We start from the raw sequence: 57,671 nt of genomic DNA, 5'->3' as shown, positions 1-57,671 counted from the left end.
GATCCCCCTCTTGTCGCTGCTGGTGATCTTCCTGCTATTGGCAGCCTTGTCGGCCAGTATTCTGCCGACCAACAAGTTGCTGGTGTTGATTGCCGTGGTCACGGCGGCGGTGGCTGCAGTGCTCTGGCGCTGGTTTATCCGTGTACATACGCGGATGCAGGTTGCGTTGCTGGAGACGCTGGATAACCACAAGGATACGGAACACTGATTGGCGTTGGCGGGGGCTGCTTTGCAGCCCAGCGGGAGCAAGCTCCCTCGCCACAAAAGCCATCAAGTATCAGCTTTCCAGCCAGACGTCCCGTGCCCAGTGCCACACCGATTCCCAGGTTTCTTCGGTGACCAACTCTTCTTCGGCGGACCACAGCACGACGGTGCCGTCTTCTTCGACGCAGTAGTAGTCGTCGCCGTCCTGGCAGATAGGGATCAGGCTGCGATCAACACCGGCATCCCAGGCGTTGGCGGCAACGTCTGGCAGGTAAGTGTGGGACTGTGGGTCGGTGACGGTCACCGGCTCCAGGCTGCCGTAGACCACGTCACTGACGGTCAGCAAGAATTCACGGAAGACAAAGGGGATGTCGATGAACAGTTGTTCCTCGATTTCCACCAGCAGGTCTTCGTCAGGCAGCTCCAAAGGAACCGGGACCGGTTCGTTGGCTTCACGCAGTTGTTCGATGATTTCTTCCACGGCCGGGATCCTCTTGCTAGATGGCGCGGTTTATAGGGGCGTTTTATACAGTAGCTCGCTATAAGTGCAACCGTGAAATAGAAAACCCCGGACATGTCCGGGGTTTTTGTTACCGCTTGCTCAAACGCGCAGGTATTAGCCGTTCTGGCGGATACCGGCGACCAGCCATGGCTGGTCGTCGCCCTGGGCGCGTTCCATGTTCCAGCTTTCGCTGAACACTTCGCCCTGGTCGAAACGCGAGGACTTCGACACGCCGCTGAAGGTCAGGGTGGCGATGGTCTTGTCGGCACGATCATCCACGCCATCGAGCTGTACGCGCAGGTCGTCGATGTAGGTCGACTGGAAGGCGTCACCGATCTCGGCACGTTCGCGCTTGAGGAACTCCAGCAGTTGCGGGGTCACGAACTCGGAGATCTTGTCCATTTCGTTGGCGTCCCAATGCTGTTGCAGGGACTGGAAGTGGCTGCGGGCCGCTTCGACGAAACGCTCTTCGTTGAACCAGGCCGGTGCGTTGATCACCGGACGGGCGGCAGGAGCTGCCGAACCACCGAAGATCGAGCCCATGGCAGGCTTTTGCTCGAACGCTTCACGCTGCATCGGCGCGCCGGCTGGAGCCAGGTGCTCCTGCTGCTTGCGGCGACGGGCGGCGATAAAACGGAAGACCAGGAAGGCGATGACGCCCATGATCAGGATGTCGAAGATCTGCATGCCCTGGAAGCCGTCGCCCATGAACATGGACGCAAGCAGGCCACCGGCGGCGATGCCGGCCAGTGGGCCCAGCCAACGCGAAGCACCGCCAGCCTTGGCAGCAGCGCCAGCGGCACCGGCTGCGCCTGCAGTAGCCGCAGCACCGCCGGCACCGGCGGATGGAGCCATTTGGCTGGTCTGGTGAGTCGGTGCCGCGCCCGAGCTTTTGCCGCCACCGAAGCGTTTGGCGTTGGCGTCGAGGCTCATCGTCAGGCCGATGCACAACGCCATGGCGATGCTAAGAAAACGTTTCATATAGGGAATTCCCATTTGTGGATTGCACGCGCGCCATGTTGCACAGGTGTCGTGGCAGTGGCTAGCGGCATAATGTTTCGGGCTTTTGCGTAAGACCAAATCCGAAGGGTCTGTAGGACCAATTACAGATATTGGCCCGCACGCCTCTAAAACAAGGCTGGGCCAATAATCTTCATGTTACGCAGTGTTTCATGATGGTGGGCTTATTGTGGCCAGCTCAGACCGCTTCGAGCTTGGCGTAACCCATCATCAGCCACTTGCTGCCCTCGGCGAAGTTCACCTGCACCCGCGCCTGGGCGCCGGCGCCTTCGAAGTTGAGGATCACGCCTTCGCCGAAGATCGCATGCTTGACCTGCTGGCCCAGGCTGAACGGGGTTTCCGGTATTTCGGAACCGGCAAACATGCTGCTGGAGTTCTGTTGCTGGCCACCGCCGAACGGGCGGCTGACGCTGTTGGACAAGCGTACTTCCTGGATCAGACCCTTCGGCACCTCACGTACGAAGCGCGACACCTTGTTGTAGGTTTCGCTGCCGTACAGGCGTCGGGTCTCCGCGTAGGTCATCACCAGATTCTGCATCGCCCGGGTAATACCCACGTAGGCCAGGCGGCGTTCTTCTTCAAGGCGGCCGGGCTCTTCCAGGCTCATCTTGTGAGGGAACAGGCCTTCTTCCATGCCCACCAGGAACACATAAGGGAATTCCAGGCCTTTGGCGCTGTGCAAGGTCATCAGCTGGATGCTGTCTTCATGCTCGTCGGCCTGGGTATCGCCGGCTTCCAGCGAGGCGTGGCCCAGGAAGGCGGCGAGCGGCGTCAGCTCTTCGTCGTCCTCGGTGTTTTCGAACGCGCGGGCGGCGCTGACCAGTTCCTCAAGGTTTTCTACCCGGGCCTGGCCTTTCTCGCCTTTTTCCGCTTCGTGATAGGCGATCAGCCCGGACTGCTCGATCACGGTCTGAGTCATCAGGTGCAGCGGCATCTCTGCGCACTTGGCGGCCAGGTTCTCAATCAGCTCGACAAACACCCCCAACGCCCCCGCAGCACGGCCAGTCAGGCCTTTGTTGGCGATCAGCAAGCGCATGGCTTCCCACATCGACACATCGGCATGGCGCGCATGGTCGCGGATCGCTTCGACGGTTTTCTCGCCAATGCCACGCGCCGGGATGTTGATCACCCGCTCCAGCGCTGCATCGTTACCACGGCCTTCAAGCAAACGCAGGTAGGCCATGGCGTTCTTGATTTCGGCGCGTTCGAAGAAGCGCTGGCCGCCATAGATGCGGTACGGGATGCGTTCGCGCAGCAAGGCTTCTTCCAGCACCCGCGATTGGGCGTTGGAACGGTACAGAATCGCGATATCGCTGCGGGCCAGGCCGGTTTTCAGTGCGCTTTCGATGGTTTCGACCACGTAGCGCGCTTCATCGTGCTCATTGAACGCCGCGTACAGGTTGATCGCCTCGCCTTCGCCGCCGTCGGTCCACAGCTCTTTGCCCAGGCGCCCGGTGTTGTTGGCGATCAAGGCGTTGGCCGCCTTGAGGATCCCGGCGGTGGAGCGGTAGTTCTGCTCCAGGCGGATGGTCACCGCGTCCGGGAAGTCTTCGGAATACTGGTATATGTTCTCGATTTTCGCGCCACGCCAGCCGTAGATCGACTGGTCGTCATCGCCCACCACCATCAGGCTGTCACCGCCCTTGGCCAGCAGACGCAACCAGGCGTACTGCACGGCGTTGGTGTCCTGGAACTCGTCCACCAGGATATGGCGGAAGCGTTTCTGGTAATGGGCCAGCAAACCGGGGTTGTCGCGCCACAGGTCGAGGGCACGCAGCAGCAGTTCGGAGAAGTCGATGACGCCAGCGCGCACACAGGCCGCTTCATAGGCCTCATAAATGCTGCGCATGGTGGCCAGGAACAGGTCGCCGCTGGCCTGGATATGTTGCGGGCGCAGGCCCTCGTCTTTCTGGCCGTTGATAAACCACTGTGCCTGGCGCGCCGGCCAGCGTTGTTCGTCCAGGCCCAGTTCGCGGATCACGCGCTTGACCAGGCGTTGCTGGTCGTCGCTGTCGAGAATCTGGAAGGTCTGGCTCAGTCCGGCTTCCTGCCAATGCGCCCGCAACAGGCGGTGCGCCAGGCCGTGGAAGGTGCCCACCCACATGCCGGCCGGGCTGATGCCCATCAACTGCTCGATGCGATGACGCATCTCGGCAGCGGCCTTGTTGGTGAAGGTCACCGACAGGATGGAATGCGGGGACGCGTTTTCGACCTGGATCAACCAGGCGATACGGTGCACCAGCACTCGGGTTTTACCGGAGCCAGCACCGGCCAGGACCAACTGACGGCCAACGGGGGCCGCTACGGCCTGGCGTTGGGCATCGTTGAGGGAGTTCAGCAAAAGAGAGAGATCATCGCGCATCGACGCATTCTATGGGCCTTGGGGGGCCTGGGCAAATCCCAATGCCGGATGGTCGATGCAAAACGCCTGCAAGCTACCGACGGGCGAACATTCTGACGGGGGTGATGACCGGTTGGTCATCGCCCGCAGCCCATGCTGTGTCTTGCTCAAGCGGTCTGGGCCAAAGGTTTGCGGCCAATCGCAGCAGGTTTTTTATGACTTGTAGCAGTTTGGCCCAGGCGCTTGCTTGTGTATGCTCCGTCGACGTTTCGGGCTCACCATTATAAGAACACCGCCTATGACCCTTAGCACCGACCTGTTTGGCCCCTCGCCGGCCCCAGCGCAGGTCATCCGTAAACACTATGCAACCGAAATCGCGGTTGAGCGCACGCGCCTGCTGTATCAAGGTTCGTTGCTGCCGACGCTGCTGATGCTGGTCAACGGCCTGGTCTGCGCCTGGTTGCTGTGGAACCCCAATCAGTACCTGCTGGACAGCGTCTGGCTGCTCTGGCTGCTTGCCCTGGTGGCGATGCGCGTGATTCAAGTGGCAGCCTTTGATTCGGCCATGCCCAGCCGGCAGGCCCAGCCTGTGTGGCGCCGTATGTTCATGCTCGGCTCGGCGGTCAGTGGCCTGACCCTCTCCGTTGCGGCCATTGCCCTGGTGCCCACGGACAGCTTCATGCATCAGGCCTGGGTGTTTGGCCTGATCGGCGCCGCCACCTTGTCGGCCAGCGTGGCCTATGCCGTGAGCTTTTGGGCCTACCTGTCGTTTGCCTTGCCGTGCCTGGTGCCGGCCATCGTCTACCTGTTCTGGAATGGCACACCGCAGCAACAAGGCTGGGGCGTGCTCGGGCTGATCCTGCTGGCGTCCCTGAGCCTGGTGGCGTGGCAGGTCAACCGCCTGATCCAGCGCGGGTTGTTGCGCCGTTTCCAGAACCAGGCCCTGATCGAGCATTTACAACAGGCGCAGCAACGCAGTGAGCAGTTGAACCTGGAGCTGGTGCGCGAAGTCGAGCAGCGCCGCGAGGTGGAGCAAAACTTGCGTGAAGCCCAGGTCGGTCTGCAAGATCGTGTGGCGCAACGCAGCCAGCAATTGGATGCTGCCAGCCTCGCCTTGAGTAAAAGCGAAGCGCGCCTGGCCATGGCCCTGCAAGCCAGTGAACTGGGCCTGTGGGACTGGAACCTGCAAACCGACGAGGTCCACCACACGCAACTCAAGGAGTTGTTTGGCCTGGAGCCCGAATACGTCACGGCGATGCTCAGCCACCTCAAACCGCGCCTGCACCCCGACGATCTACCACTGCTCAAGCACGCACTGGTAGAGCATCTCAAAGGCCGCAGCGAGGACTATCAGGTGGAGTACCGGATACGTCATGGCGATGGGCATTGGGTGTGGATCGAAGATCGCGGGCGCGCCGTGGAGCGCACGCCCAGTGGCCGCGTCATCCGTATGCTGGGCACGCGCCGCGACATCAGCGCCGGCAAGGCGGTGGAGGAGCAGCAACGCCTGGCTTCGACGGTGTTCGAGGCGGCCAGCGAAGGCATTGTGATCCTCGACCCGAACTACGCGTTGATCGCCGTGAACCAGGCGTTCAGCCGCGTCACCGGTTTCGACATTGACGACATGCTTGGCCGCAACGTTGTGGAACTGCCCTGCAGTCGCGATGCGCGGCGCCACTTCCCGCTGATCCGCCAGGCATTGCTCAGCCACGGCACCTGGCAGGGCGAATTGGTGGAGACGCGCAAGAACGGCGAACTGTACCCGCAATGGCTACAACTGAATGTGGTGCGTGATGTACGGGGGAACGTCAGTCATATCGTAGGGTTCTTCGCCGATCTGTCCGCCCGGCGCGAGTCGGAAGAGCGCATGCGCTACCTCACCCACTACGACGAGTTGACCGGGCTGGCCAACCGCTCGCTGTTTCGCGAACGGCTGCGCGAAGCTCACCAGCGGGTGCGCCAAGGCGGTCGCAGCCTCGCGCTGCTGCATATCAACCTCGACCGCTTCAAATTGCTCAATGACAGCCTGGGCCATGAAGTGGCCGACCAACTGCTGCAAAAAATGGCGCGGCGCTTGATCAACGCGCTGCCGGAGGCCGACACCATCGCGCGCCTGTCCGGTGATGAATTCGCCGTACTGTTTGACGCCTATGGCAACTTATCCAGCCTGGCGCGGGTGGCGACCCGGTTGCTGGCGAAGCTGCGCGTGCCGGTGAACGTGGAGGGGCATGAGCTGGTGGTAAGCGCCTCTATGGGCGTCAGCCTGTTGCCTGATAACGCACGGGAAATTTCTGCACTGGTCAGCCAGGCGAATATGGCGATGCAGCACGCCAAGCATTTGGGCGGGAATAATTTCCAGTTCTTCACCGACAGCCTGCAAGCCAGCACCCTGGAGCGTTTGCAGTTGGAAAACCACCTGCGCAAAGCCATTGACGAGCGTCAGCTCACGGTGTTCTACCAACCCAAGCTATGCCTGGTCACTGGCAAGCTGAAGGCTGCCGAGGCGTTGGTCCGCTGGGAACATCCGCAGTGGGGCATGGTGCCGCCGAGTGACTTTATCGGTTTGGCGGAAGAAACCGGCTTGATCGTGCCGTTGGGCGAATTTGTGCTGCGCCAGGCCTGCTGGCAGGCCTGCGAATGGCAGCGTCAGGGGCTGGCGCCGATTCGCGTGTCGGTCAACCTGTCGGTGCATCAACTGCGCCAGGGCAAGCTGGTCAGCCTGGTACGTCAAGTGCTGGAAGAAACCGCACTGGACCCGCAGTACCTGGAGCTGGAACTGACCGAAAGCCAGTTGCTCGACAGCGTTGAGCACATCATCGCCACCTTCCAGCAGTTGCGCGACCTGGGGGTGAAGCTGGCCATCGACGACTTTGGCACCGGTTATTCGTCCCTCAGCTACCTCAAGCGTATCCCGGTGGACTACGTAAAAATCGACCAGGCCTTTATCCGGGGGCTTGGCCAGGGGCGCGAGGATGCGGCCATCACCCGTGCGATCATCGCCATGGCCCACGGGTTGGCCCTCAAGGTAGTGGCCGAAGGGGTGGAGGATCAGCAGCAGCTGGATTTCCTGCGCGGTGAGCAGTGCGACGAGGTACAGGGTTACCTGATCAGCCCGCCCATGAGGGCCGAAGGGCTGGCGGATTTGTTACGCAAAAACGCAGATTTTTCTTAACGCAGCGTAGGCCGCCTTTATGGCTACATAGCGCCTGCCCGCTGAATCAGAGGGGAGTAGGGCGATTTAGTGATGCATCGAGCGGGCAAAACGACAATTCTTGTAGTATAACTACAAGCTTGCTACATCCCTGGCGCCTGCCAATAACAAGAGTCCTGCCCTTTGAACCTGTTGCAACATATCGCCCAGTCGCGCCACCTGTTACGCAAATCGGAACTCAAGGTTGCCGATCATGTGCTGCTTGACCCTGCGGCCGTGATGCACAGTTCCATGGCCGACCTGGCCCACAGCGTGGGCATCAGCGAGCCGACCATCGTGCGCTTCTGCCGCGCCATTGGTTGCTCCGGCTTTCAGGACCTCAAGCTCAAGCTGGCGCAAAGCCTGGCTGCCGGTGCGAGCTTCGGCCAGTTTGCAATTCATGAAGACGACTCCGTCGCCGACTACAGCCTGAAAATCTTCGACACCACCTTGCACACCTTGATGGAGGTGCGTGAGAAGCTCGACCCGGTGGAGCTGCAAAAGGCCGTGACCGCAATGTCCCAGGCCCAGCGCGTCGAGTTCTACGGCTTCGGTGCGTCCGGCGCGGTGGCGGCCGATGCCCAGCACAAGTTCTTCCGCCTGCTGCTGACCGCCGCGGCCTACAGCGACCCGCACATGCAGGCGATGTCGGCGGTGACCTTGAAGCCCACTGACGTGGCCATCTGCATTTCCCAATCAGGTCGTTCCAAAGACCTGCTGATCACCGCCAACCTGGTGCGTGAGAGCGGCGCGTCGTTGATTACCCTGTGCCCGAGCCAGACGCCATTGGCGGAGTTGTCCACGGTGAACCTGGCGATCGACGTGCATGAAGACACCGAAATCTACACGCCGCTGACCTCGCGCATTGCCCACCTGGTGGTCATCGACGTGTTGGCGATGGGCGTGGCCATGGCCCGTGGCCCGAGCCTGGTCAACCACCTCAAGAGCGTGAAGCGCAGCTTGCGTAGCCTTCGCCTCTCGCCAAAATCCGTCAAAGCCCTCGACGACTGAGGGTCTGTGGGAGCTGGCTTGCCTGCGATAGCGGTCTGCCAGTTACCCTCTTCATTGCCTGATACACCGCCATCGCAGGCAAGCCAGCTCCCACATGGTTTTGCGCCAGCTTCGCAAGATTCATCATCCTGTAATCCCCGCGCCGCCAAACCGTCATCCCCCGCGCCCATCCTGTACTCCCCGTACTCGCATTGGGAGACTCCAAATGACCCGGCCCTACGAAGACAGCAACAGCACCGTCAAGACCCGTCGTCAGCAGGAAGACCAGCGCCGCATGGCGTTCCGTCGCGCCATCGAAGACCGTTGCGAGGAGCGCCAGTTGCTCCAGAGCATCAGTGACTACCCGGAACTGCATTGGCAGGTACCCGTGGCTGCCCAGCGAAACGCTCAGCCAGCGCGCTGATCTGCACCCGTTCGCTGCGAATAAAGCCCAGGAACGCATGGGCCACCGGTGACAGGCGTTTAGCCTTGGCCTGTACCAGGCACCAACTGCGGTACAGCGGCAGTTCTTCCACAGGCAGCTCCTTGAGCCCGCCCGTGGCCAGCTCCAGGTTCAAGGCGTGGCGCGTCAGCAGGGCCACGCCCAACCCTGCACTCACACATTCACGCTGCGCCTCGGCCGAGGCCACTTCCACCGTCTGGGTGAAGTGCACGCGTTTTTCCTTGAAATATTCCTCGCAGGCCAGTCGCGTGCCAGAGCCCGGTTCGCGGATGAGCAGGGTATAAGGCTCCAGGTCTTGCAGGCGCAGCGGCCCTTGCAGGCTCAACGGATGATCCGGCAATGCCACGGCGACAATCGGATTGTTGAGAAACGGCAGGAATTCCAGGCCCATGTCCTGGGGTACCATGGACATGATCACCAGGTCGTCGCGGTTGTCCGAGAGCCGGCGGATCACCTGGGCACGGTTGACCACCGTGAGCTGCAATTGCACTTCCGGATGCTGGCGCTTGAAGGCGGCGAACAGGTGCGGCACGAAATACTTGGCGCTGGACTCCACCGCCAGTTTCAGTTGGCCTTGCAGTGAACCCTGCATGTCCGACAGCTGCATATCGAGGTTTTCCAGGCGCCCGAAGATGTCGCGGCTGGCCCGTTGCAAAGCTTCGGCGGCCTCGGTCATGTAGAGTTTTTTGCCGACATAGTCGAACAGCGGTTGGCCGATCAGTTCTTCCAGCTGGCGAATTTGCAGGCTGACCGCCGGTTGGGTGAGGGACATTTCCTCGGCGGCACGGCTGTAGGAACGCAAATCACACACTTCATTGAAGATCTGCAATTGGCGCAATGTCATACGCATCAATGACTTACGCATTTTATAAAGCCTCGGCCCCTTGGTGTTCCGGCTAACTATAAGTCTTTACTTATACACAGCCCAATAATTATTGATTTTTGTTAATTCTCCTGTGCGCATAGTGTGTGTCTCGCGACTGTCATGAAACATTTGGTCACGCGCCGGCCCGGCTGCAACGGGTCGAAGCACGCAAATCGGCTCAAGGGAATTTCCAAGTGATAAAAAAGATCCTGATCGCCAACCGTGGTGAAATTGCCGTACGAATCGTGCGTGCCTGCGCCGAGATGGGCATTCGCTCGGTCGCGGTTTATTCGGACGCCGACCGCCATGCGTTGCACGTCAAGCGTGCCGACGAAGCCCACAGCATCGGTGCCGAGCCACTGGCCGGTTACTTGAACCCGCGCAAGCTGGTGAACCTGGCGGTGGAAACCGGCTGCGATGCGCTGCACCCCGGCTACGGCTTCCTGTCGGAAAACGCCGAATTGGCAGATATCTGTGCCGAGCGCGGCATCAAGTTCATCGGCCCTTCGGCAGAAGTGATTCGCCGCATGGGCGACAAGACCGAAGCGCGCCGCAGCATGATCAAGGCCGGTGTGCCGGTCACGCCGGGCACCGAAGGCAACGTTGCCGACATCCACGAAGCCCTCACTGAAGGCGACCGTATCGGTTACCCGGTGATGCTCAAGGCCACCTCCGGTGGTGGCGGCCGTGGCATTCGTCGTTGCAACAGTCGCGAAGAACTTGAACAAGCCTTTCCCCGCGTGATTTCCGAAGCCACCAAGGCCTTCGGTTCGGCGGAAGTGTTCCTGGAAAAATGCATCGTCAATCCCAAGCACATCGAAGCGCAGATCCTCGGTGACAGCTTTGGCAACGTGGTGCACCTGTTCGAACGTGATTGCTCGATCCAGCGTCGCAACCAGAAGCTGATCGAAATCGCCCCCAGCCCGCAACTGACCCCGGAACAGCGCGCCTACATCGGCGATCTGTCGGTGCGCGCTGCCAAAGCCGTGGGCTACGAGAACGCCGGTACCGTGGAGTTCCTGCTCGCCGAGGGCGAGGTGTACTTCATGGAGATGAACACGCGGGTGCAGGTGGAACACACCATCACCGAAGAAATCACCGGCATCGATATCGTTCGCGAGCAAATCCGCATCGCCTCCGGCCTGCCGTTGTCAGTCAAGCAGGAAGACATCCAGCACCGGGGTTTCGCGTTGCAGTTTCGTATCAACGCTGAAGACCCGAAGAACAACTTCCTTCCAAGCTTCGGCAAGATCACCCGTTACTACGCCCCCGGCGGCCCCGGCGTGCGTACCGACACGGCGATCTACACCGGCTACACCATCCCGCCGTTCTACGACTCCATGTGCCTGAAACTGGTGGTGTGGGCGTTGACCTGGGAAGAAGCCATGGACCGCGGCCTGCGTGCCCTGGACGACATGCGCCTGCAAGGCGTGAAGACCACTGCCGCCTATTATCAGGAAATCCTGCGCAACCCGGAATTCCGTAGCGGCCAGTTCAATACAAGCTTTGTGGAAAGCCACCCTGAGCTGACCAACTACTCGATCAAGCGCAAACCCGAAGAGCTGGCCCTGGCCATCGCCGCCGCCATCGCCGCCCACGCAGGCCTGTGAGGAATATAACAATGAGCAAGAAGATCTTCGTAACCGACACCATCCTGCGCGACGCCCACCAATCGTTGCTGGCCACCCGCATGCGCACCGACGACATGCTGCCGATCTGCGACAAGCTCGACAAAGTCGGCTACTGGTCCCTGGAAGTCTGGGGCGGCGCGACCTTCGACGCCTGTGTGCGCTTCCTCAAGGAAGACCCGTGGGAGCGCCTGCGCCAACTGCGCGCCGCACTGCCCAATACGCGCCTGCAAATGCTGCTGCGCGGCCAGAACCTGCTGGGCTACCGCCATTACAGCGACGACGTGGTCAAAGCCTTCGTGGCCAAGGCGGCGGTCAACGGTATCGACGTGTTCCGCATTTTCGATGCAATGAACGACGTGCGTAACCTGCGCGTGGCCATTGAAGCGGTGAAAGCCGCTGGCAAACATGCACAAGGCACCATCGCCTACACCACCAGCCCAGTGCATACCGTGGAAGCGTTCGTGGCCCAGGCCAAGCAATTGGAAGCCATGGGCTGCGACTCCATCGCGATCAAGGACATGGCCGGCCTGCTCACGCCCTACGCCACTGGCGAACTGGTCAAGGCACTCAAAGCCGAGCAGAACCTGCCGATCTTTATCCATTCACACGACACCGCCGGCCTGGCCGCGATGTGCCAACTCAAGGCCATCGAAAACGGTGCCGACCACATCGATACGGCCATCTCCAGCTTTGCCTGGGGCACCAGCCATCCGGGCACCGAGTCGATGGTCGCAGCCCTTAAAGGCAGCGAGTTCGACACCGGCCTCGACCTGGAACTGCTGCAAGAGATCGGCCTGTACTTCTACGCCGTGCGCAAGAAGTACCACCAGTTCGAGAGCGAATTCACCGCCGTCGACACCCGTGTGCAAGTCAACCAGGTGCCGGGCGGGATGATCTCCAACCTGGCCAACCAGCTCAAAGAGCAGGGCGCCCTCAACCGCATGAGCGAAGTGCTGGCCGAGATTCCACGAGTGCGTGAAGACCTCGGCTTCCCGCCATTGGTAACCCCGACCTCGCAGATCGTCGGCACCCAGGCGTTCTTCAACGTATTGGCCGGCGAGCGCTACAAAACCATCACCAACGAAGTGAAGCTCTACCTGCAAGGCGGTTACGGCAAGGCGCCGGGCACGGTGAACGAAAAACTGCGCCGCCAGGCCATCGGCAGCGAAGACGTGATCGACGTGCGCCCGGCGGATTTGCTCAAGCCGGAAATGACCAAGCTGCGCGGCGAAATCGGTGCATTGGCCAAGTCCGAAGAAGACGTGCTGACCTACGCCATGTTCCCGGACATCGGGCGCAAGTTCCTCGAAGAACGCGACGCCGGCACCCTGGCCCCTGAAGTGTTGTTGCCGATCCCGGAAGCGGGCGGCGTGGCCCGTGCTGGCGGTGAAGGTGTACCGACCGAATTCGTTATCGACGTGCACGGCGAAAGCTACCGTGTGGATATCACCGGTGTCGGTGTAAAGGCCGAAGGCAAGCGTCACTTCTACCTGTCCATCGACGGTATGCCGGAAGAAGTGGTGTTCGAGCCGCTAAACGAATTTGTCAGCAGCGGCGGCAGCAAGCGCAAGCACGCGACCGAACCGGGCCATGTCAGCACGGCGATGCCGGGCAATATCGTCGATGTGCTGGTCAAGGTCGGCGACGTGGTCAAGGCCGGCCAGGCCGTGTTGATTACCGAAGCCATGAAGATGGAGACCGAAGTGCAGGCAGCGATTGCCGGTAAGGTCGCCGCTGTTCATGTGGCCAAAGGCGACCGGGTGAACCCTGGGGAAATCCTGATTGAGATCGAAGGCTGATTACTCAGCCTTCCAACTACCGCTTAAACCTCGGGGGGCATGTGCCCCCTTTTTTTGCTGATTTTTTGACCATCAGGCGGTGATTGCCGGGCTCTCCTTGCGTTTGAATTCGACAAAAATGCCCTTCGGGGTGTAGATCAATTCAGGTTCCAGGGTGGTCAGGTTACTGCTGATGGCGCCGAACCTCCCATCGATGGTGCTTGCTTTGGCGATGGGTAGCTGGCGCTTGAGCAACTCGTCGCTCTCTGGCTGTACGTCAAGGTGCAGGGTGGGGTTCCCCAACGTTAATGTGTTGCCGACGTTCAGCACGGAGTGCTGCTGATCCACGCCGATTTTGAAATTCACGCTCGATCCTGGTTTCAGATTCAGATCATTGGTGATTCTTGTCCGTGCAGTGATCGTGGGATCGAGCAGCAGGGTGCCGGCTACGTTAAGATTGTCGACGTTACCGCCGGAGTAGCTCGCGCCCGGCTCGATATCCATTGTGCCCTTGATCCCACTACGGTTGATCAACGTCGCGTCGCTGTACACCTTGCCTTGTCGGTTGGCGTGCAGTGCACCGGTCAGTTCCCAGGAGCCTTTGCCGACCCACAGATGCTGCATTCTTGTCGCCCCTTCAAAAGTCCCTCCTTCAGCATCGTCGAGAATCACCTGATTGGTGCCACTGCCCCCATCCACTTCGCCGTTGAAACGGCTGCCTTTCTTGATAATCAACAGATCGTCACCGCCTCCCATGTCGAGGGCTACGCCGTTGCCGCCGGTGATAACGCCCTGATTGGTCACTTCATCGGCTTTATTTCCGTCCAGCTTCACACCCGTGCCTGTTGCACCGGTGATGCCCCCTCGGTTATCCAGCCAGACGGAGGTGAGCCCGGAGCTGACCAAGCCATGAACAGGCGCCTTGATCTGTACATCCGGGCTGTTGACGATTTCAACGGCTGTCATGAGGTGGGGGTTAGCCAGGTTGGCGTCGCTTTGGGTCAGTTTGGCCAAGTGATCGATATTCATACCGTGACTGCTCGCTGAGCCTGGGGTAGTCATGAGTTTGATGGTATGGGTATTGAGCAAGCCATTGGACGGTTGGCTATGGGCAGTCTTGAGCTCGCCAGACGTTGCTGGCGGGTGTACAGGTGGTTGCGATGGTGTGGCCGGGGTGACGGCAGCGGCGAGGGACTGGGTGCCATGGGCAAACAGCATGCCCATGGACGGGATAAACGAGAATGGCGAGATCATGGTTTCCGGCCTCTTCGGTGTAGGAGGCCGGAGTGTAGCGAGCACAATCACCGGCTTAATGTCAGGCGTTATAACCGGCTTGAGCGTGAAGTTTCCTCAGTTGCTGTCTTAAAACCCCATCTTCCATTCGCCTACCAGCCCATGGTTACGGCTGTTACTGCCGACCTCAGCGGTGTACGCGACGCTCACTGCCTGGTGAGCAGAAAGGCCTATGTCCAACCCCGTGCGCAGGGCCAGGCTGTCGCGGTTCAGCGAGACGCCATCGACGGTGAAGTCACTCTTTTCTCCGGTCAGGTCAATCAGTCGAGAAGATTGCTTCACGCTGCTTTGCACGTCGCCGTAGAGGTGCTTCCAGTGGGTGCTCAAATGCGGGGACAGGCTCATGTTGTTATCAAAACGATAAAGGCTGCCCAAGCGAAGCCCCAGGGTGCTGCTGAGGTTTTGCTGGGTTTGCGCACCGACATTCAACGCCGCAAAGCCGCCTTTTTCCTTGAAGCCTTCACGATGGTAGCGCTGGTACCCCAGGCCTGCGAACGGCTCGACGCTTAACGTATCCTTGCCCAGCTGGTAGCCCATTTCGCCAAACACGGTTTGGCTTTGGGCCGTGTATTTGCCTTTGAGTTGCTCGCGATAACCCAAGAAGTCGATATCGACACCGCGTTTGTTTTGCCCGTCATGGTTGCTGTAGATGGCACCCAGGCGCAGAGCCAGCGGGCCGTCCTGGCGTACGGCGTATGCGCCCAGATGCCAGCTGTCGAGTGCTGCTTTGAAACGCTTGTGCTCAAACTCGCTTTCGGATTTACCTCCCACCACACCGGCACGCCAAGCGTGGTCGACTGCCCAGTCGGCGCCCAGAACAACGCCCTTGGTGCTTTGCTGCAACCCGACGCTGCCATATTGGCCGTCAAGTTTGCCGTTGTGGCTGAGGCCTTTTACCCAGATGCGGCCATCGGCGTCGTCTGCGACGTTTGCTGGCAGGTCGCGCAGGACCGAGAGCAGCGTGTCGCTGACCTGTTGCGTGCTCATTTGGGTGGCTGCGGCAAGGTTGGCATTCTGGCTGCCCGCGAGTTGTTCGAGGGCCTGAGCGACCTTCCCCGGTGCGAGGTTATTGAGGTATTCGCCGATATTGCCCAGTTCGTACCTGTCCCAGGGGGTGAGTTTGTCTGATTCAAGTAGCGATTTGACCGCCGCGTCCACGGCCAGCGCCAGGCGCTGGCCGTTGCGAGTGTTTGTGTGTTCGGCCAGGTAAAAATCGACGGGGGCGTCTGTCGAAAGGCGATGCAAGACGCCGTCACGATTGATTGACCCGGTCAGGTCTGTGATCCCGGACCGATCGAACACGTGTTCCACGCTTCCCTGCGCTTGGGCAAATTGAATGCTGCTGGCGGCCAGCCCGAAGGACATGACGAGCACGAGTCGCTGTAAGGTGAATGGCATGCAGTCCCAACCTCTTGATTAATGAGGCCGGGAATTTAGGCGAGGTGAGGGGGGGATAACTGTCAGGCCATCGACCCCTGATTTGCGGGAGTTGTCTCTAGTACGGTGCGATTAAAAACTCATCTGCCATTGGCCGGTCAGCGCATGGTTGCGGCTGTTGCTGCCCACTTCGCCTGTATAGCCCAGGCCCAGGCGATGGCGGGCGGATAAGCCAAGGTCCAGGCCCGCTTCCAGCAACAGGCTGTCCCGATCCAGGGCGCTGCCTTGCACATTGAACGCCGTGCCCCCGGCCAGGAAGGCCTGGCCGGTGGTGCTGTCGACATCGCCATAGGTGTGCTTCCAGCCAACGCTGGCGCGGGGTGTGAGGCTGACGCCGTTGTCCAGCTGGCTCAGATGCGCCAGGCGCAGGCCGAAGGTGCTGCTGAAGTTGTCCTGGGTCTGGCCCTTGACGTGTAACGCAGCGGCGCCGCCTTTTTCGTTATAGCCGTCGCGCTGGTAGCGCTGGTAGCCGAGGTTGGCGAACGGCTCTGCGCTCAAGCGCCCTGCGCCAAGGGCGTATCCCAGTTCAGCAAAAGCCTGCTGACTGTTGGCGTCATAGTCGCCTTTGGGGCGGTCGTTAAAACCGCTGAAGGCCACCGTGCGTTTACTGTCGCCTTGGTGCCCGCTGTAGGCAGCACCCAGGCGCAAGGCCAGTGCGCCACTCTGGCGCAGGGCATAGACGCCGGCGTGCCAGCTGTCGACGCTGCCGTCCACACCGGCGGTGTCCAGGTCGGTCTTGGAATAACCCCCCAGCACACCCAGGCGCCAGTCGCCGTCCAGCGCCCAATCGGCACCGAGCACTGTGCCCTTGGTGCGTTGGGTCAAACCGTTACTGCCGTGCTCGCCGTCGAGCTTGCCGTAGCTGCCGATACCTTGCAGCCACAGGCGGCCGCGGGCGTTCGGGTCATTGAGGTTGCGCACCTCGGCGGGTACCCCGGTGGCCGCCAGTGCGGGCGTGTTTTTGCCGTCCAGCCCCACCAGCAGTCCCGCACCGCCACCCACCTGGTGCATGGCGGCGAGCATGCTGTTGCCCACTTGAGCACTGGCATTGAGGGTGGCGCTGGTGAGGCTCGCAGTGCTGCTACCCGCCAGTTGTTCGATGGCTGCACCGGCCGTGGCGGTGGTGGTATTGAGCAGGGCGTTGTACAGCGGATTGTTCGTGCCCAGGCCCGCCAGGCTGCTGGCGGCGCTGGCACCGTTGGCGGTTCTGGCGAACTGGTTGAAGGCGATGTCGTTACGTGTGTACGTGAGGCCGACCTGAGTGGCGCTGTAGTCCAGGGTTGGGGTCAGGAAGGCGTAGTCGCTGGTAACCTTGCCAAACGTGCCGTTGATGCTGCCGGCTTGCAGCACGCTGTAATGGCTTTGCCACGGGTAGGTGCCTTCGCCGGGGTTGACCGCCAGGGTCGCGCCATTAAGGTAAGCGATGCCGCCGACCTTGATCGGTGCGCTACTGCCGTCGGCGTCGACGCCATAGGCGAGGGTCGAGCCGCTGCCCATGCGCAAGTCACGGCTGATGCTGGCGGTACCCAAAGCGGTGTTGGTCTGCAGGGTGCCGTTCACCAGCAGGCTGCCCACCGAGCCGCCACCGGCATACACACCGCCTGCATCGACCGTCACATTACCGGCAATGCCGCCTTGGTTGACCAGCTTGGCACCGCTGGAAATCTTGCCGCCGTCGCTGAAGTCACCCTGGCCGGTCAACGTCCAGGTGCCTTGCTTGACCTCCAGCCATTCAAGGTTGCGGCTGTCGCTAAAACTACCCCCTGCGACGTCGTCCAGGGTCAGTCGGTCGTAACCGCTGCCGCCGTCTACCGTGCCGATAAAGCGGCTGCCATTGCGCAAGATCAGGTGATCGTCACCGCCGCCCAAGTCCAGGGCCAAGCCATTGCTGGCGCTGATCGTGCCGCTGTTGATGACCGTGTCGGCGTAGTTGCCGACGAACTTCACGCCAAAGCCATCCAGGCCCTGAATCGTGCCGTGGTTCTCCAGGGTGGTAGTCGCAAGCCCGGGCCCGTCGCTGCCGTCGTCCACCAGGATGGCATTGTTGGCACCACTGATCAGCGCGCCCCTGGCGTTGTAGATAGCGCCACCGCCCAGGGCGATCCCTTCGCTGCCGTTGGCGAAGCCGTTCTTGTCGACACCCCCGGCACCGACGCCCTGGATGACGCCGTAGTTTTCGATATGGGCGATCTTGTCGATGTCCACGCCGTCACCGTCGCCATCCGGTTGCAGCCCGGAGAACGCGCCGGTGATGGTGCCGTGGTTGATCACAGTGCCGTCGCCATCGGAACCAAAGCCTGAGCCGTTGCGGCCGATCACGGTGCCGTAGTTGGTCAGCGCGGCACCCTCGTCCGTGGTGATGCCATGGCGGCCACCGGAAATCAGGCCGTAATTGGTGATCGTCACGCCGCTGGCGGAGTCGATGTCCACGCCATCGAACTTGTCATCGCGGGAGAAGGTGTTGCCGGTGGAAATCTCGCCGTAGTTAGTGATAGAGGCGTTGGCGCCGGTCTTCATGCCGTCGCTGGCCTCCCCGTGAATCAAACCACCGGCACGGTTGATGATGGTGGTGGTGACGTTGCTGCTGCGCAGCGCATCCAGGTCCAGCCCTTGGCCGGTGGCCGAGCGAATGGTGCCGCTGTTGTCGATCAGCACGCTGCCGCTGGCAACGTTACTGTTGATGCGCAACGCATCATTGGCGCCTTGGATCACCCCGCCGGCAAGGTTGTAAATGCTGTACCTGCGCTCCCCGCTGACACTCCCCGAACTGTCGATACCCCGACCGCCACTGGAGACCAGCTTGCCCGCGTTCGTCACCACCACCCCCGCACCGCGGGTGCCGTCCTTGAGCGTCACCGCCACCCCAGAGGTTCTAATGCTGCCAGGCGCCGACGTGGTCAACGTATCACTGCCCCCCAAGGTTTGCCCCTGGGTGGTAGGCGTGTCGATCTGCAGGGTTTTGGCTGCGGCTGCTTCGATGAAACCGCCGCTGGCCAACAGGGTGATGGTGAGCGCGAAGCGTTGAGGAGACGGGGGCATGCTGGGCGACCTTGTTATGGCAAGCGAGTCGACCTGTATAGCGGAGGGGAGTTGCAGGAATGTGTCGAAAAGATGACGACAATGAATATGCAATCTATTGCAGATCCTTGAGCCTATTCAGCCTGAGCGCTGCAATATATTGCACATTCTGCACGTCAACCGCGCCGCACGTAGCCCTTGCCGAAATGCCGCTCCATCCGCGCCTGGATCAATTCGAGCCCCAGGGACATCACCCAATAAATGATCGCCGCCGTCGTGAGCATCTCGATATAGCGGTAGCTTGAGCGGCCATAGGACTGCGCCAGAAACATCACTTCCCACACGCCCATCACCGAGATCAGCGACGAATCCTTGAGCATCGAGATGAACTGGTTGGTGGCCGGCGGGATGATGGTGCGCATGGCCTGGGGCAGCGTCACGTGCCAGAAGATCGCCCTGTCGCGCATGCCCAGGGCCAGCGCAGCCTCGCGTTGACCATGGGGCACACCGAGGATGCCGGCGCGGAAAATCTCGCTCAGGTAGGCGCCGTAATTCAGTGACAACGCGATGATCCCGGCGACGATGGCGCCTGGCACCAGCCCCAATTGCGGCAGGCCCAGGTAGATCAACAGGATCTGGATCAGCAGCGGCGTGCCGCGAAAGAACGAGGCGTAGAAACTGGCGATGCCGAACGCCACGGCACTTTTGGACAGGCGCCCCAACGCGGTGATAAAGCCCAGCACCGACGACGCGACAATGGCGCACAGACACAAGAACAGCGTCAGCGCCGCGCCTTGCAGGAAGCCGTTGGGCGCAAGGTGCAGGCCGACCAGGTTGGGCAGCTTGTCGAGGATGATCGAGAACTTCAGGTCAAAGCTCAGGAAAAAACTCGCAAACAGGGCGAACAGCGCCGCCCAGGTCAGGTAAAGCCGTAGGCGAAAACTCATCGGCTTATATCGGCGCCGATCCATTTTTGCGACAGCGCGCTCAAGGTGCCGTCCTGCTTGAGCTGGGCGAAGACCTCACGCACTTTGCTGTCCCACTGCGGGTCGCCTTTCTCGATGGCCACCGAGTTGGGCTCCGAGTACAGCGGCGCACCGGCGAGCTTGAAACGCTTGTCCTGGGTCAGGCGCGGCTGCGCGGTGACCAGGTTGGTGAGGATCGCATCCAGGCGCACGCCAGCGCCCAGGCCCAGATCCTGGAACGCCACGTTGTCGGTGTCGTACGGGGCGATCTGCACCTCCTCGAACGGGTACTGCAACTGCGTGTCTTCGGCGCCTTCGATCACCAGGTTCTTGTTCAGGTAGCTTTCGTAGCTCGAGGCGCTGGTGAGGCCGACTTTCTTGCCGCTCAGGTCCTTCGCTTCGTGGATGCGATCGTCCTTGGCATTGACCACGATCACGGCGGGTGAGGCGTAGTACTCCACCGGGAAGTCGAACACCTCGGCGCGTGCCTTGCTTGGGGTCATGGAGCAGATGCAAATGTCGTAGCGCCCGCTCCAGCGGCCGGCGGCGATCACGTCCCAGGACGGGGTTTCCAGGCGCAACTTCACGCCCAGTTTTTGCGCCACGGCCTTGGCCACGTCCACGTCGAAACCGTCGAGCTGATTCTGGTCATTGAGAAATGAAAACGGCGGATAGCTTTCCATCAGCACGCCGACCAGCTCTTTCTTCTGCTCGACACGATCCAGCGTGGCACCGCCAAAGGCTTGGGTTGAGGCAGCCAACATCGTCAGGCCCAGGGCCAACAGCGGTCTGAATTTCAAAATCGAACACCTGAATAAAAAAGAGGTTGTTATTAACCGAACGGTACGCATTAAATAGTTATAAGAACGACTCTCATAGTGAGTTATTTTCATAAGCATATGAGTAAAAAGCATATGGGCGCAGTAAGCACAGTAATTCTCGATGGTGGCATGGGCCGTGAACTGCAACGCCGTGGCGCGCCGTTCCGTCAGCCGGAATGGTCGGCACTGGCCTTGAGCGAAGCGCCGCAAGCGGTGGAGGCGGTGCACGCGGCCTACATCGACAGCGGCGCCAATGTGATCACCAGCAACAGTTACGCGGTGGTGCCGTTCCACATTGGCGAAGCGCGGTTTGCCCAAGAAGGGCAGGCGCTCGCCGCCCTGGCCGGTGAGTTGGCGCGACGGGCGGTGCAGGCCTCCGGTAAAGCCGTGCAGGTAGCCGGCTCACTGCCGCCGCTGTTTGGCTCTTATCGCCCAGATCTGTTCCAGGCCGAGCGCGTCAGTGAGTTGCTCACTCCCTTGGTGAACGGCCTGGCCCCGCATGTCGATCTGTGGCTGGCGGAAACCCAGAGCTCGATCGCTGAAGCGTGGGCGATCCATGCCGTGCTGCCTAAGGATGGCAAGCCGTTCTGGCTGTCGTTTACCTTGAAAGACGAAGACACCGACGAGGTGCCGCGCCTGCGCTCCGGCGAACCAGTGGCGGACGCAGCCGAGGCGGCGGCGCAACTGGGCGTGCAGGTATTGCTGTTCAACTGCAGCCAGCCGGAAGTGATCGGCGCGGCCATTGATGCGGCGCGGAAAACTTTCGAACGATTGGGTGTAGCGATTCAGATCGGCGCCTACGCCAACGCCTTCCCACCGCAACCCAAGGAGGCCACGGCCAACGATGGTCTGGACCCGTTGCGCGACGACCTCGACCCACCCGGCTACTTGCAGTGGGCGGCGGATTGGCAAGCGCGCGGCGCCAGCCATCTGGGTGGATGCTGCGGCATCGGACCGGAGCATATTGCGGTGCTGGCCCAGAAGTTGGCTGGCTGAGCCTAAGTTCGGAGAGTCGCCACCCTCCAATGTGGGAGCTGGCTTGCCTGCGATGGCATCAACTGGTTTTGCCTGATACACCGAGGTGTCTGTATCGCAGGCAAGCCAGCTCCCACACATGTGAGTATTAACCCCGACACTCGGTGAGTGTCTTCAACTGGCCCGAACCACTCTGGTTCGCCTCCGACAACCACGCCTCAAACCCGGCACCGACCTTCGGCCATTCCGAATCCAGGATCGAATACCACGCCGTATCGCGGTTCTGCCCCTTGACCACCATGTGCTGGCGGAACACCCCTTCAAAACTGAACCCCAAGCGCTCGGCTGCGTACTTGGACCGCGCGTTGCCGTTGTTGCACTTCCACTCCAGCCGACGGTAGCCCTGCTCGAACGCATACTTTGCCAGCAGGTACACCGCTTCGGTGCTTTTCGGCGAGCGCTGCATGGGTGCGCCGAAGGTGACGTGGCCGATTTCGATACGGCCTTGCGCCGGGACGATGGACATCAGGCTGAGGATGCCCTGAACCTGGCCCGTCGCACGGTCGACCACGCTAAAAAAGTACGGGTCGCTGTGAGCGGCGTGGTTGTTCAACCAGGTGTCGAAGGCACTGCGCTCGGTGAACGGGCCGTAGGGCAAGTAATCCCACAGCTTCGGGTCGGCCCCTGGGCCGTCAAGGGCCTGCCACAGTTGATCGGCATGGCGCGCCGGGTCGAGCTTTTCCAGGTGGATAAAACGCCCTTCAAGCAGTTGCGCAGTCGGCGCCGGGACGCCTCTCCAATCAGCGAGGGAATTGATCATGCTGTGCTCCTTAAAGACCTTTACGAAATTGGATGAAGCCTGGGCGTTCGGCGATGCGCTCATAAAGCTGGATCGCCGTGGCGTTGGTCTCATGGGTCAACCAGTGCACCTTGCAGCAGCCATCGGCCTTGGCGGTGGCGTAGACGAACTCAATCAATTGGCGCCCCACGCCCGTGCCACGTTGGGCCGGGTCAACCAGCAAGTCCTGCAGGTAGCAGGAGTTCTCGATGCTCCAGTTGGAGCGATGGTAGATGAAGTTGACCATGCCCACCGCCTTGCCGTCCTGCCAGGCCAGTGCCGAATGGGTCGGCTCGCTGGGGTCGATCAGGCGTTGCCAGGTGCTTTGGCTGACGGTGTCCGGCAGTTCGGTGTTGTAGAACGCCAAGTAGGCCTGCCATAGCGGCAGCCAGGCGGCTTGGTCGGCGGCTGTGACCTGGCGAATGTCGATCAAGCTCATTCTGAAACTCCTTGGGGAATAAAGCGGGCGAGGGTCTGGTCACGTACATCGGCACTGGCGGCCAGGCCGTCACGTACACCGGCCATGTCGGCGGCGCTGCGGTTCTGGCTGAGTTTGCGTTTGCCCACCAGGCGTTCGATCGGCAGGGCAAAGCCGACAATGGCCTTGAGCATGCCGTCAATGTAGTCCGCCGGTGCGTCGCTGACACGCCAGGGTTGGGCGCGGCCGCTTTCATGGCGGTCGGTGAGGGCGGTGACCACCTTGAGCAAGCGCTCGGCGTCGCTAAATACCGCAGGCGTGCCATAGGCGTGCACGGCGATGTAGTTCCAGGTCGGGACCACTTTGCCGTGCTCGGCCTTGGCGGGGTAAAACGCCGGGCTGATATAGGCGTCGGCACCGGCGAAGATCACCAGCGCTTCACCGCCATTTTGCAGCTCGCGCCATTGCGGGTTGGCCTTGGCCAAGTGACCGTACAGCGTGCCGTTGGGCCCTTCATCGGGGTTGAGCAGCAAGGGCAAGTGGCTGGCCTGCAGGCCGTTTTCACCCATGGTTACCAACTGCGCCAGACGGGTGTGCTGGATCAGTTGCTGGATTTCGGGCAAGTCATCGAGAGCAAAGGCGCGGGGTGTGTACATGGAGATTTTCCTTGGCGAATGCCTGCATCCTAGGCAGGCTATTGGTTCGTTGTAAGAGCCATCTAGCGCTATTTTCATAGGTCCAATATGCCGCCTGTTTCGCCACCGCTGTCCTTCAACCCCGCCGGTATCGAGCTGGACCGCCGCCAGGGCCTCACGCGCCAGCTTTATGAGGCCCTGCGTCAGCGGGTATTGGATGGGCGATTGGTCAGCGGCACGCGGTTGCCCGCAACCCGAGATTTGGCGACAGCCTTGTCGATTTCCCGCAACAGCGTGGTGCGCGCCTACGACCAGTTGTATGCCGAAGGGTTTATCGAGAGCCGGGTGGGTGATGGCACCTATGTTGCCCAATTGCCGATGCCCCAAAAACTATCCACAAAAGTATCCACAGGGTTGTCAACAGGCTTATCCCCAGGGTTATCCACAAAATGGGCGAATTTACCCGAGGATTTGGATGACGAAGTTATCCACAGTGCCGGGTTGGCGCGGGTAAAAGACCACCACCTGCCTCAGCCGCCGTTGGGACCGCCTCGGGCATTTCGCGTGGGCGTACCCGCCTTCGATCTGTTCCCGTTTGAGGTATGGGCCAAGCTGAATGGGGCGTTCTGGCGCAAACCCGACCTGGAACAGCTGTGCTATGGCGACCCGGCAGGTGATGGCCGCCTGCGCGGTTTGATCGCCGCGTACCTGCGCAGCTCGCGTGGCATGCAATGCACGGCTGAACAAATTGTGATCACCAGCGGCGCACAGCAGGCCATCAGCCTTTGTGCACAGTTGCTGGTGGAGCCTGGGGATGGCGTGGCGGTGGAAAACCCTGGCTATCGCGCGGCCGGCCATGCATTCGCTTTGGCCGGGGGGCGACTGCACGGCGTGCCGGTGGACGGTGAGGGCATGGATTGCCAGGTGCTCAGTACCCTCAATGATTGCCGCGTGGCGTATGTCACGCCTTCCCATCAGTATCCGCTGGGCGTGGTGATGAGCCTGGCACGCCGCCTGGAATTGCTGGCCTGGGCCGAGCGTTCAGGCGGCTGGATCGTGGAGGACGATTACGACGGCGAGTACCGCTACAGCGGCGCGCCGCTGTCACCATTGGCCGCGCTGGATCGCAGTAGCCGCGTGCTGTACGTGGGCACCTTCGGCAAGGTGGCGTTCCCGGCGTTGCGCCTGGGTTACCTGGTGTTGCCACCGGGCCTGGTGCAAGCCTTCACCCGGCGCCGCGCGGTGGACGTGCGTCACTCCGAAGTCAGCACCCAGGCGGTGATGGCCGAGTTCATGGCGGCGGGGCACTTCCAGCGCCACATTCGCCGGATGCGCCGTGCTGCGTTGAGCCGTCGCAATGCCTTGTTGGCTGGATGGTCAGAGGCATTGCCCGGTGTTGGCCCATTGCCCAACGTTGCAGCGGGACTGCACTTGACGGTGCGTGTCGACAGCGTGTCCCGCGAGCATCAATTGCTAAAGCAAGCTCATGCAGTCGGTGTAGAGATCAACGGCTTGAGCACCTATTGGCTGCCAGACTCCAGCACACCGCCGGATCAACGCGCCGGCCTGGTGCTGGGGTTTGCTGCCGTGCCTGAGTCGGGCATTGCGCAGGCGCTGGAGCGTTTGCGTGTGGCTTGGCTGCCATAAGCCGATCAGGTGTTGAAGAACAGCGACTGGGCCAGTTGGGCGCCGATGCTGCTGCGATGGATTTCAATCATGTCCCAGTCACTGGGGCCGGTGCGCTGATAGGCACCGCCTAGACGTTGTTGCTCGCGGGTCTTGAGGTGATCCTTGGTGAAGTTTTCCAGCGCGGCATCTTTTGTTTCATAGTGAAAGTGCGCGTACCACAGCACAGTGCCGTTTTCTTTGTCGCGAATCTCGTACTCGTCCAGATAGTCCTTTTTGGGCCCCTTGAGGGGGCGGCGGCTGATGACCTTGACGATGCGGATCAACCCTTGGCTGTTGAGCCAGTCAACCCGTTCGGCGGTTGGCGCTTGATGCTTGATCATGTCGATGTAGTGTTTTTTACCCAGCCGATAGAGGCGTTGCGCCGCGTCGTTGAGCTGGCGCTTGGTTGAGGCGGCAGAAGCGTGATCGCTTTCAGTAAGATTGCGCTCGGTCAGGGCTTCTTCGATATCGTTTGAGGCTTTTTCCAGCGTCTTTGCATGATCATCGAACATGTCTTGAATATCCTGCGGCGCATGCCAGGGTTTCCTGGAGAAACCCTGGTATTTACGGGTTTCAGCTTGTTCGCCATCCAATAGCGCTTGCCCCGCGTTGATGCTGGTGTCCAGATCCACAGCTACCGGTGCGCTTGGCTGCGATGGGGCTTCCTGCCGTTTAACCCAGACTCCCGGTGCCTTCTCATGAAACGTGGCGAGCACCTTGCCGGTCATGTGTGCCTTGACGTCGACCAACGAACTGTCTGCTTCGCGGGGCTCACCCATCACCAAGCCGTGATGACGTGTCTTGATCACTTTACGCCTCGGGCCGGGCTCGGCCCTGGAGCTGCTGGGCTTGGGCTGCTGGGCTTTTTTCTCTCGCAGGAGGTAGGCCAGGTCGTGGATGGCCCGTTGGCTGAACTCGCTTATTTGCAGGCGAAAACGTTCGAGGCGGGGTTTGAGCAAGTGCTGCGGGTAATCGGCATGCAGATCCAGCAGGCGTTGGTCGGCGCTGGAAAATTGCTCAACGAGGCTGTTGAGCACCTCGATACGATTATCCAGCGAGGCGCCATTACCGCGTTCAATAATCTCACTGAAACTTTCAACGTTGATTTCGGCTGAATCGACGATCTGGCCCATTCGCTCTCGCACGGTGGCTGGAACCTGGCTTTGCGTCTCATCGATACACAAGTAACGGCCCAAGCCAATCTCGAGAGATTTGAGTTCAATGAGCGTGAGCTGCGGCAACTCTCGCATGGTTTTACGAATGATAGCCGCGCCTTCATCTCCCAGGGTTTTAAGTTCGTTGAAGCGGTCGTTGATGAATTCCAGCCGCCTGATGATGCCAAGGTTCTGAGTGGACAGGGTTTTTGCGATTTTTGCCTGGTTTTTATAGTCAATGTCTACCTCGGCATCAAGAACCGGCAACGACGCCTTCAAGGCTTTCTCGTAGCTCTTCACCTGTTGCTCCATGGCTATCTGTGTCAGTTGCACCTGTTGTTTCAGGTAACCGCTCATGTTGCTCTGGTAGGTGGGTACCGTGTCGATGATGCTCAAGGACTTCAGCTGGCTGATCGCTTCGTCGTACGCCGCCAGCCGCCTGTCGACCTTATCGATGAACGCTGTACGCTGCAGGTCCGTGGACGGCCCCGGGGTAGCGTCCAGCGCGGGCTTTGATTCAAGCACGTCCAATTGTTGACTGGCGGCGACGGCGTCAAAGGCGTTGAGCTGGCTCTTGAGTGCTGCAATGCGCGCAGGCTGATCGACCTTGACCGCCCGCCGGCGGTTTCTAAGACCGCCGCCGCGCAGTCGCAGGCGGATGTCGACAAACCACTGGCCCGCCAGGTTGCCGATCAGCGGCGGGCCTGTACGCAAGGGAGATTTGGAGTCGATGATAATGACACTGTCGTTGTCATCCACGATGACTTCGAACCAGCGCTCACCAACGGGTGCAAACCACCGATCCGCGAGTGGATAGAGATTGAGGTGGCGGCCGGGGGTTTTATTTTGCTCGCCAAGCTTATCGGGTTTGGCAACATTAAAACTGTCGAGTGTTCTGGCCAGTCCCAGGCGACTATGGCTCAGGGCGCCGCGCGTGTGTACGGCACCTTCATGCTTGGCAGGTAGTTGATTGTCGGGAATATCCGGTTGCTGCACGCAGGTATATTTTTTCTCGGCAACCGGCGGTTTGCTCACCGTTTCGATTGTCGTTTGTTCGGATTCAGGCTCAATCCTGGCCGCATCGAACTGCTTTCGAGGACGCGGATGGCGCAGGGCTATATGCAGAGTCAGCGCCATTCCCAGGTTGAGGAATACATCCACCAACGCAGTCCAGGCCGTTGAGTGGTCATCCTTGTTCACGGCCTCCTCGGCAGCTTGCAGGTCGTCCATGATTTGCCAGATCCAGGCGGCGACTCCCAGGGTGCGGCCCATGAACGGCAGCGCGGCACTGAATATTTGCCAACCTGCATGTCGAAAGGTCGCCCACCGTTTCTGTACGTTGGATACCGACTGGCGTGTTGCCAATTCGACCATGGCATTGGCATTGGCCTTGAACAGCGTCGCTAACGCGTCATTGCCTATTTCTTCGTTGGTCAGCGTCACGGGGCCGCTCATGTACAGCACGGTAAGCGGCTCGACCAGTGCGCGCACCACGGTCCAGGGCGAGGGAAGGGTGTCGGGGAACACATATTGTGCATAGTTGAAGCGTTGCGCGTCGGGCAGCCAGGCCAGCACTGACTCGCGTAAGGTACGGTCATGTTTGATGGCGTACAGCAGGTTTTGCCGCGATGCAAATTGCATCAGCGTCGGTTCGAGCAGGGGCCGATAAAGCACGCAGGGGCCGGCGTCGGAATGCCTCGGGCTGATCACGAACATATTGGCGACCACGTCTTGCTCATGGCCGGGGCGCAAGGTGGGCACAAAGGCCAGGCAGCGAATGACAATGGGCTGCCCATCTACTTTGCGCTCCTGTTCTTCGTTGTGCATCACCGCGGCGATGTAGCGGTAACCGCGTTCATCGATGCCGCCCTGGCCGCGGATTTTCATCTGCAAGGCCAGCAGTGGCAGTTGCACCTGAAGGTGGCGGGTGTAGATCTGCTGTCGATGGCGCGATTGCTGCGGATCATCGAGCAGTTTTTGTTTGACCAGGGCTGGGTAGTTCTGGCCTATATCAATGTCTTCTATGACGTCTTTCAGAAAGCGGTAAGTCAGCCAGGTGGGTACACCGTTGTCCTTGCCGTTGTAGTGCACGGTCGCGTTGCCGGTAGGCAAGCCGGTAAGGTTTTCCAGGGCCAGGTCGATCAGGTCACGACGAGTGATGTCGACGGCACCCGGAATGACAAATGTGCCCCACAGAACCGGGCTTTCAATCACAACCTCGACCTTATCCAAATTCAGACTCACGCCCTTTTCCGGGACGCGGATATGGCTGTGCAACTGAGTCCGGGCATAGTCACGAATAGACGGAATGCCGTCCTGGAATGTTTCGCCGTGGTAATGGGTGTGCAGTTGGGCCAGGTCGATCATATAGCGGCTGTAGGCGGCGGTATCGGAGTCCGTCGCCGAGGTCAGCCAGTCCGGGAGTTGTTGGTGAATCTGGCGAATATTCGACAACTGGTGATCGCTCATCTCTTCGATGCTCGGCACGATGCGGGCGACAGTTGGGGCGCGCGGCTGATCCTGCAGGCCGGCCCCGCCGAGGCTGCCAATGACCTGGATTTGCAGCGAGATCAGTGTGCAGGCCAGCGCATCGAAGAAGTTGCCATCAGGCTCGTACAAGCGCCATTGCAAGGTAGCGTCCTGCTCTGGTGCATTCAGCCTTGCCGGCAGCGAAGCACCGAACTGGTCCAATGACTCGAACGTCTCATACCCGCTCACAAGCGAGTGCGTCAGCACTATCGGGCGGTTCTCGTGTTCGCCCACCAATACGGAAAGGTCCAGGAAGTAGAGGTGGGTAGATTGGCCATCTTCAAGAATATCCACGTCAACCAGGTAGGCATGGCTTTTATAGGGGTCTTTCAGCGAACGCCTGGCTCGGTCGGGCTCCTGAAAAACCGTGCGGGCCATGGCGCATTCGTGCTCATCCAGACCTTGCTCTTCGGTGATGTTCCACACGTTTCTCAACGCGCTGGAGAAGGCCTGCCAGCGTGGGCCGGCGGCGCCGTTGGACGCGTTCCAGAAGTCCAGCTGCTGCTCCTGGAACGCGGCGAACAGCAGGTCGGATAACTCGTTGATCAAACGTGCAATGGCATCGATTTTCACCGCGAGGTGTACAGGAGCCGTAGCGTTGGGTTGTAGCGTGAGGAAGTGTTGACCGTCGAGGTAGGTCACCCTGTCGCTGGACAGTGCCTGATGAGCAAGCACTGAGGTGAGCGATTCCACAGCAGCCGGCGCGCGCTCGACGGCGTTCCCGACCACCTCCCATTGAGGGCTGACTACCACGGCCAGATCGGGGTCGATATTCAGGTTGGGATACAACTCTTTGAGTGCAGAGCGCAGGGTGGTGGCGGCAACTTCCCGGGCGGTGGGGCCAGTGGTTAACTGGGTAAGCAGTTCATAGGTACTGGGCGGACGGTGGTTATTAGCGGTGTCATTGGGCATGTGCAGCTCCTCTGCATTCGATGGCCCGGACGGGCTTCGCAAATGAGCAAAGTAGCGAGCTGTGTTGCGTCGAGGGCGGTAGATACGTCGAGGCGCATCTACGCCCGCCAGTGTTTCACGTGCCGGATTTGATCTTGGTCCAGGCTCTGGTCCTGGCGCGCTCCGCATCACGCCCCAGAGGCTTTAACGTATACAGCGTCGCCATCGCCGCTTCGGTCGGGTAAAGGTTGGGGTTGTTGCGAATGGTCGGATCGACCCGTTCGGTCGCATCCTTGTTAGGGTTGGGATAGCCGACAAAATCGCTGATGGGCGCAATGACCTCGGGCTGTAGCAAGTAGTTGATAAAGGTATAGGCGTCCTGTGGGTTTTGCGCGCCCTTGGGGATGGCGAGCATGTCGAACCAGATCGGCGCGCCCTCTTTGGGCAGGCGCATGTCCACGGTGACGCCGTTTTTTGCCTCTTTGGCACGGTTGGCGGCCTGGGAGAAACTGCCGGAATAACCCACCGCGACACAGATATCGCCATTGGCGATGTCCGCCATGTATTTGGAAGAGTGAAAGTAGGTGATGTACGGGCGGATCTTCATCAACAGCGCTTCGGCCTTGTCGTAGTCCTTGGGGTTGCTGCTGTTGGGGTCCAGGCCCAGGTGCTGCAACGCCAGGGGCAGGATCTCCGAGGGCGAGTCCAGCAGTGCGACGCCGCATTGCTTGAGCTTGCTGATGTTCTCTTCCTTGAAGATCAGGTCCCAGCTGTCCACGGGGGCGTTGTCGCCCAGGGCCGCCTTGACCTTGGCTGGGTTGTAGCCGATCAGGATGGTGCCGTACATGTAGGGCACGGCGTATTGATTGCCGGGGTCGTTGGCTTCGATCAGCTTCATCAGTTTGGGGTCAAGATGGTTCCAGTTCGGCAACTGGCTGCGGTCCAGGGGCTGGAACACGCCGGCTTCGATCTGTTTGGCCAGGAACACGTTGGACGGCACCACCACGTCATAGCCGGAGTTGCCGGTGAGCAGTTTGGCTTCCAGGGCTTCGTTGGTGTCGAAGATGTCGTAGACCAACTTGATCTTCGGATTCTGGGTCTTGAAGTCCTCAAGTGCTTTGGGGGTGATGTAGTCGAACCAGTTGTAAACCTTGAGCGGTTTCTCTTCGGCCTGCACCGCGCCACTGGCGAGGGCTGCACACAGGGCGAGCGACTTGAGCATGTTCATTGGACTGCTTCCTCAAAACCTTCAAGAACGTTTACGGCGTTGATGCCGATTTCTTCCACCGCGTAGCCGCCCTCCATCACGAACAGCGTGGGTTTGCCCAGGCGGGCAATGCGTGCGCCCATGGCCAGGTAGTCCGGGCTGTCGAGTTTGAACTGCGAGATAGGGTCATCCTTGAAGGTGTCGACGCCCAGAGACACTACCACGATGTCGGCAGCGTAGCGCTCGATCTCATCGCAGGCTTGTTCCAACGCTGCGCTCCAATGTTCCCAGCCGGAGCCCGCCGCCAGTGGATAGTTGTAATTGAAGCCTTCACCGGCGCCTTCGCCCCGTTCATCGGCATAGCCGAGGAAGAACGGAAACTCCGCCTCGGGATGCCCATGGATGGAGGTGAACAGCACATCGCTGCGCGCGTAGAAAATCGATTGCGTACCGTTGCCATGGTGATAGTCCACGTCAAGGATCGCGACTTTCTTCTGGCCCTGATCGAGAAATGCCTGCGCCGCGATGGCCGCGTTATTGAGGTAGCAATACCCGCCCATCAAGTCGCTGGCTGCGTGATGCCCAGGCGGGCGACACAGGGCAAAGGCACTGCGTGCGCCGCGCTGGATCGCTTGTTGCGCTGTGAGTGCCACTTGCGCTGCGCTGTAGGCGGCTTGCCAGGTGCCGGCGGTGATCGGCGCGCCACCGTCGAAGCTGTAATAGCCCAACTGACCGTGCAGGCTGGTAGGCAACACACGACGCAGGGTTCGCGCAGGCCAGGTATAAGGCAGCAAGTCGCCGTTCTGGCCGAATTCGGTCCAGCGCTCCCACGCACCTTTGAAGAAGGCCAGGTAGTCAGCGCTGTGGATGCGTTGCACCGGCGCAAGGCCAAAGTCCTCGGGCGCCTGCACCGGGCCCAGCTCGCGTTCCCTGACCCGTTGCAGCACATGATCGGCGCGCGAAGGCATCTCAAAACAGGGCATCAATTGCCCGTCCATCAGTTCACAACGGCCGTGATGCAGATGATGATCGTCCGAATAGATCGTCAGCATGTTGTTGTTCTCCGAGCGCAGGGTGGGATGCCTTGCAGTGTTGCGGCAGTCATGGGTTTGGAGAACGGCAGAAACGGCCAAAAGGGGATCAATATGGCCAAAGTGTTTGTCCGTTATTCGCCCTTGCTCACGGCCTGAATTGGCTCGGCGCCACACCGCTCCAGCGCACGAAAGCATGTCGGAAGCTCGCGGTCTCGCTGAAGCCCAGTTGCTCGGCAATGCGGTAGATCGGCAGCTCATCATTGCCCAGCAGCTGCTTGGCGCGTTCAAAGCGCAGTTCATCGAGCAACTCCTGGTAGCTGCAGCCCAGATCATGCAGATGTCGGCGCAGGGTGCGTGCCGAACAGTTCATCTGCTCGGCGAGCCCCTCCAGACCAGGGGCGGCAGTCAACTGCGCCGCGAGTAATTGCCGTACCCGGTCCAGCCAAACCTGACGGCCGGTGAATTCGGCGTTCTGTTTGCGGCAACGCTCGATCATGGCGCAGTGAGTGACCGCATCGGCCAGGGGCAGTGGTTGATCGAGCCAGCGTCGGTCGAAGGCAAAAGCGTGGCTGCCGGCGTCAAATTGCAGCGCGCAGTCGAAATACTCGACGTAGCGTGCGCGGTATTGCGGCGCGCTATAGGCCAGACGCGCACCGAGCAAGGGCAGGCGCCGGCCGAGCAGGTCGTTGCAAATGACGTTCAGCGAGACCAGGCAAAACTCGACATTGAATGCGGTCAGGGCCAGGTCCTCACGGTAATCGCTGGCCGTGAACCACACGCGTTCCCCGTCTTCTTCAAGGCTCAGCTCAAAAAGTGTTCCCAACAGCGCCGGGTAACGTAGGGCCAAGCGCAAAGCGTCACCGAAGGTGGCACTGGTGAGCAAGGCATAACCGAGCATCCCGTAGGACGACACATGCATGCGCCGGCCCAGCTCCAGCCCGATATCCTGGCGCAACGCCACCGCGTTGGCGCACACACGCAATTCCTGCTGCGTGGTAATACGCGTGTCGGCGCGGCTCAGGTCGGCACTGCCGATACCACTGCCGGCCAGCAGGGTTTCGCTGGGTATGCCGTCAGGCTTGAAGGTGTCGAGTATCAGCGAGACAGCGTTGAGGGTCGTCAGGTGTGAATGCAGCATGATCGATTCCAGCCTGGGGTTGCCAGGCTGGAGCAAGTTATGTGCCGTTGCGCGAGAAGGCGATCAATCGCGCCCTGTGGGGAAAAACACCTGCTGCGCCTGCGTCAGGCTGATGCTACTGCGATAGAAGGCTATTTGTTGTTCGGTGGTGTGCCCGCTTACATCGTCCGACACGCTGCCCTGCTCGCGTTCTTGTGGGGTTTTCAGGCGCGCTGAAATAAATCGCTCCAGCGAGGATTCTGGAGCCTGATAGTGGAAGTGGGCATACCAGAGCACCGCCTTGGTGGACTTGTCGGTGAGGGTGTACTCATCCAGGTAATCCTTGATACTGCTTTTGAGTCGGCGCCGTTTTACGGTTCTTTTGATTTTGATCAGGTCATGATTTTTGAGCCATTCAACACCTTCCATGGTTGGCGGCTGTCGCTTGATCATTTTCTGCAGATGCTGATTGGCCTGTTCATAAAGGGCTGTCGCGGCCTCCTCAAGTTTTTGTCGCAGGGCGACTGCAGGGTGCTCAGTGCTTTCAGTCTCATTGATTTTGGTCAAGGCCTCGTCAATGTCATCGACGGCCTGCTCCATTAATTGCGCATGCTGATGCAGTACATATTCGACGCCGATGGGGGTGCGCGAAGTATCGTCCGAGTGCTCGGTTACACGCGTTTTAAAGGCCGGCAAGGTGTCCAGCAGTGTCTGCGCCTGACGCAGACTGGTATCGATAGTGACTGCGGGTCGTGAGACCTGCGATCTATCCGGGCTTACGTGCTGGACCCAAATGCCCTTTGACTTCTCGTGGAACGTAGCAATGACTTTGCCTGTCAGCGGTGAGCGGATATCCACCAGGTCGGCTTCAAGCCCCACGCTAGTGAGGCGAGGTTCGCCGATCAGGACGCCGTTGAAGCGCGTGCGGATAAACTTCTTCACTGGTCTGGGCGGCATAGGCGGCCCCAGTGGTCGGCCCCGGAGTTTTTCCAGCGCCAAGTGCAGGGGAGCTAATTGCGCGCTGGCGCGTCGGGAGAAATCACGCAGCGATTGACGCAGTTGGGCCAGCGGCTGGGCAATGATCTGCTCGGGGAACTCCTGGGCCACGTCCTCCAGTCGCTCATCGATGAACTTGAATTGCTCAACGAGGCTGCTCATCGTTTGAACACGTTCGTCCAGGCGCGATTCGCCACGCTGCTCCAGCGTATCGCGCAGGGTCTGCACCGCGATGTCGGCGTAGTCGATCGTGTCGACGATCATCTTCCAAGCGCTCGGCTCGGTGGTGAGGGATTGCGGTTCCAGGCACAGGTTGCGCGCCAGCGTCACTTGCAACGCCTTGAGGTCGTCGCTGGTGTAACCCAGTGGCTTGTTCTTACTGTTGGTGCTGCGGATCAATTCGATGCCGGCTTTGCCCAGGCGCTTAGCCTCGGTAAAGCGTGACTGTTTGTAGTCAAGACGTTTAATCATCTGCCGATTCATGTCAGCCAGTTGCTTGAAGTCGTCGATATGGCTCGTCTGGGGCGAAGAGGCATGGGCTTCGAGTTGATCCAGGACTTTTTTGAGTGCTGGCGCGAAGGTGGTTTGTTCTTCGGTGATGCTTGCTTCGTTGAGCTCCAATTGGGCTTTCAAATAGCCGAGGGCTTTTTGCTGAAAGTCAGTGACCTGCGTGAAAACATTCAGGGTCAGCAGATGCTGGCGTGCCTCTTCATAACTTGAACTCTGGCCGCTGAGTTTCTCCAGGTACGCGTGGCGCTTGGCCTGAGCGGATGTGCTTGGCGCTTCGTTCATGTCTACCAGGGCTTGTTGCAGTTCGCGCTGCGCGTCTTTTTTGGTTTTTTCGAACGCTTCCAGTTTTTCACGCAGCTCGCTTGCGCTGGTCTTCGCTTTATCCCTGGCCTGTCGCTCCTCCCGTTCGATCCCGCCACTGTTCAGGCTTATCCGGGAGTCAACGAACCACTCGCCCTTGGCATTGTGAATCAGTGACAAACCCGTGGGATCGGTGTGCTTGGGGTCAATGATGACAACCGTGTTGTCATCCTGCAGCGTCACCTCAAACCAGCGTTCCCCAACCTGTGCGTAGTAATGCTCCTTGTGAAGATACAGGTGTTGGTAAGCACCGGATTCGGTGATGGGATTTTGCAGGCCTGTGGGCTTTTCGATTTTGTAACTGTCCAGCGTCGCGGCCAGGCTGACAGCGGTGCGCTTGATCGCGCCGGTGGTGTTCAATGGTTCAGCGTGGCTGGGAGGCGGCGCGTGTGACTCCAGATCCGGCAACTGTTGCACGGTAAACTGCAAGGTAGTCTCGGCGGGACCCGGTGGTGGGGCGGGTGTCTGTGTCTCGAGCTTGCCCGCTTCGGCAGGAGCGTGTGCGCGATGGGCCGCGTGCAAGGCAAGCGCCATGCCCAAGTTGAGTAACACATCGGTCAGGGCCGACCATTTTGCCGGCTGGTCATCATGCGCTTGGGCATCGACGAAGGTTTGCAGGTCATCGACGATCTGCCAGATCCATGCCCCGGTGTTGGCTATACGGCCCATGAAGGGCAGAGCCGCATTGAAGATCAGCCAACCGGCCTTCTTGAAGGTGGCCCAACGGCTTTCCGCGTTCGACACGGATTGGCGGTCTGCCAGCTCTATCAGTGCGTTGGCATTGCTATCGAATAATGTGTTGAAGAGGTCGCCATTGAGCACGTCTTCGCCAAGGCTCATCGGGCCGCTGTAGGTCCAGAGTTTGTCAGGCTCCACCAGAGCATCGGCGATGGCCCACGGTGAGGGCAGAGCACCGGGGAATACATATTGGCTGTAGTCATCGCGTATCGAGTCCGGCAGCCAGGCGACCACCGAATCGCGCAGCGTGGCTGACTGGGTGATTGTATACAGCAGGTTAGCTGGCGATGGGAACTGCATCAGCACCGGCTCGAACAGCGGACGATACAACAGGCATGGGCCGGCCTCGACACGCTGCGGACCGATCACATACATATTGCTCACTACATCGTGGGCATTGGTGGTTCGGCGTTGCGGGTTGAAACTCAGGCGTCGTATGACAATGGCTTGCCCATCGACGTTACGGTCGCTGGTCTCTGCCTGCAGCACTGCAGCGACATAGCGGTAGCCGCGCTCATCAATACCGGCCTCGTGGCGAATCTTGTGTTGCAGGGCCAGCATCGGCAACTGCACACGCAGATGCTGGTTGTACAGAGCCTTGCGTTTGCTCGACTCCATTGAGTCATCGACCAGTTTGCTGCGAATCAAGGCCGGGTAGGTGGTGCCGATATTGATGCGCTTGATGAGGGTTTCAATGTAGTCCACGGTCAGCCATGTCGGAATGGATTGCCGTGTGTCGGCCAGCAGGGATTTGTTGCCGACAGGCAGCGCAATCAAGTTTTGCAGGGCAAGTTCGGCAAGGCTGAAGGTGGTGGTTTCGATTTGGCCAGGTACGGTGAACAATCCCCACACCACCTGGCTTTCGACCTGAATGCTCAATTTTTCCAGCGCCAGGTGCTGAAACTCTGGATGGTCGTTTTCAATCTCTGCTTTCAGGCGGTCCAGCGCGTATTGCTCGATGGCAGGTATGTCGTCCTGATAGGTCTTGCCGGCATTGAGGCTGTGCACGGCGGCCAGGTCCTTGAGGTGCCGCGAGTAGAGGGTTTGGTCGGTGACGGAGGCGCTGGTCAGCCAGTCCGGCAATGTCGTCTGGTACCAATCCAGTCCGGGGCCGTTGCGATCAGGCTGCGTCATAGTCTCGGGGAGTACGCTTACCGCTGTAGCAGGTGTGCGGGCCGTGGTTGTGTCACGGTTGCCTTGAAGCTGCAGGGCGATCAGTCGCAAAGCCAAGCGATCGAAATAATTGTCATCCGGTTCATAGAGACGCCATTGCAGGCGATCAAAAGCTTCGCTGCCCTTCAATTGAATCGACAAGGACGCCCCCAGCTGCTCCATGGACTCGAATTTCTCGTAGCCGCTGTCCATTGAATAGCTCAGGATTCGGGTCTGCCCTTGCGACTTCCCCACGAGCACGGCGTTGAATACCAGGTCTGTGTGCTCAGTTGTCGCGCCTCTGACCAGGTCGACATCAATCAGATAGGCGCGGCTCTGGAATCGGTCGTTGACCTGGCGAAGCGCTCGGTCCGGGGCATAGAACAAGCTGCGAGCCAGGGCGCAATCTTCGTCGGTCCAGCCGTCGATGTGCTGGACATTCCAGATATCGCGCAGTGTGCTGGAAAGCGTATGCCAACGAGGGCCGTTGCCGTTGCTTTGATTCCAGAACGCGACTAACTGCTCCTCGTAGGCGCGTGGGATGACCTTGGCCAGGATGTTGATTGTGTTGGCGATTTCTACAATACGCACCGGCAGGTGAACCGCAGGTTCTGCCACTGGCGCCTGGGTCAGAAAATGCTCGCCCTCTATGCACTGGGTTGGAACCCAGGTCACGGACTGCCTGGCGAGGAGGTTGCTGAGGGATTGGTAATGAGTCTGCCCGGCAACCACCTGATCATCGATAAGTTCCCAGGTCGGGGTTCCCATTAACGTGTTGTCGGGGTCCAGATGCAGATCGGGATACTGCTCTTGTAAGGAATGGCGCAGCAGCTCGCGGACAGTCTCGGTGAAAGATGGCGCGACGTTAAGCAGCAGAGCGATCAATTTATCTTGCTGAATGTCTTCCTGAGAAGTGGAGCCTGGAGTGGTCATGATGCAGCCCTGTCTTGTCCATGGATGGAAGTAACCCGCGCGTGTGCTCGGGGGTTCCATGCTAGAAAGGGGCAGGACAGGGCTGGCGGTGGTTATGTAGCGTGGCTGTGCGGGTTCAGCTTGGTTCGGTGCCTAAGTCCAGTTCCACCAGACGCCGTACTTCGTCATTGGCAAGACCTGCACCGAGCAAGGCGTGCAACTTGCCAAACGCCGCTTCGCGCGTCATGCCGCCGCCAGACAATACGCCGACGCTGTGCAAGCGGCTGCCGGCTTCATAGACGTCCAGTTCCACACCGCCCTCATGGCATTGAGTAATGGCGACTACGACCACACCCTGACCCTGCGCACGCTGCAAGCTTGCGAGGAATTGCGGGTTGTCGCTTGGCCCGGTGCCGCTGCCGAAACACTCCAGCACCAGGGCCTGGATGCCGCTGTCGATCATTGCGTCCAACTGCGCTGCGCCGATACCTGGGACCAGCGGCAGCACGCCGACGTTTGCCAAGGCTTTGGGCTGACGATAATCCAGCGCGGCGGGCAGGTACTCGGCACGGGCGAAGTCATTCTGGCGCTGCAAGGCCGCAAACGGATTGCGTCCAAAACTGCGGATCTTTGCGCAATGCGTCGGCGCCATCAATGCACCGTGGAAGTACAGATGCACACCTGGCGCCAAGCCATTATCGAGTGTGGACAACGCGCCGCTGACGTTTTCCCAGGCATCGCTGTCCGGCACGCCGGCCGGCAGCATGGAGCCGGTGAACACCACGGGTGCCGGCAAGCCCAGCAATTGAAAGGTCATCGCCGCCGCGCTGTAGGCCAGGGTGTCAGTGCCGTGCAGGATCAGCACCGCATCGCAGCCGTCGTCCACTGCTTCAACCACGGCGGTACGCAGGCGCTGCCAGTAGGCGGGGTTCATATTGGCACTGTCGATCAGTGGCGACATTTCCTTGAAGCGCCACGCGGGCACGGGCGCGTCGGCAAGCTGTGCGCGCATACGCGCTTCAAAACCTGAAGCGGGCGCCAGGCCATTGGCGCTGGCCTGCATGCCAATGGTGCCGCCGGTATAGAGCACCATCACGTTATTAGCTGATTGCATCGAAAATCTCCTGAACGAAAAACGCCGCCGGGCCCAGAGCATGCCCAAGGCCGGGCGGCGTGTCATCTAGCCGTGATTAACGTTGCGCTTGAGCGCTCAGTTCCGCTGCCGGGGCCGCTTCGGTTTTCACCGGGTTGGCCGGCCAGGCCTTGCGGTCCAGGTCCAGGTCGGGGAACTGACTGGAATCGAACACCGGGGTCTTGATACCCGCCGCGCGCTGGTTGTCGTAGTCGTTGAGGATGCGCATGGCAATCTTGAACAGGAACGCCAGGGCGAACAGGTTGACGAACGCGAGCATGGTCATGGTGATGTCGGCGAAGGCGAACACCGTGCTCAGGTTCTCGATGGAGCCCCAGAAAATCAGCACCAGCACCAAAGCGCGATAACCCATCAGCACCTTGCGGTTGTTGCCGACCAGGAAGCGCAGGTTGCTCTCGCCCAGATAGTAGTTGTACATGATCGACGTGAACACGAACAACGCCAGGGCCACCGAGATGAACATGCGGCCCCAGTCACCCACTACCGCCGCCAGGGAGTTCTGGGTCAGGGCAATGCCGTCGCCTTCAAAACCTGGGGTGTAGAAACCGGAAAGCAGGATCAGCAACGCAGTACAGGTGCAGATCACGAAGGTGTCGAGGAACACGCTGAACGCTTGCACCACGCCTTGGGCGATAGGGTGCTCTACCGACGCCACTGCCGCCACGTTAGGCGCACTGCCCAGGCCTGCTTCGTTGGCGAACACGCCGCGCTTTACACCCATGATGATCGCGCTGCCCACCAGGCCGCCGAAGGCTTGGTCGAGGCCGAACGCGCTCTTGACGATGGTCGCCAGCATGGCCGGTACGTGGTCGAATTGCAGCACGATCACGTACAGGGTCACGGCGATGTAGACCAGGGTCTTGACCGGCACCAGCAGGTCGGCGATCGAGGCAATACGCTTGATCCCGCCGATGAACACCAGGCCCAGCAACACCGCCAGCGCGAGGCCGGTGTAAGTGGTGTCGAGGCCGAAGGCGTTGTTCAGCGAGTGGGTGACAGCGTGGGCTTGCAGGCCGTTGAAGGCAAAGCCGAAGGTCACCAGCAGCAGGAACGCCATGACCATCCCCAGCCAGCGCTTGTGCAGGCCGTGCTGGATGTAATACGCCGGGCCGCCACGGTAGGTGCCTTCCGCGTCGGTGCGCTTGTACAACTGGCCGAGGGAGCACTCGATAAAGCTCGAAGACATGCCCACCAGCGCGGTGACCCACATCCAGAACACGGCACCCGGGCCACCCAACGTCACGGCAATGCCGACACCGGCGATATTACCGGCACCCACGCGGCCGGCCAGGCTGAGCATCAGCGCCTGGAACGAGCTGAGTTGGCCGGCGCTGCTCTTGAGGCTGTCTTTAAACACCGAGAACATGTGGAAAAAGTGACGCAATTGAACGAAACGCGAGCGGATCGTGAAATAACCGCCGAGCCCGACTATGAGCACGATCAGTACTTTCCCTGAGAGGAAGTCGTTGATGACTTCGAGCATGGAGTGTTCCTCGCTGATTTTTCTGATGGCAAACGCAGGACGGTCCGACGCATCGCTCGGCACCAGGCAGTGCACGACGCTCGATCCCCATCCTTTTGCGGGTGTTGTTATTCATGCGCTTTCGCGTGGTTCCCGGGCCTCGTTACCGACAGCCGCAGACGCGAAGAGGGGCGGCACTATACCTAGGCGAGCGTGATCCGTCTGCACGGGGCGATTAAAGGTTTCAGCGCGCTCGCGGAAGGGGAGGAAGGTTTGCGGTGCGATATTAGATTTTTTATGGGCGTCATGGAGCAACCTCAAGGCAAAAAAAAGGGCCTGAAGAACGAGCCTTCAGGCCCTCAAAAGGTGAGAGGTGTCTAGTCCCTCAACCTGGTGAGCGGTGCAACAAACGCTTAGGCCTTCAGCGGGACCAAGCGTGGAGCGATCATGTTTTCCGGGCGCAGGATGTCGTCGAGCATGGCGTCGTCGAGCAAGCCTTCTTCACGCACCAGTTCCAGCACGCCGCGCCCGCTTTCAAGAGCGATACGCGCAATGCGGGTGGCGTTTTCATAGCCGATGTACGGGTTCAGCGCGGTGACCAGGCCGATGGAGTGTTCCACCAGTTCGCGGCAGCGCGCTTCGTTGGCGGTGATGCCGACGATGCAGTGCTCGCGCAGCATGTCCATGGCGCGTTGCAGCAGGCGGATCGAGTCGAAGATCTTGAAAGCGATCAGCGGTTCCATCACGTTCAACTGCAGTTGGCCGCCTTCGGCTGCCATGGTCAGGGCCAGGTCGTTACCGATGACCTGGAATGCCACCTGGTTAACCGCTTCCGGAATCACCGGGTTGACCTTGCCGGGCATGATCGAGCTGCCTGGCTGGCGAGCCGGCAGGTTGATCTCGTTGATGCCGGTGCGTGGGCCACTGGACAGCAGGCGCAGGTCGTTGCAGATCTTCGACAGCTTCACGGCAGTACGCTTGAGCATGCCGGAGAACAGTACAAAGGCGCCCATGTCGGAGGTGGCTTCGATCAAGTCGGCCGCCGGTACCAGCGGCTGGCCGCTGATGGTGGCCAGGCGTTGTACGGCCAGGGCCTGGTAGCGCGGGTCGGCGTTGATGCCGGTACCGATCGCGGTGCCGCCCAGGTTTACTTCGGTCAGCAGCTCTGGCGCCAGGGTTTTCAGGCGGGCCAGGTCTTCACCCAGGGTAGTGGCGAAGGCGCGGAATTCCTGGCCGAGGGTCATCGGCACGGCGTCTTGCAACTGGGTGCGGCCCATTTTCAACACATGGCTGAACTCGGCGCCTTTGGCGGCGAACGCCTGGATCAGGCTGTCGAGGCTGGCCAGCAGCGCGTCATGGCCCAGCAGCAGACCCAGGCGGATCGCGGTCGGGTAGGCATCGTTGGTCGACTGCGCCATGTTCACGTCGTTGTTGGGGTGCAGGTACTGGTATTCGCCCTTCTGGTGACCCATGGCCTCCAGCGCGATGTTGGCGATGACTTCGTTGGCATTCATGTTGGTTGAAGTGCCGGCGCCGCCTTGAATCATGTCCACCACGAACTCTTCGTGGAAATCGCCGCGGATCAGACGAGCACAGGCTTCGCTGATGGCAGCGTGCTTGGCTTCGCTGAGCTGGCCCAACTCGCGGTTGGCGTCAGCGGCCGCTTGCTTGACCATTGCCAGACCGACCACCAATTTCGGGTAATGCGAAATCGGAACGCCCGAGAGGCGGAAGTTATTCACCGCTCGCAGGGTCTGGATGCCGTAATACGCTTGAGCCGGTACTTCGAGTACGCCAAGCAGGTCTTTTTCGGTACGGAATGATGCAGCAGAGGACATGACGGAAATCATCTCAATATGGACCCGGAACTGGCCGGAACGCTGCGAATGCTAGGCTTGTAGAACTTTTTGGGCCAATGCTGTTAAACACTGGCCTATGCACAAACGGCATAATGTGGATGTGACCCGGTTATCTTGGCGGGCGTGTGTGCCAAAATGGTGCATTCCGTGGGAGGCAGTGATGAACCTTGAGAGCAAGTGGTTGGAAGACTTCAGCGCCCTGGCGGCGACGCGTAGTTTTTCCCAGGCGGCTGAGCGGCGCTTTGTCACCCAGCCGGCGTTCAGTCGGCGTATCCGCAGCCTGGAAGCCGCGTTGGGGCTGACGCTGGTCAACCGTTCGCGTACGCCGGTGGAGTTGACGGCGGCGGGGCAGTTGTTCCTGGTGACGGCGCGCACCGTGGTCGAACAGCTCGGTGAAGTCCTGCGCCATTTGCATCACTTGGAAGGCGGGCAGGGCGAAGTCATGCAAGTGGCGGCCGCCCACTCCCTGGCCTTGGGGTTCTTCCCGCGGTGGATCGCGCAGTTGCGCAACGAGGGCTTGAATATCGCCACGCGGCTGGTCGCCACCAACGTCGGCGACGCCGTGCACGCCCTGCGCGAAGGCGGTTGCGACCTGATGCTGGCGTTCTACGACCCGGACGCGGCGATGCAAATGGACGCCGAGATTTTCCCGTCGCTGCATCTGGGCAACACCGAAATGCTCCCGGTGTGCGCCGCCGATGCCGAGGGCAAGCCGCTGTTCGACCTGGAGGGCGAGGGCAGCGTGCCGCTGCTGGCCTACAGCGCCGGCGCGTTCCTTGGCCGCTCGGTGAATTTGCTGCTGCGCCAGAGGGCTCTGCGCTTTACTACCATCTATGAAACCGCCATGGCCGACAGCCTCAAGAGCATGGCGCTCGAAGGCTTGGGGATCGCCTGGGTACCGCAGTTGAGCGTACGTGCAGAGTTGGCGCGCGGCGAACTGGTGGTGTGCGGCGGGCCGCAATGGCATGTGCCGCTGGAGATTCGCTTGTATCGCTGCGCGTTGGTGCGCAAGGCGAATGTGCGGTTGTTGTGGCGCAAGCTGGAAGGTGGGGCCGCGCAAGGCGCTTGAGCCCAGCGCGGCGGTGTGTCAGCCAACCTATTTTGCACTGATCTACTGCTATCGCAGGCAAGCCAGCTCCCACAGGATTTCGTGGTGTATTCGCTGACTCTTAAGTCAATAAAACCGCCACTTTGCGCCGCTAGACAGATGGTCATCCCAGGGGCTGTTTATCTGGATTATTACGGTATACTGCGCGGCCTTCGGCCGGTCCAAACCGGCCTTAATTCGTACACCAAGCCACGCTGGATTTCCCGCGTGGCTTGTTGTTTTTTGACGCGCCTGCGGGCGCCCAGAGAGAAGAGGCACGACGATGAGTGCATTGGTTGGCGTGATCATGGGCTCCAAGTCCGATTGGTCCACCCTTAGCCACACCGCCGATATGCTGGAAAAACTCGGCATTCCGTACGAAGTGAAGGTGGTCTCCGCCCACCGCACCCCGGATTTGCTGTTCCAGTATGCCGATGAAGCAGAATCCCGTGGCATCGAGGTGATCATCGCCGGTGCCGGCGGCGCGGCGCACTTGCCTGGCATGTGTGCGGCCAAGACTCACCTGCCCGTGCTTGGCGTGCCGGTGCAGTCGTCGATGCTCTCGGGCGTGGATTCGCTGTTGTCCATCGTGCAGATGCCGGCTGGCATTCCGGTGGCAACCCTGGCAATCGGCAAGGCCGGCGCGATCAACGCAGCCTTGCTGTCCGCCAGCATCCTGGGCGCCAAGCACCCGCAGTTTCATGCGGTGCTGAAAAAATTCCGTGCTGAGCAGACAGACAGCGTGCTGGACAATCCAGACCCACGCATCGCCTGAGGTTGTTGACGATGAAAATCGGTGTAATCGGTGGCGGCCAACTGGGCCGCATGCTGGCTTTGGCGGGTACGCCGCTGGGGATGAACTTCGCTTTCCTGGACCCGGCGCCGGACGCCTGCGCTGCGGCCCTGGGTGAACACCTGCGCGCTGACTACAGCGACCCGGACCACCTGCGCCAACTGGCCGATGAAGTCGACCTGGTGACCTTCGAATTCGAAAGCGTCCCGGCCGAAACCGTGGCCTTCCTGTCGCAGTTCGTGCCGGTGTACCCGAGCGCCGAAGCCTTGCGCATCGCTCGCGACCGCTGGTTCGAAAAGAGCATGTTCAAGGACCTGGGCATTCCGACCCCGGCCTTCGCCGATATCCAGTCCCAGGCGGATCTGGACGCTGCGGTCGCCAGCATCGGCCTGCCGGCGGTGTTGAAAACCCGCACCCTGGGCTACGACGGCAAGGGCCAGAAAGTCCTGCGCACCGCCGACGATGTAGTCGGTACCTTTGCCGAGCTGGGCAGCGTCGCCTGCCTGCTGGAAGGCTTCGTGCCGTTCACCGGTGAAGTCTCGCTGATCGCCGTGCGTGCCCGTGACGGTGAAACCCGCTTCTACCCGTTGGTGCACAACACCCACGACAGCGGCATCCTCAAGCTCTCCGTGGCTAGCACCGACCACCCGTTGCAGGCCCTGGCCGAAGATTATTCCAGCCGCGTCCTCAAGCAACTGGATTATGTCGGCGTGATGGCGTTCGAGTTCTTTGAAGTCGACGGTGGCCTCAAGGCCAACGAAATCGCCCCGCGCGTGCACAACTCCGGGCACTGGACCACCGAAGGCGCCGAGTGCAGCCAGTTCGAAAACCACCTGCGGGCGGTGGCGGGCTTGCCGTTGGGCTCCACGGCCAAGGTCGGCGAGAGCGCCATGCTCAACTTCATCGGCTCTGTACCGCCGGTGGAGCGTGTGATGGCGATCGACGATTGCCACGTGCATCACTACGGCAAGGCCTTCAAGGCCGGGCGAAAGGTCGGCCACGCCAACCTGCGTTGCAAGGACCGTGCGACGCTGCAGGCGCAGATTCTCAAGGTTGAAGCACTGATCGCCGAACAATAAGCCTGGCCACGGCGGGAACCATTAGGGCTCGCCGTCTCTCTGATTGCAGGATGCCAAAGCCTGACTAGGCTTTGGCATGACTCATACCAATTCAGAGGGAAATGCCATGGGTATCATCGGAACCATCTTTATCGGCTTGATCGTCGGCCTGCTGGCGCGCTTCCTCAAGCCTGGCGACGACAGCATGGGCTGGATCATGACCATCCTGCTGGGTATCGCCGGTTCCCTGGCCGCGACCTACGGCGGTCAGGCCCTGGGAATCTACCAGGCAGGCCAGGGCGCAGGTTTCATCGGCGCGCTGGTGGGTGCCATCGTGTTGCTGGTGATCTACGGCCTGATCAAAAAGAAGTAATCAGCCGACAAAGTCCTCTGCGCTGCGCAGGCGCAGAGGGCTAGAATGCTCGGCACTTGTATTTGCCGAGCCTCTCCATGCGCCGTCTTCTGTTAACGCTTCTTCTGCTGGGCTCTGGCCTGGCGCACGCTGGCGAACTGCCGGAAACCGACTGGCTCGACCTGATGCCGCTGTCGGATCAGAAAGCTCTCGAAGCCATGCCCGAGATCGACCACAACTCCCCCGAAGCTCAAGGCACGTTCACCGAAAAGGGTGGCTTGAAGCAGAGCAAGGGCCTGCCTGCGGTGATGTATTCCACCAAGACCGTAGCGGCCATGAACGGCAAGAATATCCGCATTGGCGGCTATCCGGTGCCGCTTGAAACGGACGCCAAGGGCCGCAGCACGTTGTTCTTCCTGGTGCCTTACCCGGGCGCCTGCATACATGTGCCGCCACCGCCGCCTAATCAACTGGTGCTGGTGCGCTATCCCAAGGGGTTGAAGCTGGATGATATCTACACGCCGCTGTGGGTCACGGGCACGTTGAAGGTGGAGAAGGTCAACAATGACTTGGCCGATGCAGCGTATGCGCTGGAGGCCGGGAAGGTGCGGGTGGTGAAGGAGTCTGACCTCTAAAGCTCAGAGCATAACCCTGTGGGAGCTGGCTTGCCTGCGATAGCAACGTCTCGGTGTTCCTGATACACCCAGTTGCCTGCATCGCAGGCAAGCCAGCTCCCACATTGGATTGGGTTTACAAGGCCAGTGCCGTGATGCTCACGCCTAGAGTGTGGCTTTCGCCGGGCGCCAGGCTCACCACATCGTCCAGCACGTTGGCCGTCTCGATGCACAACATACCCTGCCAGCCGTCATCGGCCATATCGTCGAAAGCCTTGGCGCGTTCGGTCCAGGGGTTCCAGACCACGGTGGATTTCGAGCCTTCGCTGGTGAGCTGGATACAGCGCTGCCAATCGTTATCGACGATGTTCAACTGGGCGGGCGTATTCAGGTAAATGCGGTCTGTTTCGGCGCTGAAGTGCAGCAGCCCGGCTTGCTGTTTCTCGGCCCACCCGTCAGCGGTGTCGATGTAGGCCACGCCATCCAGGCCCTCGACCTGCACCTTGCGCACATCGCTCACGGCGAAGTAGGTGTGCAATGCCTGGCTGAGGGTCACGGTGTCGGCGCCGCGGTTGTGGCTGGTCAGGCGGATGTGCAGTTGGTCATCCAACAGCAGGCTCAGCGTCAGGTCTACCTGATGGGGCCAGCTTGGAAAGCCGCCAGCCGGCACCGGCAATACCAGGTCCACTCGCAGCGTCTGGCCGTCGAGTTCGGTGGTGGCCAGTTCCCAGCGGGCGGTGCGCACAAAACCGTGGGCGCCGGCAGGCTGATCACTCTGGCGCATGGCTTTGACGCTTTGCGGGTTGCGGTCGAACACCCCGAACCACGGCCAGCACACCGGTACGCCAGTACGAATGCCTTTGCCCTGCTTGAACACTGCCTCAGGGTTCGGCCAGATCAGTGGCTGTTCGCCCTCGCGCTGGTAACTGAAGATATGCGCACCCTGTTGGGCCACCATCAGCTCGGCGCCGTTGTGGCGGATGCGCCAGCAGTCCAGCTCGTCGATTTTTACCGTCTCAACGTGGGGCGTAGGCATAACAAAGCTCTCTTAGTGGCAGGCAATGGGGCAATTGACCGTTAAAACCCGGCGAGGTTTAACGCGCCCGTGACGGTACCGAGCGCGTGCGGCCGCTGCCATCGATGGCGACGAACACGAATACGGCTTCGGTCACCTTGCGCCATTCGCTGGACAACGGATCGTCGCTCCACACTTCGACCATCATCTGGATCGAGCTGCGGCCGATTTCCAGGGCCTGGGTATAGAAGGAAAGCTGCGCACCCACGGCCACCGGCACCAGGAACGCCATGCGATCAATGGCCACGGTGGCCACGCGCCCACCGGCGACCTTGCTGGCCATTGCCGTGCCGGCGAGGTCCATCTGCGCGACCAGCCAGCCGCCGAAGATATCGCCAAAACCGTTGGTTTCACGCGGGAGCGCGGTGATTTGCAGGGCGAGATCGCCTTGCGGGATAGGATCTTCTTGTTCGAGTTCGATCATGCCGAGGGTGCCTCTGACCCGTGACGCTTCATGGGTATTTCAAGTGGATAGCCGTCTTCTTAGAAAAACGTTTCAGCACCAACATACACCGCTCGATGCGTTTCTCGTAAGGCGAACTAAAGGGAAACTCTGCCAAACCGGCTGGATGGCACCCAACAACGTTTTGGCACAGCAGCCCCTCAAGACAGCGGGTCTGGCGCTTGCACCGGCGAGTATATCGAGACCCTGGCGCCACGACGACCTCCCGACGCTCATTTGGTCGGTAAATAGACGCTGTATCGGGGCTTTTGCGCGCAACTGTGCTCCTGGCGCTGTGCTTTTTCAGGCGATTTGCTATCTTGCCAAACCCGCCGCAAGTCACGGGCGTGCTGTCCTTTACGATGATTACTATAAGAGAAGCCTTGCCATGTCCTCCGTGCCTGCAAGCAGTGCGCAACCCTCGCGCCCGCTGACCCGCAACGACTACAAAACCCTGTCGCTGTCTGCCCTGGGTGGAGCGCTGGAGTTCTACGACTTCATCATCTTTGTGTTTTTCGCCACCGTGGTCGGGAAACTGTTCTTCCCTGTGGACATGCCCGAATGGCTGCGCATGATGCAGACCTTCGGCATCTTCGCCGCCGGCTACCTGGCGCGCCCCTTGGGCGGCATCATCATGGCGCACTTTGGTGACCTGCTGGGGCGCAAGAAGATGTTCACCCTGAGCATTTTCATGATGGCCGTACCCACCCTGATCATGGGGCTGCTGCCCACCTACGCGCAGATCGGCCTGTGGGCGCCGGTCCTGTTGCTACTGATGCGCATCATCCAGGGCGCGGCGATTGGCGGCGAAGTACCGGGCGCCTGGGTGTTCGTCTCCGAGCACGTCCCGCCGCGCCACATCGGCTACGCCTGCGGCACCCTGACCAGCGGCCTCACCGCCGGTATTCTGCTGGGCTCGTTGGTGGCTACCGCCATCAATAGCGCCTATACACCGGAACAGGTCTCTGATTACGCCTGGCGGATTCCTTTCCTGCTCGGCGGCGTATTCGGCCTGCTGTCGGTGTACCTGCGTCGTTGGCTGCATGAAACCCCGATCTTCGCCGAGATGCAGCAACGCAAGAGCCTGGCCGCTGAACTGCCCTTGCGCGCCGTGTTGCGCGATCACCGTGGCGCCATTGTGCTGTCGATGCTGCTGACCTGGCTATTGTCGGCCGGCGTGGTGGTAGTCATCCTGATGACCCCGACCGTGCTGCAAACTATCTATCACTTCAGCCCCACTGTGGCACTGCAGGCCAATAGCCTGGCCATCGTGACCCTGAGCCTGGGTTGCATCGCCTCGGGTGCGCTGGCCGACCGTTTTGGCGCCGGTCGCGTGCTGGTCACAGGTTGCGCACTGCTGCTGGCGACTTCCTGGACGCTGTATCACAGCCTGATGGCCCACCCGGACTGGCTGTTCCCGTTGTATGCCTTGACGGGTCTGTTTGTCGGCACCATCGGCGTGGTGCCCTACGTGATGGTCAAAGCCTTCCCGCCGGTGGTGCGCTTCAGCGGTCTGTCGTTCTCCTACAACGTTGCTTATGCCGTGTTCGGCGGGTTGACGCCCTTGGCGGTGTCGCTGCTGATGAAGGAGAGCCCGATGGGCCCGGCTTACTATGTGGCCGTCCTGTGTGTGATGGGGATGTTGGTGGGTGGGTATCTGTGGAAACGCGGCCGCTGAAGCCTGCGCATTCAGATAGTGGCCTTTCATCTAATTGTCATATTTCAGACATAGAGTGTTCACACGGCCTGCCGATACTTGGCCCCGATCCAATTATCCCTATCTGCTAGGAGCAAGGCATGAAACTGAAACGTTTGATGGCGGCAATGACTTTTGTCGCTGCTGGCGTTGCGACCGCCAACGCGGTGGCCGCTGGTGTTGATCCGGCAATCCCGGCTTACGTCAAGACCACTGGTGTGTCGGGCAACCTGTCCAGCGTCGGTTCCGATACCCTGGCTAACCTGATGACCCTGTGGGCCGAGGGTTACAAAAAGGAATACCCGAACGTCAACATCCAGATTCAAGCTGCCGGCTCTGCCACTGCGCCACCTGCGTTGACTGAAGGCACCTCCAACCTGGGCCCGATGAGCCGCAAGATGAAGGACACCGAACTGGCGGCCTTCGAGCAGAAGTATGGCTACAAGCCAACCGCTATCCCGGTTGCCGTGGATGCCCTGGCGGTATTTGTGCACAAGGACAACCCGATCCAGCACCTGACCATGGAACAGGTCGATGCGATCTTCTCGTCGACGCGTCTGTGCGGCGCCAAAGCCGATGTGAAAACCTGGGGTGACCTGGGCGTGACCGGCGACCTGGCCAACAAGCCAGTGCAACTGTTCGGGCGTAACTCGGTATCCGGCACCTACGGCTACTTCAAGGAAGAAGCCCTGTGCAAAGGCGACTACAAGCCAAACGTGAACGAACAACCGGGCTCGGCGTCGGTCGTGCAGTCGATCAGCTCCTCGCTGAACGGCATCGGTTACTCGGGCATCGGCTACAAGACCGCCAGCGTGAAGACCGTGCCACTGGCCAAGAAAGGCAGCACTGACTACATCGAAGACTCCGAAGAAAACGCCCTGAACGGCAAGTATCCGCTGTCGCGTTTCCTCTACGTGTATGTCAACAAAGCCCCGAACAAGCCACTGGCGCCGCTGGAAGCTGAGTTCGTGAAACTGGTGCTGTCCAAGCAGGGCCAGGAAGTAGTGGTCAAAGACGGCTACATCCCGCTGCCAGCCAAAGTCGCCGCCAAGGCCCTGGCTGACCTGGGTCTGAAAGAAGGCAACTAAGCCTGCGATACCTGATGTAGACGCATGCTTTTCTGTGGGAGCGGGCTTGCCCGCGATGCTGGCGACGCGGTTTAGCGTTGAAATCGTGTTGATGCCATCGCGGGCAAGCCCGCTCCCACATAAGCAGTCTGCATCCCTAATTTTTTATCCGCTGCCAGCCCTGCTTCGCGGCGGATTTGTTGCGTCACTGCACTGTCATCTTTCTGTCATACAGGATCGCTAGGGTGTGCGCATGAATGATCTGGCCAATTCCACCATGACGACGACTTCCCCTCCCAAGCGCATTGATTTCAATACGCCTGAGCTGCAACGCAAGCGCCGCATCCGCGCGCTCAAGGATCGCTTCACCCGTTGGTATGTGCTGGTCGGCGGCCTCGCCGTGCTGGCCGCCATTACCCTGATCTTCTTCTTCCTCGCCTATGTGGTTGCGCCATTGTTCCAGGGCGCCTCGTTGAGCAAGGAAGACGCGTTGACGCCCGCTTGGATGCAGGACGCCGGCAAGCCGTTGATGATCTCCCTCGAAGAACAGAACCAGGTCGCCATGCGGGTTTCCGACAAGGGCCAGGCGCTGTTCTTTGCCGTGGACACCGGTGCCGAGCTCAAGCGTGTCGACCTGCCGATTCCGGCCGGTACCAGCGTTGCTTCCATTGGTGAAGATCAGCCGGGCAGCCCGCTGGTGATTCTCGGTTTGTCCAATGGCCAGTCTTTGGTGTTCCGCCACACCTATAAGGTGTCGTACCCGGACGGCAACAAAACCATCACCCCAGCTATCGAGTACCCCTACGGCGAAACGCCGATCGTACTGGATGACGCCGGTCGCCCGCTGGAACACGTTGCGCTCAACGCCACCGACACCTCCCTGGTGGTGGCAGGTTCCGCCGGTTCGCACTTGAACGTGCTGACCCTGAGCCGCGAAGAAAACATGATGACCGGTGAAGTCACCAGCGAGCAGAAGCGCGTCGAGCTGCCGCAGATGACCGAGCCGGTGAAGGCGATCTTCATCGACCCACGCCAGCAGTGGTTGTATGTGATCAACGGCCGTGCCCTGGCCGACGTGTTCAGCCTGCGCGACAAGAGCCTCAACGGTCGCTACAAACTGCTGGAAGACGCCGACACGGAAATCACCGCCAGCACCCAGTTGGTCGGCGGCATCTCGCTGATCCTGGGTAACTCCAAAGGCGGCCTGGCCCAGTGGTTCATGGCCCGCGACCCCGATGGCGAACAGCGCCTGAAGCAGATCCGCACCTTCCAGATGGGCACCGCGCCCATCGTCGAAATCAGCGCTGAAGAGCGCCGCAAAGGCTTCACCGCCCTGGATGCTGCTGGCCAGTTCGGCGTGTTCCACAGCACCGCCCATCGCACCTTGCTGGTGGACCCGGTGGTCGATGGCCAGGGCCTGTTCGGCATGTCGCCACGGGCCAACCGTGTGATCGTCGAGGCGGGTGGCAAGCTGCAACCGTTGTTGCTCGACAACCCGCACCCGGAAGTGTCGTGGAGCGCGTTGTGGAGCAAGGTCTGGTACGAGAACTACGACGAGCCTAAATACGTCTGGCAATCCACGGCCGCCAACACTGACTTCGAACCCAAGATGAGCCTGGCCCCGCTGACCTTCGGTACCTTGAAGGCCGCGTTCTACGCCATGTTGCTGGCGGCGCCACTGGCGGTTGCTGCAGCGATCTACACCGCTTACTTCATGGCGCCGAGCCTGCGCCGCAAGGTCAAGCCGGTGATCGAGCTGATGGAAGCCATGCCGACGGTGATCCTCGGATTCTTCGCCGGCCTGTTCCTGGCGCCGTATGTGGAAGGGCACCTGCCGGGCATTTTCAGCCTGTTGATGCTGTTGCCGATTGGCATCCTGGTCGCCGGCTTTGTCTTCAGCCGCTTGCCTGAGTCGATCCGCCTGCGCGTTCCCGATGGTTGGGAAAGCGCGATCCTGATTCCGGTGATCCTGTTGGTGGGCTGGCTCTCGCTATACATGAGCCCGTACCTGGAAACCTGGTTCTTCGGCGGTGACATGCGCATGTGGATCTCCCACGATCTGGGCATTACCTACGACCAGCGCAACGCGTTGGTGGTCGGCCTGGCCATGGGTTTTGCGGTGATCCCGAACATCTACTCCATCGCCGAAGACGCCGTGTTCAGCGTGCCACGCGGCCTGACACTGGGCTCCCTTGCCCTGGGCGCCACGCCGTGGCAGACCATGACCCGCGTGGTCATCCTCACCGCCAGCCCGGGCATCTTCTCGGCGCTGATGATCGGCATGGGCCGCGCCGTGGGCGAGACCATGATCGTGCTGATGGCCACCGGTAACACCCCGGTGATGGAGATGAACCTGTTCGAGGGCCTGCGCACCCTGGCGGCCAACGTTGCGGTGGAGATGCCCGAGTCGGAAGTGGGCGGCAGTCATTACCGCGTGCTGTTCCTCTCGGCGCTGGTGCTGCTGTTGTTCACCTTCATCATGAACACCCTCGCCGAGCTGATTCGTCAGCGTCTGCGCAAGAAATACTCGTCGCTTTAAGAAAGGTAGAAGTCTGTGAAACAGAACTCCCTGAATGGATGGTTCAAGAGCGGCGCCCCCGGCGTCTGGATTAGCGGTGGCGCGGTGTCCATCGCGGTCATCATGACCATTGGTTTGCTGGCTGTGATTGCGGTGCGGGGCCTGGGCCATTTCTGGCCGGCCGACCTGATCCAGGCCAACTACAACGTGCCAGGCCAGGCCAACCACATCGTGATCGGCGAAGTGGTGCAGAAAGAAGAAGTGCCGCGTGAGCGCCTGAAAAGCGCGGGCCTGCCGGTGCCGGACCAAGGCCCGGAATTCATGACCCGTGAGCTGATCAAGGTCGGCAACCGCGACCTGAACGGCAACGACTTCACCTGGATTGTCGGTGAGTGGCTGAAGGACCAGACCAAGCCTGCGAACCTGATGGCCATCGAGCGTCGTGAGTGGGGCAACTTCTACGGCACCCTGGTCAACGTCAAGCAGGACGGCAAGGTGATTGCCGAAGGCGAGGCCGCGTGGCCGGAGCTGCAAGCCCGCGTGGACCGCGTGAACAAGCTGGCAGCTCAGCTCAAGAGCCTGGAAAAAACCGATATCGGCGCGATCAACGCCGGGCTGGAGCGCATCCGCCTGCACGGTCGCAAACTGGAACTGGAAGGCAAGCTCGACGCTGCCGCCCAGGCCGACATGGACGCCGACCGCGCCGAGCTGAACGCCCGTTACCAGGACATCGAAGCGCGCCTGGCCGACCTGCATGCACAGTTCAACCGCGACGCCCTGACGGCGCGTGACGGCAACGGTAAGGAAGTGGAAATCGGCATCGGCAAAGTGGTGCACGCCTACCAGCCGAACGCCATGGGCACGATGACCAAAATCGGCTTCTACTTCAGCAAGGTCTGGGAATTCCTCAGCGATGACCCACGGGAAGCCAACACCGAAGGCGGGATCTTCCCGGCTATCTTCGGCACCGTGATGATGACCCTGATCATGGCAATGATCGTGACCCCGTTTGGCGTACTGGCCGCGGTGTACCTGCGTGAGTACGCCAAGCAGAACACCTTGACGCGCATCATCCGCATCGCCGTGAACAACCTGGCCGGCGTACCGGCCATCGTCTACGGCGTGTTCGGCCTGGGCTTCTTCGTGTATGTACTGGGGGGCTCGGTCGACCGTCTGTTCTTCGCTGAAGCGCTGCCTGCGCCGACCTTCGGTACGCCGGGGTTGCTCTGGGCTTCGCTGACCCTGGCGCTGCTGGCGGTGCCTGTGGTGATCGTGGCCACCGAAGAAGGCTTGGCGCGGATTCCTCGCACCGTGCGTGAAGGCTCCCTGGCACTCGGCGCGACCAAGGCGGAAACGCTGTGGAAGATCGTGCTGCCGATGGCCAGCCCGGCAATGATGACAGGCATGATCCTCGCCGTGGCGCGCGCCGCGGGTGAGGTGGCACCGCTGATGCTGGTGGGTGTAGTGAAGCTGGCGCCGTCGCTGCCACTGGATGGCAACTACCCATACCTGCACCTGGATCAGAAGATCATGCACCTGGGCTTCCATATTTATGACGTCGGCTTCCAGAGCCCCAACGTCGAGGCCGCACGGCCGTTGGTGTACGCCACCGCCTTGCTGCTGGTACTGGTGATCGCCACGCTCAACCTGTCGGCAGTGTGGATTCGTAACCACCTGCGCGAAAAATACAAAGCGCTGGACAGCTAATGCGATTCAATGTGGGAGCTGGCTTGCCTGCGATGGCATCACCGCGGTGTTACTGCAATACCGCGCCGCCCGCATCGCAGGCAAGCCAGCTCCCACAGGGCTCGGCGTCAGGCACAGAATTTGAGTAAGCCGCCCCGGCGGTTCAACGAAATGAATTGGTAGCACAGGGAGCATCCCATGCAACACGAAACCCAATCCCACGGCATCAACATGTCTGCCCTGGGTCGCGACAAGCAGAGCCTGAGCCTGGCCCAGGAAACCGTGGCCATCGAAGTCCCCGGCCTGAGCCTGTACTACGGCGACAAGCAGGCGCTGTTCGATGTCAGCATGAACATCCCCAAGCAACGCGTGACCGCCTTCATCGGCCCGTCGGGCTGCGGCAAGTCCACGTTGCTGCGTACCTTCAACCGCATGAATGACCTGGTGGACGGTTGCCGTGTAGAAGGTGCAATCAACCTCTACGGCACCAATATCTACCGCAAGGGCGAAGACGTGGCCGAGCTGCGTCGCCGCGTGGGCATGGTGTTCCAGAAGCCCAACCCGTTCCCCAAGACCATCTACGAAAACGTGGTCTACGGCCTGCGTATCCAGGGCATCAACAAGAAACGCATCCTCGACGAAGCGGTTGAGTGGGCGCTCAAGGGCGCGGCATTGTGGGACGAGGTCAAGGACCGCCTGCACGAATCGGCACTCGGCTTGTCCGGCGGCCAGCAGCAGCGCCTGGTGATCGCCCGTACCATCGCCGTAGAGCCGGAAGTGTTGTTGCTCGACGAACCGTGCTCGGCGCTCGACCCGATTTCCACCTTGAAAGTCGAAGAGCTGATCTACGAGCTCAAGTCCAAGTTCACCATCGTCATCGTGACCCACAACATGCAACAGGCGGCGCGGGTTTCCGACTACACCGCGTTCATGTACATGGGCAAGCTGGTGGAGTTCGGCGACACCGACACCCTGTTCACCAATCCGGCGAAGAAGCAGACCGAAGATTACATCACCGGTCGCTACGGCTAGGAAGCTGTGGTTCTGATTGCACTGACGCTGCGGTTCTCCGCACCTTACCGGACGCTCCAAGGACGCCAACATGATTAGCAAAGAAGGCCTTACCCACCACATCTCCGCGCAGTTCAATGCCGAGCTTGAGGAAGTGCGCAGCCACCTCCTGGCGATGGGCGGGCTGGTGGAAAAGCAAGTCAATGATGCGGTCACCGCGCTGATCGAGGCCGACTCGGGCCTGGCTCAGCAGGTGCGTGAGATTGACGAGCAGATCAACCAAATGGAACGCAATATCGACGAAGAGTGCCTGCGCATTCTTGCCCGCCGCCAGCCAGCGGCCTCGGACCTGCGTTTGATCATCAGCATTTCCAAGTCGGTGATCGACCTGGAACGCATCGGCGACGAAGCCACCAAGATTGCCCGCCGCGCCATCCAGCTGTGCGAAGAGGGTGAAGCCCCTCGTGGTTACGTGGAGGTGCGCCATATCGGCGACCAGGTGCGCAACATGGTGCGCGATGCCCTCGACGCCTTCGCCCGCTTTGACGCCGAGCTGGCATTGTCGGTGGCGCAGTACGACAAGATCATCGACCGCGAATACAAGACCGCGCTGCGCGAGTTGGCCACCTACATGATGGAAGATCCGCGTTCGATCTCGCGGGTCTTGAACATTATCTGGGTGCTGCGCTCCCTGGAGCGTATCGGCGACCACGCGCGCAATATCTCGGAATTGGTGATTTATCTGGTGCGCGGCACCGACGTCCGGCACATGGGCCTAAAGCGCATGAAGGCCGAAGTTGAAGGCACTGCTGATCTAATCCCTAATGTTCCGGGCGAATCTGACGATAAGTAAGGTTGCCCGAGAAATTAACGCCCGGCCTCTGGCCGGGCGTTTTTGTTTGCGGCATCTGAATTTTTTGCACAGCAGGCGCCATAAAGTCCTTCTGTGACCCGCGAGTTTTGGCAAAATGCCATCAGTCAGGCGTTTTGCAGACGTTTTTATAGGATGAAGGGTCGATGAGTAAAGTCAGTGTGTTGGTGGTGGATGACGCCTCGTTTATTCGCGACCTGGTGAAGAAGTGCCTGCGTAATTACTTCCCCGGGATCAAGATCGAAGATGCGGTGAACGGCAAAAAGGCGCAATCCATCCTCATGCGCGAAACCTTCGACCTGGTGCTGTGTGACTGGGAAATGCCGGAAATGTCCGGCATTGAGCTGTTGACCTGGTGCCGCGAGCAAGCGCACTTGAAGGCCATGCCGTTCGTCATGGTGACCAGCCGTGGCGACAAGGAAAACGTGGTGCAGGCGATTCAGGCGGGCGTTTCCGGCTATGTCAGCAAGCCGTTCACCAACGAGCAGTTGCTCAACAAGGTCAAGCAGGCCCTGCACAAGATCGGTCGCCTCGATGCGCTGATTGCCAGCGCGCCGACCAAGATGAACTCAGCCTTTGGCAACGACTCCCTGAGCGCCCTGACCGGCGGCAAACCCGAAGCGGTCAAGCCGGCCCCGGTGGCGGCGCCCAGCAAAGGTTTGCTCAATACACCGCCAGTCAAGGCCCCCGCAGCAGCGGCGCCGGCAGGCAGTCGCGGTCAGGGCCAGTTGCGCCTCGCAAGCGGCACCCAGCAATGCGTGATCAAGGCCCTGAGCATCAAGGAAGCGTTGCTGGTGGTAAAGCGTGGCGAGGTCCTGCCACAAGTACTGGAAAGCGCCGTGCTCGACCTTGAACAGGGCGACAACGCCGAAGTCGCACGGCTCAACGGCTACCTGCACGCCATCGTCGCCTACGAGCCCAAGCCCGACAGCGACTGGTTGCAACTGACTTTCCGCTTTATCGACCAGGATGCGCAGAAGCTGGACTACATATCCCGCCTGATCGCCCGTGGCACGGCGCAGAAGCATTTCGTGCCGGGTGCGTAACCCTTCAAGGCGACGCTTAGTCCATGTGGGAGCGGGCTTGCCCGCGATAGCAATCTATCAGTCAACAATGCGCTGGCTGACCCACCGCTATCGCGGGCAAGCTGATCTGGCCTAATGAAATTGGACACATCAATAGGGCGCTATGATGGCGCCCAAACCTGAGGTGTACAGATGATGCGAAAGTCCTATTCCAGTGAGGTCAAACTCAACGCTGCAAGCATGGTGCTTG

42 protein-coding genes (1 of these 42 running past the window's edge) are annotated in these 57,671 nt (G+C 60.5%); 20 read left to right on the top strand and 22 right to left on the bottom strand.

Annotated features, from left to right (window positions below):
• A protein-coding gene (locus GIV35_RS09045) for a cation:proton antiporter (RefSeq protein WP_200647446.1) crosses the window boundary here: on the top strand, positions 1-208 show its end. 1,553 nt of this gene lie to the left of the window's left edge; the window shows 208 of its 1,761 coding nt (coding positions 1,554-1,761); its start codon lies beyond the left edge, outside the window; the stop codon is at positions 206-208.
• 69 nt (positions 209-277) lie between these two features.
• On the opposite strand, the gene GIV35_RS09040 is transcribed toward GIV35_RS09045, so the two are convergent.
• The 3 genes from GIV35_RS09040 to uvrD all read right to left on the bottom strand — a co-directional run bounded on the left by GIV35_RS09040 (position 278) and on the right by uvrD (position 4,088).
• Entirely contained in the window at positions 278-685 is a 408-nt protein-coding gene (locus GIV35_RS09040) for an SMI1/KNR4 family protein (RefSeq protein WP_014720555.1), read from the bottom strand.
• 135 nt (positions 686-820) lie between these two features.
• Positions 821-1,687 (bottom strand): Tim44 domain-containing protein, encoded by an 867-nt coding sequence (locus GIV35_RS09035; RefSeq protein ID WP_003195740.1) that lies wholly within the window; start codon positions 1,685-1,687, stop codon positions 821-823.
• Between the two features lie 217 nt (positions 1,688-1,904).
• Positions 1,905-4,088, bottom strand: coding sequence for a DNA helicase II (uvrD, locus tag GIV35_RS09030; RefSeq protein WP_014720554.1), 2,184 nt, complete (start codon positions 4,086-4,088; stop codon positions 1,905-1,907).
• A gap of 277 nt (positions 4,089-4,365) precedes the next feature.
• Here uvrD and GIV35_RS09025 point away from each other — a divergent pair, with 277 nt between their 5' ends.
• The 3 genes from GIV35_RS09025 (at position 4,366) to GIV35_RS09015 (ending at position 8,671) form a co-directional block, all read left to right on the top strand.
• On the top strand, positions 4,366-7,239 hold the full coding sequence (locus GIV35_RS09025) for an EAL domain-containing protein (protein ID WP_198714601.1): 2,874 nt from the start codon (positions 4,366-4,368) through the stop codon (positions 7,237-7,239).
• 162 nt (positions 7,240-7,401) lie between these two features.
• Positions 7,402-8,268: a transcriptional regulator HexR gene (gene hexR / locus GIV35_RS09020; RefSeq protein WP_003177007.1), complete on the top strand. Its 867-nt coding sequence runs from the start codon at positions 7,402-7,404 to the stop codon at positions 8,266-8,268.
• A 205-nt stretch (positions 8,269-8,473) separates the two neighbouring features.
• Positions 8,474-8,671 (top strand): PA3496 family putative envelope integrity protein, encoded by a 198-nt coding sequence (locus tag GIV35_RS09015; RefSeq protein WP_200647444.1) that lies wholly within the window; start codon positions 8,474-8,476, stop codon positions 8,669-8,671.
• Here GIV35_RS09015 and GIV35_RS09010 read toward each other — a convergent pair.
• On the bottom strand, positions 8,601-9,575 hold the full coding sequence (locus GIV35_RS09010; protein ID WP_034129151.1) for a LysR family transcriptional regulator: 975 nt from the start codon (positions 9,573-9,575) through the stop codon (positions 8,601-8,603). The two genes, GIV35_RS09015 and GIV35_RS09010, sit on opposite strands and share 71 nt — an antisense overlap.
• 194 nt (positions 9,576-9,769) lie before the next feature.
• On the opposite strand from GIV35_RS09010, the gene GIV35_RS09005 reads away from it, so the two are divergent.
• On the top strand, positions 9,770-11,185 hold the full coding sequence (locus GIV35_RS09005) for an acetyl-CoA carboxylase biotin carboxylase subunit (RefSeq protein WP_003195732.1): 1,416 nt from the start codon (positions 9,770-9,772) through the stop codon (positions 11,183-11,185).
• 11 nt (positions 11,186-11,196) lie between these two features.
• Positions 11,197-13,005 (top strand): sodium-extruding oxaloacetate decarboxylase subunit alpha, encoded by a 1,809-nt coding sequence (gene oadA, locus GIV35_RS09000; RefSeq protein WP_034129149.1) that lies wholly within the window; start codon positions 11,197-11,199, stop codon positions 13,003-13,005.
• A gap of 72 nt (positions 13,006-13,077) precedes the next feature.
• On the opposite strand, the gene GIV35_RS08995 is transcribed toward oadA, so the two are convergent.
• The 5 genes from GIV35_RS08995 to GIV35_RS08975 form a co-directional block, all read right to left on the bottom strand.
• Entirely contained in the window at positions 13,078-14,013 is a 936-nt protein-coding gene (locus GIV35_RS08995) for a hypothetical protein (RefSeq protein ID WP_146120428.1), read from the bottom strand.
• Between the two features lie 333 nt (positions 14,014-14,346).
• Complete coding sequence (locus tag GIV35_RS08990) at positions 14,347-15,675, bottom strand: autotransporter outer membrane beta-barrel domain-containing protein (protein WP_105229010.1); 1,329 nt, start codon at positions 15,673-15,675, stop codon at positions 14,347-14,349.
• Positions 15,676-15,786: 111 nt separating this feature from the next.
• On the bottom strand, positions 15,787-18,753 hold the full coding sequence (locus GIV35_RS08985; protein ID WP_236264489.1) for an autotransporter outer membrane beta-barrel domain-containing protein: 2,967 nt from the start codon (positions 18,751-18,753) through the stop codon (positions 15,787-15,789).
• A 155-nt stretch (positions 18,754-18,908) separates the two neighbouring features.
• Positions 18,909-19,679, bottom strand: coding sequence for an amino acid ABC transporter permease (locus GIV35_RS08980; protein ID WP_014720547.1), 771 nt, complete (start codon positions 19,677-19,679; stop codon positions 18,909-18,911).
• Positions 19,676-20,497, bottom strand: a complete 822-nt coding sequence (locus tag GIV35_RS08975; protein ID WP_034129145.1) for an ABC transporter substrate-binding protein — start codon at positions 20,495-20,497, stop codon at positions 19,676-19,678. The genes GIV35_RS08980 and GIV35_RS08975 overlap by 4 nt, the downstream gene beginning before the upstream one ends.
• 114 nt (positions 20,498-20,611) lie before the next feature.
• Here GIV35_RS08975 and GIV35_RS08970 point away from each other — a divergent pair, with 114 nt between their 5' ends.
• The gene (locus GIV35_RS08970) at positions 20,612-21,514 is read left to right on the top strand and encodes a homocysteine S-methyltransferase family protein (RefSeq protein ID WP_236264488.1); all 903 of its coding nucleotides are present in this window, start codon (positions 20,612-20,614) and stop codon (positions 21,512-21,514) included.
• Positions 21,515-21,641: 127 nt separating this feature from the next.
• Here the strand turns inward: GIV35_RS08970 and GIV35_RS08965 are convergent, their stop codons facing one another.
• From GIV35_RS08965 to GIV35_RS08955, 3 genes are read right to left on the bottom strand one after another with little or no spacing between them, the layout of a single operon-like run.
• Positions 21,642-22,313, bottom strand: coding sequence for a GNAT family N-acetyltransferase (locus tag GIV35_RS08965; protein WP_236264487.1), 672 nt, complete (start codon positions 22,311-22,313; stop codon positions 21,642-21,644).
• A 10-nt stretch (positions 22,314-22,323) separates the two neighbouring features.
• Positions 22,324-22,770 (bottom strand): GNAT family N-acetyltransferase, encoded by a 447-nt coding sequence (locus GIV35_RS08960; RefSeq protein ID WP_213153155.1) that lies wholly within the window; start codon positions 22,768-22,770, stop codon positions 22,324-22,326.
• The gene (locus GIV35_RS08955; RefSeq protein ID WP_105229006.1) at positions 22,767-23,405 is read right to left on the bottom strand and encodes an FMN-binding negative transcriptional regulator; all 639 of its coding nucleotides are present in this window, start codon (positions 23,403-23,405) and stop codon (positions 22,767-22,769) included. The genes GIV35_RS08960 and GIV35_RS08955 overlap by 4 nt, the downstream gene beginning before the upstream one ends.
• 87 nt (positions 23,406-23,492) lie before the next feature.
• Here GIV35_RS08955 and pdxR point away from each other — a divergent pair, with 87 nt between their 5' ends.
• On the top strand, positions 23,493-25,031 hold the full coding sequence (pdxR, locus tag GIV35_RS08950) for a MocR-like pyridoxine biosynthesis transcription factor PdxR (RefSeq protein WP_236264486.1): 1,539 nt from the start codon (positions 23,493-23,495) through the stop codon (positions 25,029-25,031).
• 5 nt (positions 25,032-25,036) lie between these two features.
• On the opposite strand, the gene GIV35_RS08945 is transcribed toward pdxR, so the two are convergent.
• From GIV35_RS08945 to aspA, 8 genes are all read right to left on the bottom strand, one after another.
• On the bottom strand, positions 25,037-29,647 hold the full coding sequence (locus tag GIV35_RS08945) for a dermonecrotic toxin domain-containing protein (protein WP_223022934.1): 4,611 nt from the start codon (positions 29,645-29,647) through the stop codon (positions 25,037-25,039).
• 115 nt (positions 29,648-29,762) lie between these two features.
• Complete coding sequence (locus tag GIV35_RS08940; RefSeq protein WP_236264485.1) at positions 29,763-30,854, bottom strand: polyamine ABC transporter substrate-binding protein; 1,092 nt, start codon at positions 30,852-30,854, stop codon at positions 29,763-29,765.
• Positions 30,851-31,885: a histone deacetylase family protein gene (locus tag GIV35_RS08935; RefSeq protein WP_105229002.1), complete on the bottom strand. Its 1,035-nt coding sequence runs from the start codon at positions 31,883-31,885 to the stop codon at positions 30,851-30,853. Before GIV35_RS08935 ends, GIV35_RS08940 begins: the two co-directional genes overlap by 4 nt.
• A gap of 127 nt (positions 31,886-32,012) precedes the next feature.
• The gene (locus tag GIV35_RS08930) at positions 32,013-33,005 is read right to left on the bottom strand and encodes an AraC family transcriptional regulator (protein WP_105229001.1); all 993 of its coding nucleotides are present in this window, start codon (positions 33,003-33,005) and stop codon (positions 32,013-32,015) included.
• A 63-nt stretch (positions 33,006-33,068) separates the two neighbouring features.
• Positions 33,069-37,673 (bottom strand): hypothetical protein, encoded by a 4,605-nt coding sequence (locus tag GIV35_RS08925; RefSeq protein WP_105229000.1) that lies wholly within the window; start codon positions 37,671-37,673, stop codon positions 33,069-33,071.
• 115 nt (positions 37,674-37,788) lie between these two features.
• Positions 37,789-38,766, bottom strand: coding sequence for an asparaginase (locus tag GIV35_RS08920; protein WP_236264484.1), 978 nt, complete (start codon positions 38,764-38,766; stop codon positions 37,789-37,791).
• Positions 38,767-38,842: 76 nt separating this feature from the next.
• Positions 38,843-40,288, bottom strand: a complete 1,446-nt coding sequence (locus GIV35_RS08915; RefSeq protein WP_034129133.1) for an alanine/glycine:cation symporter family protein — start codon at positions 40,286-40,288, stop codon at positions 38,843-38,845.
• Positions 40,289-40,680: 392 nt separating this feature from the next.
• Positions 40,681-42,105, bottom strand: a complete 1,425-nt coding sequence (gene aspA / locus GIV35_RS08910) for an aspartate ammonia-lyase (RefSeq protein ID WP_003195657.1) — start codon at positions 42,103-42,105, stop codon at positions 40,681-40,683.
• Between the two features lie 181 nt (positions 42,106-42,286).
• Here aspA and GIV35_RS08905 point away from each other — a divergent pair, with 181 nt between their 5' ends.
• The 5 genes from GIV35_RS08905 to GIV35_RS08885 all read left to right on the top strand — a co-directional run bounded on the left by GIV35_RS08905 (position 42,287) and on the right by GIV35_RS08885 (position 46,051).
• The gene (locus GIV35_RS08905) at positions 42,287-43,195 is read left to right on the top strand and encodes a LysR substrate-binding domain-containing protein (RefSeq protein WP_161903649.1); all 909 of its coding nucleotides are present in this window, start codon (positions 42,287-42,289) and stop codon (positions 43,193-43,195) included.
• 301 nt (positions 43,196-43,496) lie between these two features.
• The gene (purE, locus tag GIV35_RS08900) at positions 43,497-43,988 is read left to right on the top strand and encodes a 5-(carboxyamino)imidazole ribonucleotide mutase (protein ID WP_003195648.1); all 492 of its coding nucleotides are present in this window, start codon (positions 43,497-43,499) and stop codon (positions 43,986-43,988) included.
• Between the two features lie 11 nt (positions 43,989-43,999).
• The gene (locus GIV35_RS08895; RefSeq protein WP_105228993.1) at positions 44,000-45,085 is read left to right on the top strand and encodes a 5-(carboxyamino)imidazole ribonucleotide synthase; all 1,086 of its coding nucleotides are present in this window, start codon (positions 44,000-44,002) and stop codon (positions 45,083-45,085) included.
• Between the two features lie 106 nt (positions 45,086-45,191).
• Positions 45,192-45,437 carry a GlsB/YeaQ/YmgE family stress response membrane protein gene (locus tag GIV35_RS08890; protein WP_005792540.1) on the top strand — a complete coding sequence of 82 codons (246 nt, stop codon included), beginning with the start codon at positions 45,192-45,194 and terminating at the stop codon, positions 45,435-45,437.
• 77 nt (positions 45,438-45,514) lie between these two features.
• Entirely contained in the window at positions 45,515-46,051 is a 537-nt protein-coding gene (locus GIV35_RS08885) for a DUF3299 domain-containing protein (protein ID WP_003195640.1), read from the top strand.
• Between the two features lie 115 nt (positions 46,052-46,166).
• Here the strand turns inward: GIV35_RS08885 and GIV35_RS08880 are convergent, their stop codons facing one another.
• Complete coding sequence (locus GIV35_RS08880; protein ID WP_223022930.1) at positions 46,167-47,066, bottom strand: D-hexose-6-phosphate mutarotase; 900 nt, start codon at positions 47,064-47,066, stop codon at positions 46,167-46,169.
• A 58-nt stretch (positions 47,067-47,124) separates the two neighbouring features.
• Positions 47,125-47,529 carry an acyl-CoA thioesterase gene (locus GIV35_RS08875; protein ID WP_003176975.1) on the bottom strand — a complete coding sequence of 135 codons (405 nt, stop codon included), beginning with the start codon at positions 47,527-47,529 and terminating at the stop codon, positions 47,125-47,127.
• A gap of 406 nt (positions 47,530-47,935) precedes the next feature.
• On the opposite strand from GIV35_RS08875, the gene GIV35_RS08870 reads away from it, so the two are divergent.
• The 7 genes from GIV35_RS08870 to GIV35_RS08840 all read left to right on the top strand — a co-directional run bounded on the left by GIV35_RS08870 (position 47,936) and on the right by GIV35_RS08840 (position 57,442).
• Positions 47,936-49,225 carry an MFS transporter gene (locus tag GIV35_RS08870; RefSeq protein ID WP_034129128.1) on the top strand — a complete coding sequence of 430 codons (1,290 nt, stop codon included), beginning with the start codon at positions 47,936-47,938 and terminating at the stop codon, positions 49,223-49,225.
• Between the two features lie 119 nt (positions 49,226-49,344).
• A complete protein-coding gene (locus tag GIV35_RS08865) occupies positions 49,345-50,331 on the top strand; it encodes a phosphate ABC transporter substrate-binding protein PstS (RefSeq protein ID WP_003195633.1) in 987 nt (328 codons plus the stop codon).
• A 484-nt stretch (positions 50,332-50,815) separates the two neighbouring features.
• A complete protein-coding gene (locus tag GIV35_RS08860; protein WP_177430957.1) occupies positions 50,816-52,849 on the top strand; it encodes an ABC transporter permease subunit in 2,034 nt (677 codons plus the stop codon).
• 15 nt (positions 52,850-52,864) lie between these two features.
• Complete coding sequence (pstA, locus tag GIV35_RS08855; protein ID WP_034129126.1) at positions 52,865-54,535, top strand: phosphate ABC transporter permease PstA; 1,671 nt, start codon at positions 52,865-52,867, stop codon at positions 54,533-54,535.
• Between the two features lie 177 nt (positions 54,536-54,712).
• On the top strand, positions 54,713-55,546 hold the full coding sequence (pstB, locus tag GIV35_RS08850; protein ID WP_003195626.1) for a phosphate ABC transporter ATP-binding protein PstB: 834 nt from the start codon (positions 54,713-54,715) through the stop codon (positions 55,544-55,546).
• A gap of 70 nt (positions 55,547-55,616) precedes the next feature.
• Complete coding sequence (phoU, locus tag GIV35_RS08845; RefSeq protein WP_034129125.1) at positions 55,617-56,378, top strand: phosphate signaling complex protein PhoU; 762 nt, start codon at positions 55,617-55,619, stop codon at positions 56,376-56,378.
• Between the two features lie 164 nt (positions 56,379-56,542).
• Entirely contained in the window at positions 56,543-57,442 is a 900-nt protein-coding gene (locus tag GIV35_RS08840) for a response regulator (RefSeq protein ID WP_014720514.1), read from the top strand.
• Positions 57,443-57,671 lie beyond the last annotated feature (229 nt).

The sequence above is a fragment of the Pseudomonas sp. PA-1-6B genome (assembly GCF_021609545.1).
Taxonomy (GTDB): domain Bacteria; phylum Pseudomonadota; class Gammaproteobacteria; order Pseudomonadales; family Pseudomonadaceae; genus Aquipseudomonas; species Aquipseudomonas fluorescens_BV.
This window is presented reverse-complemented; position numbering and strand designations above follow the sequence as displayed.

What these genes read in the sequence shown, in the direction of transcription:
- GIV35_RS08970 (WP_236264488.1), top strand. Translation starts at nt 20,612, where the DNA reads ATGGGCGCAGTAAGCACAGTAATTCTCGATGGTGGCATGGGCCGTGAA.
- GIV35_RS08915 (WP_034129133.1), bottom strand. Translation starts at nt 40,288, where the DNA reads ATGCTCGAAGTCATCAACGACTTCCTCTCAGGGAAAGTACTGATCGTG.
- GIV35_RS09010 (WP_034129151.1), bottom strand. Translation starts at nt 9,575, where the DNA reads ATGCGTAAGTCATTGATGCGTATGACATTGCGCCAATTGCAGATCTTC.
- GIV35_RS08925 (WP_105229000.1), bottom strand. Translation starts at nt 37,673, where the DNA reads ATGACCACTCCAGGCTCCACTTCTCAGGAAGACATTCAGCAAGATAAA.
- GIV35_RS08935 (WP_105229002.1), bottom strand. Translation starts at nt 31,885, where the DNA reads ATGCTGACGATCTATTCGGACGATCATCATCTGCATCACGGCCGTTGT.
- oadA (WP_034129149.1), top strand. Translation starts at nt 11,197, where the DNA reads ATGAGCAAGAAGATCTTCGTAACCGACACCATCCTGCGCGACGCCCAC.
- GIV35_RS08980 (WP_014720547.1), bottom strand. Translation starts at nt 19,679, where the DNA reads ATGAGTTTTCGCCTACGGCTTTACCTGACCTGGGCGGCGCTGTTCGCC.
- GIV35_RS08880 (WP_223022930.1), bottom strand. Translation starts at nt 47,066, where the DNA reads ATGCCTACGCCCCACGTTGAGACGGTAAAAATCGACGAGCTGGACTGC.
- GIV35_RS08885 (WP_003195640.1), top strand. Translation starts at nt 45,515, where the DNA reads ATGCGCCGTCTTCTGTTAACGCTTCTTCTGCTGGGCTCTGGCCTGGCG.
- GIV35_RS09035 (WP_003195740.1), bottom strand. Translation starts at nt 1,687, where the DNA reads ATGAAACGTTTTCTTAGCATCGCCATGGCGTTGTGCATCGGCCTGACG.
- GIV35_RS08870 (WP_034129128.1), top strand. Translation starts at nt 47,936, where the DNA reads ATGTCCTCCGTGCCTGCAAGCAGTGCGCAACCCTCGCGCCCGCTGACC.
- pdxR (WP_236264486.1), top strand. Translation starts at nt 23,493, where the DNA reads ATGCCGCCTGTTTCGCCACCGCTGTCCTTCAACCCCGCCGGTATCGAG.
- GIV35_RS08965 (WP_236264487.1), bottom strand. Translation starts at nt 22,313, where the DNA reads ATGATCAATTCCCTCGCTGATTGGAGAGGCGTCCCGGCGCCGACTGCG.
- GIV35_RS08940 (WP_236264485.1), bottom strand. Translation starts at nt 30,854, where the DNA reads ATGAACATGCTCAAGTCGCTCGCCCTGTGTGCAGCCCTCGCCAGTGGC.
- GIV35_RS08995 (WP_146120428.1), bottom strand. Translation starts at nt 14,013, where the DNA reads ATGAATATCGATCACTTGGCCAAACTGACCCAAAGCGACGCCAACCTG.
- phoU (WP_034129125.1), top strand. Translation starts at nt 55,617, where the DNA reads ATGATTAGCAAAGAAGGCCTTACCCACCACATCTCCGCGCAGTTCAAT.
- GIV35_RS08905 (WP_161903649.1), top strand. Translation starts at nt 42,287, where the DNA reads ATGAACCTTGAGAGCAAGTGGTTGGAAGACTTCAGCGCCCTGGCGGCG.
- GIV35_RS08860 (WP_177430957.1), top strand. Translation starts at nt 50,816, where the DNA reads ATGCAGGACGCCGGCAAGCCGTTGATGATCTCCCTCGAAGAACAGAAC.
- GIV35_RS08930 (WP_105229001.1), bottom strand. Translation starts at nt 33,005, where the DNA reads ATGCTGCATTCACACCTGACGACCCTCAACGCTGTCTCGCTGATACTC.
- GIV35_RS08955 (WP_105229006.1), bottom strand. Translation starts at nt 23,405, where the DNA reads ATGTACACACCCCGCGCCTTTGCTCTCGATGACTTGCCCGAAATCCAG.
- GIV35_RS09025 (WP_198714601.1), top strand. Translation starts at nt 4,366, where the DNA reads ATGACCCTTAGCACCGACCTGTTTGGCCCCTCGCCGGCCCCAGCGCAG.
- aspA (WP_003195657.1), bottom strand. Translation starts at nt 42,105, where the DNA reads ATGTCCTCTGCTGCATCATTCCGTACCGAAAAAGACCTGCTTGGCGTA.
- purE (WP_003195648.1), top strand. Translation starts at nt 43,497, where the DNA reads ATGAGTGCATTGGTTGGCGTGATCATGGGCTCCAAGTCCGATTGGTCC.
- GIV35_RS08945 (WP_223022934.1), bottom strand. Translation starts at nt 29,647, where the DNA reads ATGCCCAATGACACCGCTAATAACCACCGTCCGCCCAGTACCTATGAA.
- GIV35_RS08865 (WP_003195633.1), top strand. Translation starts at nt 49,345, where the DNA reads ATGAAACTGAAACGTTTGATGGCGGCAATGACTTTTGTCGCTGCTGGC.
- GIV35_RS08890 (WP_005792540.1), top strand. Translation starts at nt 45,192, where the DNA reads ATGGGTATCATCGGAACCATCTTTATCGGCTTGATCGTCGGCCTGCTG.
- GIV35_RS08895 (WP_105228993.1), top strand. Translation starts at nt 44,000, where the DNA reads ATGAAAATCGGTGTAATCGGTGGCGGCCAACTGGGCCGCATGCTGGCT.
- GIV35_RS08920 (WP_236264484.1), bottom strand. Translation starts at nt 38,766, where the DNA reads ATGCAATCAGCTAATAACGTGATGGTGCTCTATACCGGCGGCACCATT.
- uvrD (WP_014720554.1), bottom strand. Translation starts at nt 4,088, where the DNA reads ATGCGCGATGATCTCTCTCTTTTGCTGAACTCCCTCAACGATGCCCAA.
- GIV35_RS08875 (WP_003176975.1), bottom strand. Translation starts at nt 47,529, where the DNA reads ATGATCGAACTCGAACAAGAAGATCCTATCCCGCAAGGCGATCTCGCC.
- GIV35_RS08985 (WP_236264489.1), bottom strand. Translation starts at nt 18,753, where the DNA reads ATGCCCCCGTCTCCTCAACGCTTCGCGCTCACCATCACCCTGTTGGCC.
- GIV35_RS08960 (WP_213153155.1), bottom strand. Translation starts at nt 22,770, where the DNA reads ATGAGCTTGATCGACATTCGCCAGGTCACAGCCGCCGACCAAGCCGCC.
- GIV35_RS09015 (WP_200647444.1), top strand. Translation starts at nt 8,474, where the DNA reads ATGACCCGGCCCTACGAAGACAGCAACAGCACCGTCAAGACCCGTCGT.
- GIV35_RS08990 (WP_105229010.1), bottom strand. Translation starts at nt 15,675, where the DNA reads ATGCCATTCACCTTACAGCGACTCGTGCTCGTCATGTCCTTCGGGCTG.
- GIV35_RS08840 (WP_014720514.1), top strand. Translation starts at nt 56,543, where the DNA reads ATGAGTAAAGTCAGTGTGTTGGTGGTGGATGACGCCTCGTTTATTCGC.
- pstB (WP_003195626.1), top strand. Translation starts at nt 54,713, where the DNA reads ATGCAACACGAAACCCAATCCCACGGCATCAACATGTCTGCCCTGGGT.